Source organism: Sphingomonas molluscorum (genome assembly GCF_039522995.1).
Lineage (GTDB): Bacteria > Pseudomonadota > Alphaproteobacteria > Sphingomonadales > Sphingomonadaceae > Sphingomonas > Sphingomonas molluscorum.
This window is the reverse complement of the sequence record NZ_BAAAEL010000010.1, coordinates 110,206-167,876: the sequence shown is the minus strand read 5'-3', so window position 1 is coordinate 167,876 and position 57,671 is coordinate 110,206. Positions and strand designations below refer to the sequence as shown.

Genomic DNA, 57,671 nt, shown 5'->3' with positions numbered 1-57,671 from the left:
TGGAAGGGGATGTAGATCGCGTCCCCCGGCTCCAGCGTGGCGGACTGCGCCTCTTTCGCGGCTTCGGCAAAGCGCGGGAAGCGTTCGAGGTCGGGCGCATCGGGATCGACCAGGCTGATCGGCGTCCCGGCGGGGGTCAGCTCCAGCGGCCCCATGTACAGGTTGGCGATCTGGTCGGGCGGAAACAGGGTGAAGCGCCGCCGGCCCATCACCACCACGCCGATATTCTCCATCAGGTCGTAGTGGGTGGCGACGCGGATCGCATTGCCCAGCCACATGCGCGGGATGACCGAGGTTGGCAGCAGGCTGGTCGCATTCTTGTCGGCAAAGCCGGGCAGGAGTTGCGGCAGCGGCACGGACTGGACCGCCATGGCATAGGGCCGCGCATGATCGCGGTCGCGGAGCAGGCGGTCCAGGAACGGACCGAGCGGGCTTTGGCCGCGCACGAAGTTCAGCCCCTTCAGATCGGGCGTGTAGAAGAAGCGACCGCCGATCTCCGGCTCGCCCAGGATCGCCGGGACGGGCTGCGGATGGCTGAAGCGCTTGAGGTAGGCGATGCCGCTGTCGGCGGACGCCTGCGCCGCCTTCACCGCCGGCCAGTCGCGGCCGAGCCCGCGCAGGACCACCGGACGCGCGGCCGGGCGCACCTCCGCTTCGAAGGCACGGCGATCGATACCGTGGATCTCGGGCAGCGGCGGATAGGTCATGCCACCACCAAGCTCGGCCTGGGGTCGCAGCCAATCTGGCGAAGATGATCGTCCTGGTGCGGCAGGAGCGAGGCGGTGTCTGCGATAACCTGGCGGATATGCTCCAGCCGCGTCAGCGTCTCTGCATCGGAAAGCAAATCGGCAGCCGGATGATAACCGCCCGCTTCCACCCCCTGCCCCACCATCACTGAAAGCCAGCTCGTCTCGGTGAACAGCTCATTGCCTTCCCGGAAGATGCGGCCGTTCGCGCCGAACACGGCGAGCTTGCTGGCGAGCCCCGGCGGCGGTTCGAGGGTGCGACAATAGTCCCAGAACGGCGTGTCGGCGCGCTCGGTCGCCTTGTAGTGCAGCACCAGGAAGTCGCGGATCTCCAGATAATCCGAGACATGGGCGGCGTTGAAGCGGTCGATCTCCAGCTGGTCGAACCGGCGGCTCGGCCAATAGGTCAGCAGCCGCGCGATCGCCGACTGGACCAGGTGGATGCTGGTCGATTCCAGCGGTTCGAGAAAGCCGCCGGCAAGGCCGAGCGCTACGACGTTGCCCACCCAGGCCCGCCGGCGGTGCCCGGCGGTGAAGCGCAGCAGCCGCGGATCGGCGAGCGGCGCGCCGTCGAGGTTGGCGAGCAGGGTTGCGGCCGCTTCATCGTCGGAAAGATGGGCGGAGGAATAGACATAGCCGTTGCCGATGCGGTGCTGGAGCGGGATTCGCCACTGCCACCCGGCACCGCGCGCAGTGGAGCGGGTGAGCGGCTGGCGGTCGCCGCCGTTCGCGCACGGCACCGCCACCGCGCGGTCGCACGGAAGCCACTGCGTCCAGTCCTCGAACCCCGCCGTCATCGCGCCTTCGATCAGCAGCCCGCGGAAGCCCGAGCAGTCGAGGAACAGGTCGCCTTCGATCCGCGTGCCCGATTGCAGCACCACCGCTGCGACATGCCCCGTCTCCCCATCGTGCTCGACATCGACGATGCGGCCCTCGATGCGGGTGGCGCCATTGGCTTCCGCCAGCCGGCGCAGGAAGCGCGCATAGAGCCCCGCGTCGAACTGGAAGGCGTAGCCGAGCTTGGACAGCGGCGAGGAAGGCTGGTCTGGGCGCGGATGGGCAAAGCGGCCCTGGAGACCGCCGACGATGCCGAGCGAATAGGCGTCGAGCGGCGTCGGATCGCCCAGGTCACGGCCCTTCAGCCAGAAATGGTGGAATTCGATCCCCTTCATGTCGAGGCCGTAGAAGCCGAAGGGGTGGACATAGCGATGGCCCGGGCGAAGCCAGTCGACGAACTCGATCCCCAGCTTGTAGGTCGCGCGCGTCTCGCGGACGAACTCCGCCTCGTCGATGCCCAGCATCTTGTTGAACAGCACGATCTGCGGGATCGTCGCCTCGCCGACTCCGACGGTGCCGATCTCTTCGGATTCAACGAGCTCGATCGACAGGCCCGGCATCTCGCCCAGGACGCGGGTGATCGCCGCCGCCGCCATCCACCCGGCGGTGCCGCCGCCGACGATCACCACGCGGCGGATCGCATCGGGCCTCACAGCGGATTGGCCGAGAAGTTGAACGGCGTCTCCGACGCAAAGGAGAAGTTCGGTTCCCCCGGCACCTCGGCGGGTTGCGGAGGTGCCGGCGTATTCGCAAGCGCGGCGCCGATGTGCCGCAGGAATTCCGCATGCGTCGGCAACTGCGCCGCCACGCGAAGATAACCCTGCCGCATCTCCTCCAGGGCGGCCGCCACCTTGTCCTCGTCCAGGGCGTCGGCGGCAGGCTCGTGCTCCTCCGGCACGATATGCTGGCCCAGGCAGACCGCGACCCAGCTGGTGGTCGCAAACAGCTCGGCACCGTCGCGGAACACCCGCCCCTTGGCGCGGAACAGGTCGATCTTGCGCTGCAAGGTCTCGGGCACGTCCATCGTGCGGCACCGGTCCCAGAACGGCGTGTCGCGCCGCCGGGTCGCCTTGTAGTGGAGGATCACGAAATCGCGCACGTCTTCATAGAGGTCGCGCATCTGGCGGTTGTACTCGTCGCGCTCGACGGGATTGAAGCGGCGGTCCGGGAACAGCGCGATCAGCCTGGTGATGCCGGCCTGGACCAGATGGATCGACGTGGATTCGAGCGGCTCGACGAAACCCGACGACAGCCCCAGCGCGACGACGTTGCGGTTCCAGCCGAGCTTGCGTCGGCCCGTCACGAACGAGAGGTGGCGCGGCTCGGCGAGGGGCTCGCCCTCCAGGTTGGCGAGAAGTTCGCGTTCCGCGGCTTCTGCGGTCATGAAGTCGCTGCAATAGACCAGCCCGTTGCCCATCCGCTGCTGCAGGGGGATGCGCCATTGCCAGCCGGCGCCGCGCGCGGTGGCGCGGGTGAACGGATCGGGGTCGCCGGAATAGCTGCTGGGGACCGCCACCGCGCGATTGCACGGCAGCCACTGGCTCCAGTCCTCATAGCCGGTCTCCAGCGCTTCCTCGATCAGGAGACCGCGGAAGCCCGAGCAGTCGATGAACAGGTCGCCTTCGACCGCCTGCCCGTTCTCCAGCTTCACGGCGGCGACATGGCCGTCCTCGGGGCGCAGCGCCACCTCGACGATCTTGCCCTCGATCCGCTGGACGCCGCCCGCCTCGGCGTAGCGTCGCAGGAAGCGCGCATAGAGGCTGGCGTCGAAGTGGAATGCGTAGAGCAGCTCCTTCACCGCCGACTGCGCACCTTCGGCCGGGCGCGCGAACTTTCCGGCCTGCGCGGCGACTGCGCTCATCGACCAGGCGGAGATATCCTGCATCACCCGGCGCTTGCGCTCGCGCAGGTACAGCTGGTGGAAATGAATCCCGCCGAGATCATGGCCATGCGCGCCGAACGGATGGAAATAGCGTTCCCCGACGTCGCCCCAGCCGTCGAACTCGATCCCCAGCTTGTAGGTGCCGCCGGTCTCGCGAATGAAGTCGTTCTCGTTGATCCCCAGCATGCGGTTGAAGGTGAGCAGCGGCGGAATCGTCGCCTCCCCCACCCCGACCGTGCCGATCTCCTCGGACTCGACCAGCGTGATCCGGGTCGCGCCATTGTTGAGAAAGCGGGAGAACGCCGCAGCGGCCATCCAGCCGGCGGTGCCGCCCCCGACGATGACGACATTGCGAATCGTGTGTTCGTTCATCGGGTAATCCGTGCGTGTTGCGCTGCGTGGTGCTGCGCAGCGGTGGGAAATTGCGGCAGCGCCCGCGCGATGGCGGCGCGGTATCCGGCCATGGCTGCATCCGACTGGTGGGCCGGCGTGGTGCCGATCAGCGGGTCGATCCGGCGCGGTATCAGCCCCTGGCCGAGCAGGATCGCGAGCCAGCTGTCGCGCGTGAAGGTCTCCTCCTCGAAGAAGGGCAGCCGCCCGCGCTCGGCGAACAGGCGAAGGGTGCGCGCGAGGCTTTCGGGCAGCGCGGCACGCGGCTGCCAGAAGGGCTCGGGCCGCCGCGCAGTCGCATAATGGCAAAGAACGAAGTCGCGGACGCGCGTGACCTCGGCGACAGCCTGGCGGTTATAGTCGGCGATCTCGAGCGGATGGCAGGCGCGGCCCGGCATCGCCGAGATGATCCGGTCGATCGCGCTGTGGGCGAGGTGGAGGTTGGTCCATTCGAGCGGCTCGATGACCACGGCCGCGTCGCCGATCGCCACGCAATTGCGCGCCCAGGGTTCGGGACGCGTGCCTTGCCGGAACCCGATGGCCGGCAAGGGCTCGACCCCACTCGCGTCCGCGAGCAGCCGGCGCGCATCCTCGTCGCCCAGCAAGCCGCTGGCGTAGCAGAGCCCGTGCGAGGTCGCGCCCGGCAGCGCGCTTTGCCAGCGCCAGCCGGCGGGAAGCGCCACGACATGGTCCAGCATCGACGGGGTCGCCGTCGTCGCCGACGCCTGCATCAGGCGATCACAGGCGAGCCACGGTCGCCAGTCCTCCCACGCGGTGTCGATGGCGCCGCGTACGACGCCCTCCGGCCCCGAGGCATCGACGAACAGGTCCGCCTCGACCGATCCGCCATCCGCAAGCGCCACGCGCTCGATGAAGCCGTCCCCGCCGCGAAGCCGCACCTCCGCGACCTCGCCCGTGCGCACGACCACGCCCACATGGCGCGCGAAGGCTTCGAGCATGGCGCGGTAGCGTCCGATATCGAGCGCGAGCCCTGCCTGGATGTCCGCAAACGGCGATCCGGGCTCCGGATCCGGCGGGAGCATCCGCCCGGCCCGCGCGAGCATCGCCGCCGGCGAATGCGCGTCATAGGGCGCCGCTAAGCCGGCATGGGCGGCGCGCGTCCAATGATGGTGGAACGACGCCGTACCGAACGACTGCCCATAGCTCCCATAGGCGTGGACATAGGCCGGCTGCCCCGACGCCCAGTCCTCGAACAGCGTTCCCAGCCGCCAGCCGCCGCCGGCACGCAGCACCGCGTCTTCCTCGCGCAGCCCGACGTCGTCGTGGAACCCGATCGCCGACGGGAGGGTCTGCGGCATCTGGTCCGCCAGCGCATTGGCAGGCGGAGGGACAGGGACGATCGTCACCGATATTCCAGGCACGCGCCGCTTCAACGCGACCGCGGCGGACCAGCCGACGATGCCGCCGCCGAACACTGCGACGCTGCGGACCGGCTCGTCCAGCATCGTCACGCGGCCGCCGCCATCGGGCAATAGCGCCCGAGATAGGAAAGGTGGTCAGGCATGGCGGATGCCGCTGCCTGGATCTCCGCCCGCATCTGCTTCATGCCCGCGACGAGACTTTCGAGCGTCGGCCCCGACGCGCGCGGATCAAAGCCGGCCGGGATAACGCGCTGGCCGAGGTAGACCGACACCCAGCTGGCATCGAGGAACGCCCCTTCGCGATACTTCACGATCCGCCCGCGGCGGCGGAACAGCTCCATCTTCTCCGCCAGGCTGTCCGGAATGGCCATGGTCCGCACGTAGTTCCAAAACTCAGAATCGTCGCGATGCGTGGCGTGGTAATGCAGGATCAGGAAGTCGCGCACCCGATCATATTCCATGTCGACGACGCGGTTGAACTCGTCGCGATCGACTGGGGAGATGCGGCGCTCCGGGAACAGCTCCAGCAACGCGGTGATCGCCTGCTGGACCAGGTAGATGCTGGTGGACTCCAGCGGCTCCAGGAAGCCGCCCGACAGCCCGATTGCCACGACATTGTGCGCCCAGCTACGTTCGCGCCGCCCGGCGGTGAACCGCAGGACCCGCGGGCTCGCCATCGGCATGCCCTCCACCGCGGCCGTCAGCGCGTCGGCGGCATGCTCGTCCGAGAGGAACGCGCTCGAATAGACATAGCCATTGCCCGTGCGGTGCTGGAGCGGGATCCGCCAGCGCCAGCCCGCAGGCATGGCGACGGCGCTGGTATAGGGAGTGACTTCCGTCACGGTGCGACACGGAAGCGCCACGGCTCGATCGGCGGGCAGCCAGCGCGACCAGTCCTGAAACGGCTCTCCCAGCGCCTTCCCGATCAGCAGGGACGCGAAGCCCGAGCAGTCCACGAACAGGTCACCCTCGATCCGCCTGCCGCCCTCCAGCAGCACCGCGGTCACATCGCCGCTCTCGCCGTCGCGCTCGACATGGACGATCCTGCCCTCGGTGCGCTCCGCCCCCAGCCCCTCGGCCAGGCGGCGCAGGTAGGGGGCAAACGCGACGGCATCGAACTGATAGGCATAGCCAAAGGTGGAGGCGACCTGGCACGGGTCCTGGGCCGGCGGCGCGAACCGGTTCGCCCGCGCCAGCGTGCACGCCATGGAGAATGCCTCGATCGGCGGAAGCTGGACGCCCGCGTGCAGCAGCCGGGCGTAATAGTGATGGAACTGGACGTCCCCGGCGCCACGCCCGAACGTGCCGAACGGGTGAATGTAGCTGTCGCCGATGCGCGCCCAGTTGCGGAACTCGATGCCCAGCTTGAAGGTGGCGCGGGTGGTCGCCATGAACTCGGCTTCGGGGATGCCCAGGCGCTCGTTGAAGGCGCGGATGTGCGGCAAGGTCGCCTCGCCGACTCCGATGATCCCGATCGCCTCGGATTCGACGAGGTGCACCTGGCAGCGATCGGGCAGCAGCTTCACCAGGGCGGCCGCGGTCATCCAGCCCGAAGTGCCGCCTCCCACCACCACGACACGCTGCCGATCCGGCCCGGTCATGCCCCTCCTGCCCCTCTTCCTGCGCATCGCTCTGCGGCGAAGCTTTCCCTCGCTCTTACCAGTCACCGGACCGTTGGCCAGCGCTATAAGTGACTATAAAGCAACATCATCCGAAATAAAGTTAGCGCGAACATTTCTCTTGCGAGGACGAAATCGCAGTCGTAGCCTCCCTGTCGAACGATGCGGCGCAGTATGACTGCGACACGACGTCGACGTACATGGGAGGGGGACTATGCGCATCGATGCGACTGAAGATGCACGCCTGAAGATCGGCGCCCGCAAGAAGGCGTTCCGATTCGGCGTTTCCGCGACGGCAATGTGCATGTTTGCGCTGGGTGCACCCGCGCATGCGCAGACCGGCGCGGCGAGCGGCCAGAACACGGCGGGCGGGACTACCGCCACCAGCGGCCCCGGGGCCGATCAGGCCGCACCACAAGATCCGGTCGACAGCCTGCCCGATGATGCAGGAAGCGGGAACGAAGTCGTCGTCACCGGCATTCGCCAGAGCCTCGCCAACGCCCAGAACATCAAGCGCAACTCCGACACCGTCGTGGACGCGATCACGTCGCAGGACATCGGCGCGCTGCCGGATCGCTCGGTGACGGAAGCGCTGCAGCGCGTGCCCGGCGTCTCGATCAACCGCTTCGCTGGCAACAACGACCCCGACCACTTCTCGGTCGAGGGCTCGGGCGTCAACGTGCGCGGCCTCAACTTCGTGCGTTCCGAGTTCAACGGCCGCGACACCTTCTCGGCCGGCATCGGCGGCCAGGCGATCAACTTCGCCGACGTGCCTTCGGAACTGCTCGGCTCGGTCGAGGTCTACAAGAACGCCACTGCCGACCTGATCGAGGGCGGCCTTGCCGGCACGGTCAACCTCAACACCCGCAAGCCCTTCGACAACAGGGGCTTCCACATCGGTGGCGGCATCGAGGCGAACTATGGCGACTTCGCAAAGAAGTGGTCGCCGACCGGCTCGCTGCTGATCAGCAACACCTGGGAAACCGGGATCGGCACCATCGGCGTCCTCGCCAATGGATCCTATTCGCGGATCAAGAGCCGCGCCGACGGTATTCAGGTCACCAACTTCCAGACGCGCGACGGCGTCCAGGCCGCGACCGGCACGGGCACCAACACCACCGTCACCTGCCGCAACCAGCTTCCGGGGAACTCGGACAGCACCACCTTGCTGCCGGGCACCATCACCGGCGTCGGGGGCGCCTCCTTCCCCAATCCGGCCAATGTCTGCGGCGCCAGCGGGAGCGCGGGCGCGGATGGCTTCGCCGACCCGATGAGCCTGGCCTATGCGCCCATCGGCGGACAGTTCCGAAGCCAGGACTACGACCGCAAGCGCGACGGCCAGGCGATCGCCGTGCAGTGGGAGAGCACCGACCAGCGCACGGTGCTGACCGCGCAGTTCATGCGCACCCACTCCAGCAATGCCTGGGGCGAGCACACGTTCGAGACGGCGCCCGACCTGTCGGAGTACAACACCTATCCCGCAGGCTGTCAGCAGAACGGCAACGGCCCGCTCAACGGCGCGGGCAATGCGACCACGCGTGCGGAGTGCCGCCTCAATGGTTCGGGTGAGTTCGCGTTCGGTGAGAACCAGCGCGGCAATGGCTACAACCCGACCGGCAATGCGTTCCCCAACTTCGTGTACGACAGCAACGGCCTGTTCCAGAGCGGGTTCATCACCCTGCCGGGTTCGGGCTGGCGCACGGCCTCCAGTGGTTCCGCTACCACCACGGTGCCGACCGGTGGCATGCAGCAGTCGCTCTCCCGCCGTCAGGTCTATGACGAGAACCTGGTCAAGGACGTCGGCATCAACCTGAAGATCAACCCCGACGATCACTGGTCGATCGGCCTGGACGTCGACTATACCTACGCCAAGCACGACGTCACCGACCTGAGCGTGTTCGGCTCGACCTTTGCCGACGAAGAGCTGGACCTCACGGGCAAGATCCCGGTCGTAATCCCGCACAAGCCGCTGACGCTGGCGGCGAACTGGGCGTCGCCGAACCCGGCGATGGCTGCCGCGAGCGATTCCGAATATTTCCAGAGCCGCGACTTCCAGTTCTGGCGCGCCGCGATGGACCACATCGAGCACAGCAAGGGCGACGAATATCAGATCAAGGGCGACTTCGCGTACAAGTTCGACGACGGCGAATTCCTGCAGCGGATCAAGTTCGGTGCGCGCTATGCCGAACGTTCGCAGGACGTACGCTATTCCGCCTATAACTGGGGCGCGATCAGCGAAGTGTGGTCGGGTGCACCGGTCACGTTCAACCAGGGCGATACCAGCCGTTCGTCGCTGTACAGCTTCGACAACTTCTTCCGCGGCAAGACGTCCGCTCCGCCCAGCGCCTATTACTACAACGGAGACCTGATCAAGGGCTACTCCGACGCGGTATCCTTCTTCCAGGCGCAGAACGATATCTGGCGTGAGACGAATGGCGCGACGGCGAGCAACCGCTTCTTGGGTGCGGGCCAGCGCGCCGGCGCCATCCCGGGCTCCGACTTCCTGCCGTCGGAGGTGTCGAACGTCCGCCAGGAAGACTCCGCCGCCTACGCGATGGTGCAGTTCGGCAACAACGACCCGATCTTCGGCAATGTGCGGATGTCGGGCAACGTCGGCGTCCGCTACGTCCACACCGATGTCTATTCGCGCACGGCCACCGCAGTACCGAACCGGACGGAACTGGGCGTCGCCGACCCCTACTCCACCCGCTGCGTCGCGACGATCCGGACCTTGCCGGACGGGACGACGGAAACGGTCCAGCCGGGCGGCGTCTGCAATCTCGGCGCTGTCGAATATGAGCGGCTGCGCGAGTTCGCGGTCGACGGCTATGCCGCGGTGCCAGCCTCGTTCAAGAACAGCTACAGCTACTTCCTGCCCAGTGCGAACCTGAAGTTCGGCCTGACCAACGACCTGATCCTGCGCCTCGCCGGATCGAAGGTGCTGACCCGTCCGGACTTCGCCAACATCCGGCCCTATGTCACCTATGCGCTGGAACCTGGCTCCGGCACCGTCACCATCAATGCGGGCAATCCGAACCTGAAGCCGGCGACCGCGTGGCAGTTCGACGTTACGCTGGAATGGTATTTCGGCCGGGTCGGGCAGCTGTCGTTCGATGCCTTCTACAAGACCGTGGACGGCTTCTTCTACCAGTCGCTCGTCAACCGCTCCGTTACCAACAACGGCATCACCCAGAACATCCAGGCACGCGGACCGGAGAACTACGACGGGAAGGGCAAAATCAAGGGCTTTGAGGTCGCCTATCAGCAGACCTTCGACTTCCTGCCGGGGGCGCTCAGCGGACTGGGCTTCAACGGCAACTACACCTACATCGACAGCTCGGGGCTCCCGAACTCCTTCTTGAACGGGGGAACGCCTTCGTCCAACTCGACGGTCGCAAAGGGGAACTTGCCGCTCGAGGGGCTTTCCAAGCACAACGTCAACGCGACGCTGTTCTACGAAAAGGGGCCGATCTCCCTTCGCGCCGCGTACAACTGGCGGTCGCGCTTCCTGCTCACCGCGGCGGACGTGATCTTCCCGTACACGTCGATCTTCAACGACGATACCGGCCAGCTCGACGCGTCGGCGTTCATCAACATCAACAAGTGGGTGAAGCTGGGCGTGCAGGGGGTGAACCTCACGAACACGACCACGAAGCTTCTTCAGGCGTACAAGTCGGGATCCAACGATCTTGCGCCCCGGTCCTATTTCACGAACGACCGGCGCTACTCGATCATCCTGCGCGCGAACTACTAAGACCAGTCGATCGACACACGAAGGGAGGCGGTGCTACGGCGCCGCCTCCTTTTTCTTTGCCAGCCTTTGCTGAAGTCCCAGGATACTCGGGCCGGGGGGTTTACCGCCGCTCCTTCGACCCTCACGCCGTTCGCTGCGGAGCCTCGGCCAGCGCTGCCCCGATCGCATCGCGGAGCGGCTTCGCACGATATTGGGCGTCATAGGGGCACGGGCGGCGCGGCGCTTTGTCCGGCCGAGGCTCGAACCCTTCGATCCAGCTGAAGCGGTCCGTCATGCCCCAGGCGACCACGTCCCTGAGCCGCGGATAGGAGAGGGTCACGTCGAGATAGGCTCGGGCATAGTCCGCCACGCCCCGGTCGCGGGCCTTGGCTTCGACGGGCAGGCCGTTGTCGCGCACGTCCAGCTCGGTGACGAGCAGGCGATAGCCCATCGCGGTCACGGCATCGAGAAAGCGGCGCCACGCGTCCTGCTGAGCCAGGATGCTCTTGTGCGTGTCGGGTCCCGAGGTGACGAGGTGCGACTGGATCCCGAGCGCATCGACCGGCGTACCACGGCGGCGAAACCCCTCGAGCAAGCGGAGCACACCGGCGCGATGCGTGGCGTTGCCCGGCTCCCAGCTCATATAATCGTTGTAGACGAGCTCGGCATGCGGCGCGGATGCACGCGCGGTCCGGAATGCAAGGTCGATCGTCGCCTCGGTGCCGCCCATCGCCTGGCTGAGTGCGGTTTCCTCCAGCGCCCCCGTCTCGGGCGTCACGGCTTCGTTGACGACATCATAGCTCTGGATGCGCCTGCCATAGCGGCGCGTCACCGCCTCCACATGCTCGCCAAGGATGCGCGCGGCCTCAGTGGCGGGACGCGCGCCGAAGTCGTGCGCCTCCACCCAGGCGGGCATCCACTTGCGGCGCTGCCACAGGAGATTGTGTCCGCGCATCGCCATCCCGTTCTGCTCGGACCAGGCGAGCATGCGATCGAACGCGGCGAAGTCGAACCGTCCCGGGGCCGGCCCGACATGCTGCCACTTCATCTCGTTCTCGGCCACCAGCAGCCCACAGTCGGTGCGGAGCAGCGCCGCATAGTCAGGGTTGGTGAACGAGCCCGTCCGGGGATTGGCCGACACCGCCGAACCGAAGCGCATGCCCTTGGTGCGCGCGATCGCATCGAGGCCGCGCGCCGGCGCGGCGCCGGCCGAACGCGGGCAGAGCGCCACCGCAGCCAGCAACCCGACCGCCTCTCGTCTCGTCGGCATCAGACCCATGGCATTCCTCCCTCACGAACGATCGCCCGGCACGATCGGCGTTAGGCGCCGCCGTCCAGATAGGCTGCCACCCACAGCAGCGGCGCGTTCCAGTTGATCGCGACCTCGTTCAGCGCATAGGCCGAGATATCGTCCTTCCAGCAGCGTTGCGGCGCACACTTCCCCTTCATCGTCAGGGCGATCGGATCGCTCATCGATGTCGAGTTCGGCCCGCCGGACACAACGCCGGGCGGCGGCCCTGGCAGCGATGGATCCAGCTGGTGCGCCCAGAAACGGTGGTGCGGGTTCAGGAGAGGCCGCGCCCCGAACCCCGAGACATAGCTCTGGTCGAGCGGGTTGCGGCCGAGCATGTAATCCATCGCGTCGACCACGCCGACGCGATAGCGCGCCTCGCCCGTCAGGCCATGCGCCACGCCCAGGATCATCGCCCGGTTCAGGATCGAGGAGTTGGATCCCCAGGGATAATCGAGCGTCGCATAGGGGATGCGGTAGCCGGACCGCTCCGTCTCCGCCAAAAAGCCGTCCGCCGCCGCGACAAGTGCGGCGCGGGCTCGCGCGGCATCAGCCTGGGGGATGCCCGGCGCCGTGGCGAGGGTGATTGTGCCGAGCGCGCCGACATTGCCCCAATTCGGTTCGCCCACCGACGCGGATTGAGCAGGCATCGCCGCGAGCGCGTCGCCATACACGGCCTCGCCCGTCGTCGCCCACAGTTCGGCGGTCGCCCAATAGAGTTCGTCCGACAGGTCATTGTCGCCGTAGCCGCCGCTGCCGGTGAAGCTGTTGGTCGCATAAACCTCCGGGTTGCGTAGCGCTGCCCGATAGGCGCGTTTCGCCGCCGCCAGGCAGGTCGCCGAAAATGTCGGATCGACGCGCCGCCAGATCCGCGCGCATTGCGCCGCGACAGCTGCTAGGTTGAGCGTCGCGCCCGTCGTCGGCGGGTAGAGCAGCCGGTCTTCCTTGTCGTTGTGCGGCGGCGTCGGCAGCGGGGTCCAGTTGCGGTCGGCCACCTTTTGGTGCGCCATCCCGCCGGCATCGATGGTGCGAAGCGTCAGCGGGCCGGTAGACGGCAAAGGTCCGACGGGCACCTCTGCACGGACGCCATCGGGTATCTGCATGGCCAGCAGGAACCGCATCTCCCAGCGCGCCTCGTCGAGGAGGTCGTTGATGCGGTTGCCGGCCTCCGGCAAGCGGGCGCGCCCGTCCGCGAAGGTGAACCGGCCGCTGGCGGCCTGGCGCTCGTACAGGTTCTGCAGGGTCCACAGCGAGATGCCGCCGTTGACGACATATTTGCCCTGGTCCCCCGCGTCGTACCAACCGCCGGTCACGTCGAGCGTATAGCTGCAGCCAGACCAGACGGTGCCGCGCTCGTCCGTGCCCCGGAAGCAGGTCGCGATCTCCCGGGGATGCCCGGCCGGTCGCGCCCACTGTGCGCCCCCGGCATAGCGCGCCTCGATCGGGATCCCTGCCCGGTTCTGGTAGAAGAAGTTGAGCGCGGCTGACGCCAGCGGCGCGTACAGCCCCGTCCGCACCGCAAAAGCGCGGCTGGTCTGATCGGAGATCCGGATGCGGTAGGTGCCGGGCTTCGTCACCTGATCGAAGCGGACGAGATGGACATTGTCGCCCGATGCGCGATCGGCCCCGACCACCGTCGTCTGTCCTTCGGCGACCGTTTTGCCATGCTCGTCGAGCACCCGCCACCGGAGCGGCACGGTGGAGTCACTCGCCACGACCGCGCGCTTCACCGTATCCGGCAGGAAGCCGATCTGGTTCAGCCGGATCGCGGGGCTGGCGTCGCCAGCGGCACCGATTGTCAATGCGGCAATTGCCGGCAGTACCGAGGCACGCAGATGGGCGGGGAGCAGCTTCAAGGACGCCTCCAATAGATGCCTGCGGTGTAGCACTATTCCGGCGAACCGTAACGGAATACGTCAGGCGCTCCACAGGACGCGGCGCTACCTGCTTCCTACCTCAAAACGGCAGATTGAAGTTCTCGACTTGGTTCTTGCGCCAGCGATCAGCGCGGCATTTTCGAAACCAAGTTCATCTATTGGCGCACGTCTATCCGGCGGCGGTGGAGACGATCGTGCTACGGGGGGAAAGATAATGGCGGAGCGGGAGGGATTCGAACCCTCGATACGGTTTTGCCGTATACTCACTTTCCAGGCGAGCGCCTTCGACCACTCGGCCACCGCTCCGCATGCTCTGGAAGGCGGCCCGTACCGCGCGTTGCGCCGGGGCGCAAGGCTGATGCGCGTGCAGTTGCCAGCAGCCGCAGGCGCATGGCACGCTGCGACGTGATGCTGACCGCCCTTCTCTCGCTCGCCCTGCTCGGCACAACCCCTGCCGAGCCCGCACCCGGCCAGTCCGCGGCCCCCGCGCCACAGTCGGCCGCCACGCCGATCGCTGCGGATTGGCGACCGATCCCTGACGACGACGTGCTGGTGATGACGCTGGCTGGGGACCGTCGGGTCGTGATCCGGCTCGCGCCCGCAGCGGCTCCCGTCCACATCGCCAACATCCGCACGCTTGCACGGGCGCACTGGTGGGACCGGACCAGCGTCTACCGCGTCCAGGACAACTATGTCGCGCAATGGGGCGATGCGACCGAGACAAAGGCGCTGCCCACGGGCGTCGTCGCCAACCCGCCTGCCGAATATGGCATGTCCGCCCCGAAGTTCGCCGCTGAGCTGACCCGGGCGGACCCCTATGCCCGCCAGATCGGCTTCACTGCCGACGGTTGGCCGGTCGCCCGCGGCAGCTGGCTAGACCAGGGAGCGGAAGCCTGGCTGCCGCACTGCTATGGCATGGTCGGGGTCGGACGGGACATGGCCCCGAGCACGGGCAGCGGGGCCGAACTCTACGCCGTGATCGGCCACGCGCCCCGCCATCTCGATCGCAACATTGCGCTGGTGGGCCGCGTGATCGAGGGGATCGAGTATCTGTCGGCGCTGCCGCGCGGCACCGGCGACCTCGGCTTCTACAAGACCGAAGCGGAGCGCACCCCGATCCTGTCGATCCGGCTGGCGAGCGACATGCCGGCCGCCGAGCGCCCGCGTTTCGACTATCGCGCTGCCGACAACCCGCGCTTTGCCGCCTATGTCCGCGACCGTGAGAACCGCCAGCCGCCGTTCTTCACGGTTCCAGCCGGTGGCGCCGACATCTGCAACGTGCCGCCGCAGGTTCGCCGCAGGCCCTGAGCAGCCACTCCGGCTACACCGCGCGGGTGCGCGGCAAGCCGGACCGTCTGCTGCGAGGGCGGGACGTCAGCGGCCGATCCAGTCGGCGACCTCGACCGCCACCTGGTTTGCTGCCTGGTTGATCGCGGGCGCAACCGTTTCCGCAGTGATCGCCGTCACCGGCACGCGTGCCTCGAAGCGACGCTTCTCCACCGCCTCGGGACGGCCGACGCGGATCAGCGCCGCGTCGAAGGTGACGACCGCCTCGTTGGTGGTCGCATCCATGCCGAACGACCGGAGTTCGCCCGAGAGCTGCGAGCTCGGATCGACGCTCGCCTGGCGCAGGCTGAGGACCACCCGGCCGGTACGCGTGGTCACCGTATCGCTCAGCAGCCGGGCGAACAGGCGCCCGGGCTGCTCGACCCACTGCGCATCCTTGACATAGGCGAGCGAGGTGTCGGTCGCGCGCACGGGGACGCGCGTCACCGCCAGCTCCTGCGGCACGCTCGGCACGGCGATCAGGATCGACTTGGCCGCGCCCGAATTCTGCGCATTGCCGACCGGCACCGCCTGCGACGGCGTCAGGGTGAGCAGCGAGGGCGGCGGCTCCGCGCCCAGGCGGATGCAGGCGGACAGCGGCAGCAGCGCGAGAATGGCGAGCTTCTTCATGAATTCCCTCACTTGCCTTCGTAGTCGGGCAGCTTCTGGCGGCCGATGATCGAGCTGGCGCCCCCCTGGTCCACCCGCTCCGCCACCGCGGCGAGCGCCGTGGTCATCTGGCGCAGGTCGGCAACCAGCTGACCGACCTCCGGAACGGTCCGCTTGGAGAAGGTCTGCAGGCCGGGGCGGGCATCGCCGATCGCGTCGTTGAGCGTGTCGGCGCTACGCTGTGCCGACTCGATCGTGCGGTTCAGGTTCTGGAGGGTCGGACGCACGTCGTTCGCGAGCACGCCGTTGCTGGTTTCCGCCAGCTGGCCGATCTGCTCGGCGGCAATGCCCGCGCGCTGGATGGCGATGCGCGTCTCCGCAAGCGTCGCGGCGATCTCCGGCCCGCGATCCGCGAGTGCGTCGGTCAGGCGATTGGTGTTTTCCAGGATCGCAGCGATCGAATTCTGGTTCCGATCCGACAGCAGCTCCGTCAGCCGCTCGGTGAGCGACGTCAGCCGTTCGAGCAGCCGCGGCGCGGAGCTCAGGATCGCGCCCAACCCACCGGGACGAGTCGGAATCACCGGCACGCCCATCGGGCAGGAGGTCTCCGGATGCACTTCGGGGCAGGCGATCGGCGGGGCGCCCTTCACCGCGCCGTCGAGCGCGATCTGGCTGACGCCGGTGAAGCCCACGCCCTGGATGGTGGCGGTGGTGCCCTCCAGGATCGGGACGCCCTCGTTCACGCTGATCCGCACCCGCACCAGCGAGGGATCCGGCTTGAACAGGGCGATCTCCTTCACCTGGCCGGACGGCACACCGGAGAAGGCGACGGGCGACCCCTTGTTGATGCCGTCCACCGCCTGTTTGAAGAAGATGTCGTACTCAAGCTCGTTGGTGCCGTTCACGCGCGCCAGCCACACGGTGAAGATCGCCAGCACCGCAAGCAGGATCAGCACCACCGCGCCGACCAAGACATGGTTCGATCGGGTTTCCATCAGCCTCTCAAGCCCCCTGTGCCTGCCGCGCTTCGGCGCTGCTGGCGCTGGCCACCGCGGCTCGTCCGCGGGGTCCTTTGAAATATTCCTGGATCCACGGGTGATCCAACGCGAGGAGTTCGTCGATCGTGCCGACGGCGATCACCTTCTTGTCCGCCAGCACCGCGACCCGATCGCAGATCGCATAGAGCGAATCGAGATCGTGGGTGATCAGGAACACGGTGAGCCCCAGCGTGCGCTGAAGCGAACGGGTAAGGTCGTCGAAGGCCGCTGCACCGATCGGGTCGAGCCCGGCGGTGGGCTCGTCGAGGAACAGGAGGTCCGGGTCGAGCGCGAGTGCCCGGGCAAGGCCCGCGCGCTTGCGCATGCCGCCGGAAAGCTCGGCTGGATATTTGGGCGCGGCATCCGCCGGCAGGCCGGTCATGACGACCTTGTAGGTCGCGATCTGCTCCAGCAGCGTCTCGCTCAGCCGCGGGTAGAATTCGCGCAGCGGGACCTGCACATTCTCGCCCACTGTCAGGGTGGAGAACAGCGCGCCGCCCTGGAACAGCACGCCCCAGCGCTTGCGGATCTCGACCGCCTCCGTCTCCTCGCGATCGAGCGTCGACTCGCCGAAGACCGAGATCTCGCCCGCCGCCGGAGTCTGGAGGCCGATGACCGAGCGCATCAGCACCGACTTGCCGGTACCCGATCCGCCGACCACGCCCAGGATCTCGCCCCGGCGCACGTCCAGGTCCAGCCCGTCGTGCACGATCTGGTCGCCGAACATGTTCTTGAGCCCGCGGACGCGGATCACAATGTCCTCGTCGGTCGTCATATCCAGCCGATCCGCTCGAAGAACACCGCGAAGAAGGCGTCGAGCACGATCACCAGGAAGATCGCCTGCACCACCGCAGAGGTCGTGCGCAGGCCGACCTGCTCGGCATCGCTTTCCACCTGCATGCCCTGGAAACAGCCGGAGATCGCGATGATGAGGCCGAACACCGGGGCCTTGATCAGGCCGACGTACAGGTCCGTGATCGGCACCACCTCACGCAGCCGCTGGACGTAGGTTACCAGCGGGATGTCGAGCGTCGCCCAGCACAGCAGCCCGCCCCCGATGATCGCGATGAGCGAGGCGTAGAAGCCGAGCAGCGGCATCATCAGCACCGCCGCCAGGGTGCGCGGCAGCACCAGCGCCTCCATCGGCGAGACGCCGATGGTGCGCATCGCGTCGATCTCCTCGGTCAGCTTCATGGTGCCGAGCTGCGCTGCAAAGGCAGAGCCGGAGCGACCCGCGACCATGATCGCCGTCATCAGCACGCCTAGTTCGCGCAGGGTGATGCGACCGATCAGGTTGATCGTGAACACCTCCGCGCCGAACTGGCGCAGCTGCACCGCGCCCTGCTGCGCGATCACGATGCCGATCAGGAAGCTCATCAGCCCGACGATGCCGAGCGCCGAGACGCCGACCACCTCGAACCGCTGCACCGTCGCATTGTACCGAAAGCGCCGCGGGTGGCGGATCACGTTGCCGGCTGCGATCACCGTCGCGCCGAGGAAGCCGAGGAGGCCCAACAGCGTACGGAACGACAGCACCGTTGCCGTGCCGAGTTCGTCCAGTACCCGCGCTACGGGCGGCAGCGGCTTCGCCTTCTGCACGACGGGCTGGTCCGCCTCGCCCACTTGGTCGATCAGGTGCTGGCCGTCCTCGTCCAGCCCCTCGATCTTTGCGTCATGGGCTGCAGCGAAGCGGCGCACGATCCACGCGCCGACCGTGTCGATCCGCTGCACGTCGGAGAGATCGATGCGGTCGACCGCGCCCTCGTGCCGGTCCAAGCGCTCGGGAAGACTCCCGAGCCGCGCAAGCGTGAGTTCCCCGGTGAACCGCAGCACGCGCTGGTCCTGCGGATCAGGGGAAAAGTCGACGGCCACAGTCATCGCCATGCTCCATCGGCGATTTCCACTAGAACGGCAAGGCGCGAGCTTGCAGAGACGCAGCAATGCACCGTCTCGCAATCTACGACATGGACCGGACGATTACCCGTGCGGGTACCTGGACTCCCTTTCTTCTCCACACGCTCGAAGGCCGGCAGCGCTGGCGGGTGGCGCTGCTGCCGCTCGCGGTGCTGCTCGCAGCCGGCTATGCCGGAAAGCTCTACAGCCGGGGCCGGTTGAAGGAACTGACCCACCGGCTGATGCTGGGCCGCACGGTCCCGGCCGAGACGCTCAAGACGCTTTCGCACCGCTTTGCCGAGCGGACGCTCGAAAAAGGCGTCTTCGCAGATGCGGTGAAGCAGATCGAGGCCGATCGGGCCGAGGGGCGCACCCTGGTGCTCGCCACCGCCTCCTACCGCTTCTACGCAGCCGAGATCGCGGCACGGCTCGGCTTCGATCATGTCATCGCGACCGATTCGAAGCTCAGCGAAGCCGGGGCGCTGCTGCCCCGCATCGACGGCGAGAACTGCTACGGTCCCGGCAAGCTGCGGATGATCGAGTCTTGGTATGCGGCCCAGGGCCTGCGGCGCGAGGATACCCAGGTCCGCTTCTACAGCGATCATGTGTCGGACGCGCCGGTGTTCGAATGGGCCGACGAGCCGGTGGCGGTCAACGCCCATACGCCGCTGCGCCTGCTCGCCAAGGCACGGGGCTGGCGCATCCTCGACTGGGCAGCCTGAACCCGGATGCACAAACTGCTCAGAGCAGCACGTCGATGCTGTGGATGCACAGGCCGACCAGGCCGCCGACGAGCGTGCCGTTGATGCGGATATACTGAAGGTCGCGGCCGACGGCATTCTCCAGGCGGCCGGTGATGGTGCGCGCGTCCCAGCCGCGCACCGTGTCCGACACCAGCCGCACGATCGCGTCCCCATAGTCGGCGACCATGCCGACGGCGGCACGGCGCACGAAGCGGTTGATGGTGCGTGCCAGCCGCGGATCGCGCTGCAGCGTCTCGCCCAGCTGGCGCAGCGCATCGCCCATGCCGCCCGCCATCGCCCGATCCGGATCGCGCACCAACCGCAGCAGCGCGGCACGGCTGCGCTCCCACATGCCGTCGAGCCAGCGCTGCAGCGCCGGGTTGCCGATCATGTCCTCCTTGAACTGCTCGACGCGCGCCTGGAGCGCCGGATCGGACTGGAGGTCGACGGCAAGCTTGGCGAGCCCCTCCTCCGCCTTGGCACGCAGCGGATGCTGCGAGTCGGCGGCGATGTCGTCGGCGAGCTTGCGCAGGCCGTCCAGGATCTTGTTGGCGAGGGTCTCGTCGAGCCCGGTCCAGCGCAGGATCGATCCGGCGCGGTCGTGCACCATCGCGCGGATGACCTGCTCGTTCGCCTCCACGGCGCGCGCCACGAAGCGGATCATGCCGTCGATCAACGGCACGTGGCGATCCTCGGCGATGGCGGCCTGGATCGCCTGCCCCAGCAGCGGTGCCACCTCCGTCGATCGCAGGCGATTGGCAATCGCACCCTTCACCATGCCGCCCAGCCGCTGCTGGTCGAACGACTGGATCAGGCTTGCGGCAAGGCGAGAGGCGCCATGGCGCAGGCGCCCTTGCCCGCCCACAGGATTGGCGAGCCAGCGGCCGACGACCGCCGCCACGTCCAGCCGCCGCATTCGCCGGGCGACCACATGGGCGGTCAGGAAGTTGTCGCGCAGGAAGATCGCCAACGTGTCGCCGATGCGGTCCTTGTTGCGGGGGATGATCGCGGTATGCGGCACCGGCAGCCCGAGAGGATGCCGGAACAAGGCGGTCACCGCGAACCAGTCCGCCAGGCCGCCGACCATGGCCGCCTCGGCAAAGGCCTGGACGAAGCCCCATGCCGGATGCCGCGCCTCCAGCGCGCGCGAGGCAAGGAACAGCAGCGCCATCACCACGAGCATGGCGGTGGCGACGCGGCGCATGCGGGTGAGCGCGGGAGGGACGGCGCCTCCGGTTCCGGGAACGCGCGCGAACAGGGTCATGCGTGAAACAATCCCCGAAAGCGGGGAAGGTTCAAGCCGGTCGCCACATGCGGCGCGGTGGATGCGCCGGTATCCGCCAGCTTGACACGTCAGCAGCCCCGAAGCCGCCTCTCCATCGTCATGCTGAACTTGTTTCAGCATCCACCGCGTCTTAGCAGCCTCGCAGGTGGAAAGATGGACCCTGAAACAAGTTCAGGGTGACGGCTCATGGGAAGGGCTTCGGCGCGTGCGCTCGAACAGCCCCCACCGATCACTCGGCAGGAGCGGGCCCCTCCTGCCCCTTCCCCTGATAGCCGATGTGCCCGCCCGGCTGGTGATCGATGACCGGCTGGCCCGGCAACTCGTCACCCGGGCGATAGGTCAGCAGCCGCCGCGAAAGCCGCGGCCCGACCCAGCGTTCGACGCCCACCGCCAGGCTGAACGTCGCCGGCACGATCAGCAGCGTGAGCATGGTCGACAGCACCAGTCCGCCGATCACCGTGATGCTCATCGGGGACCTAAACGACGCGTCGCCGGTCAGCGCCAGCGCCGTCGGCACCATGCCCGCCACCATCGCGACCGTCGTCATGACGATCGGCTGCGCGCGCTTGTGCCCGGCGTCGAGGATGGCGGCGGACTTGTCGACGCCCTTGGCCATCTCCTCCAACGCGAAGTCGATCAGCAGGATCGAGTTCTTGGCGACGATGCCGAGCAGCATCAGCAAGCCGATGTAGACCGCCATGGAGACCGGATGCCCGGTGACCCAAAGCGCCAGCAGCCCGCCCAGCGGCGCCAGCAGCAGCGAGCCGATGTTCACGAACGGCGGCATCAACCGCTTGTAGAGCAGCACCAGCACCGCCAGCAGCAGCAGCAGGCCCGAGATCACGGCGATGATGAAGTTCTGGATCATCTCCGTCTGCCACTTGGCCTGGCCGAGCGTCAGCTCGCGCACGCCGATCGGCAGGTTCTGCATGGTGGGCAGCGCATGGATTTGCTTCATGGCGTCGCTGTTGATGACGCCCGACGCCAGATCGGCCCCGACCACCAGCTGGCGCTGCTGGTCGACGCGCTCGATCTTGGTCGGGCCGGCGCCGAAGCCGATTTCCGCAACCACGCTGAGCGGCACCGATCCGCCGCTGCTGGTGGGCACGGGCAGGTTCTGGATCGTCGACAGCTGGGTACGCGAATCCTCTGACAGGGCGACCCGGATCGGGATCTGGCGGTCGGACAGCGAGAAGCGCGCGCTGTTCTGGTCGATGTCGCCCAGGGTCGCGATGCGGATCGCGTTGGAAAGCGCGCTGGTGGTGACACCCAGGCTGGCGGCCAGGTCGAGCCGCGGACGGATCACCAGTTCGGGCCGCTGCAGGTCGCCGCTGACGCGCGGGGCGACGATCGTCTTCAGCCCGGCCATCTCCTGGACCAGCTTGTTCGCCGTCTCGTTGAGCAGCACGGGATCGTCGCCGCCCAGCACGATCGAGAGGTCACGGTTGTTCGACCCCCAGCCGAATTGCGAGCGGAACGCCACGCGCGCATCGGGAATGGCGCTCAGGCGCGGCGCCAAGCCGCGCTCGAACTCGGTGCTGGTCATCTCGCGATCCTCGGCGAGCTCCACGCTCACCCGGCCGCTCCCCACCATGGTGGTCGAATAGGCCGAGGTGACGATCGGCTGTGCGCGAAGGATCTCCTCTACGTGCTTCACCACGCGCGCGGTCTGCTCCAGGGTGGTGCCCGGCACCATCTCGATCATCGCGGTCGAACGGTCGCGGTCCTGCGGCGGCTGGAAGGTCGCCGGCAGGATCGAGAACATGAACAAGGTGCCGGCAAAGGCGGCGACGCTCGCCACCACCGCCGTCCAGCGGTGCTTGAGCGTCCAGCGCAGCGTCCGCATATAGACGCGCATCGCCCAGCCATCGCCCTTCTCCACATGGCCGTGGCCCTTGAGGAAATAGGCCGCGATCATCGGGGTGATCATACGGGCCACACCCAGGCTCATCAGCACCGCGGCGACGACGGTCAGGCCGAAATTCTTGAAGAACTGGCCGGCAATGCCCGGCATCAGGCCGACGGGCAGGAACACCGCGACGATCGCCATGGTGGTGGCGAGCACCGCCAGGCCGATCTCGTCGGCGGCATCGATCGACGCCTGATAGGCGGTCTTGCCCATGCGCATGTGGCGGACGATGTTCTCGATCTCCACGATCGCGTCGTCCACCAGCACGCCCGCCACCAGGCTGAGCGCGAGCAGCGTCATCTGGTTGAGCGAGAAACCCATGAGGTCCATGAACCAGAAGGTCGGGATCGCGGACAAGGGGATGGCCAGTGCCGAGATCAGCGTCGCGCGCCAGTCCCAAAGGAACAGGAACACGATCACCACCGCCAGCACGGCGCCCTCGATCATCGCGTGGATCGCGGATTCGTACTGGATCTCGGTATATTTCACGCTGTCCGACAGCAGCGCGAAGCGCACCTGCGGATTGCGCTCCTCCAGCGCCTTCAGCCGCTTTTCCGCCTCGTGAAAGACGGTGACGTCGGATGCGCCCTTGGCGCGCTTGATGTCGAACGACAGCACGCGCCGGCCGTTGTAGGCGGCCGCCGAGCGCTGCTCGGCATAGGCGTCGCGCACGTTGGCGATGTCGGCCAGCCGCACGGTGCGGCCGTCGCCGAGCGCAATCTGGGTCTGGCCGAGTTCGTAGGCGGAAGCCGCGTTGCCCAGCACGCGCACCGACTGTTCCTGGCCGGCGATCTCGGCGCGGCCGCCGGCTGCGTTGATGTTCACCTGGCGCAGCGCCTGGTTCACCTGGCTGGCGGTGATCCCCATGCCCTGCAACTTAGCGGGATCCAGGATCACCCGGATTTCGCGGTCGACGCCGCCCACCCGCTCCACCGTAGACATGCCGTCGATCGACAGCAGTTCCTTGGCGACCGTGTTGTCCACGTACCAGCTGAGCTGTTCCTCGGTCATGTCGCTGGCGATGGCGGTCCAGCTGGCGAGGTCCTCGTCGGTGGTGTTGGCGCGGTAGATCTGCGGCTCGAGAATGCCTTCGGGCAGTTCGCTGCGGATCTGGTTCACCGCCTCGCGCACGTCCGTCACCGCGCGATCGATCGGTGTGCCGATGTCGAGCTGGACGACCGTGGTGGTGTTGCCTTCGCTGACTTCCGAATTGATCTCGTCGATGCCCTGGATGCTGCGCACCGCCGCCTCGACCCGCTGGGTGATCTGCGTCTCCAGCTCGGTGGGCGCGGCCCCCGGCTGGTTGATGACGACGATCACCACCGGAAATTCGATGTCCGGGTCCTGGTTGACGTCCATCCGCATGAAGCTGACCAGGCCCGCGATCGTCAGCGCAATGAACAGCACCAGCGGCGGGATCGGGTTGCGGATTGACCAGGCGGAGATGTTGCGGAAGCCCATGGCGTTAGCGTCCCGTCTTGCGCAGTGCCGGATTGACCTTCTGCCCGGGGTTCAGAAAAGCGCCCGCGCTCACCACCACCCGCTCGGTGCCGTTGAGCCCGTCGGCGACGGCAACGCCCGCGTCCGACACTTCGCCGACCGTCACCGCGCGCCGCTGCGCCTGATTCTTGTCGTCGAGAACATACACGTAATTGCCCTTGCCGTCGCTCAATACCGCCGACTCGGGAAGCAGCGGTGCGGCGCGGGCGCCCGACAGGATGCGCGCGGTGGCGAAGCCGCCGGGCCGCAGCGCGGGGTCGTAGGACAGGGCGATGCGCACCGTGCCCTGGCGCCGATCGGGATCGATCACGGGCGAGACCTGCCACACCTCGCCACGGAAGGTCCTGGTGGTGCCGACCGGCGTCACCTCGGCCGGAACGCCCACGGTCATGCGGGCGATGTCCGCCTCGGAAAGCTGGGCCCGCATCTCCATCTGTCCGCCCATCGCCATGCGGAACAGCGTGCCGCTGCCCGAGGAGACGATCTGTCCCGGCTCGACGGTGCGGGTCAGCACCAGTCCGGCCGCAGGCGCGCGAATGTCGAGCCGGCGGTTGCGCGCCTGCGTCTCGGCAAACTGCGCCTCGGCGACGCGGACCCGTGCCTGGGCCGCGTCGCGCGTGGCGGTCTTGCGGTCGATGTCGGCCTTGGAGACGAAGCCGCGGCCGAGCAGCTGCTGTGAGCGATCCAGCTCGGTCTGGGCGATGCGCGCGTCGGCCCGCGCGACCCGCACCTGTGCCGCCAGCGATTCGGCCGTCTGCGCCTGGACCGAACGATCCACCGTTGCGAGGACCTGCCCTTCGCGCACCCAGCTGCCGGGCTCGATCAGCACGCGCGTGACTTCGCCGCCCTCGCCCGCGACGCCGATCGGCATCTCGCGACGTGCGGCAAGCGAACCGGTTCCGGTGACGACCGTCTGGATCGATTCCCGCCCGGGCACCATCACACTGACGGTCGGCACCTGAGAATCGCTCGTCGGCGGCGCACCGGCGGCGGCTGCGCCCTCCTCATCGCCGCGACCGAACGCGAACCAGCCGACCAGCACAAGCAGCAGCAGGATTGCGGCAGCGATGATCCATTTGCGGCGGCGGCGCACCGGCGCCTCCGGCCCGCTCAGCTGAGGGCGATCCTCCCCATCGATCGCCTTCGCCTCATACTCCATCTACGCCCACTCCCCCGACCGGCTGTCTGCATTACTGTGTTATAGTAATAGGGCACCCACCTCAAGGGCATCCGGTCGCCGGGGATTGCCCGCTGGCACGGCCGGTCGCAAGTGAAACCGGCGTTCAGCTTGCGTTGTCGTGCGAAGAGGCAGGAGAAGACGACCACCGGGGCGCCGCCCCCAAAGTTCTTGTGGAGAAAAACCTCGATGCGCAGCCTTCCTGTTCTCGCCGCCGCTCTGGCCACGGGCATTGCCGGGATCGCGGTGCCGGCCGCCGCACAGCAGGTCGCCCCTGCGCCGGTGTTGCTCGATGCCACGCTGCTGGACGTGGTCGCCCAGGGGAAGGCGACGCGCGTCCCCGACGTGGCAACGTTGCGGGCGGGTGTCGTGACCCAGGCCGCGACCGCTGCGGCCGCCCTTCAGGAAAATGCCACCCGCATGAACCGGGTCGTGGCCGCCCTCCGCAAGGCAGGCGTCGCCCCGCGCGACATCCAGACTGCCCAGATCGGGCTCCAGCCGCAGTATCGCTATGCGGAGAACGTGCCGCCGGTGATCACGGGCTATCAGGCGTCCAACCAGGTGTCGGTGCGGTTCCGGGACATTGCGAAGAGCGGCGCCATCCTCGACGCGCTGGTGGCGGAGGGCGCCAACCAGATCCAGGGGCCCGATCTCTCGGTCGGCGCCGCCGACCAGGCGCTCGACGAGGCACGGGCGGATGCCATCGCCAAGGCGCGCGCGCGCGCCGAACTCTATGCCAAGGCCGCGGGGCTGCGCGTCGACCGCATCCTGACCATTGCAGAGGGCGATGTGCCCTCCGCGCCGCCGCCGGTGATGGTCCAGGCTCGCATGGCGTCCGTGGCTGCCGATTCGACGCCGATGGCCGCCGGCGAGCAGGACATCACTGCAACCGTGACGGTCCGCTTCCTGCTCCGCTGATCGCCTGCGCGGCACATAGAAGAAGGGCCGCCCCGGAAGGGACGGCCCTTTTCTTTGGATCCGGAGATCGTCGCTGTTTTAGCGAACGGTTCCGCGACGGACCAGGTTCACGATCGCCAGCAGGATGATCGCGCCGACGAGCGAGGTGATGAACGACGTCACCGTGATACCGTCGTTGATGTTCGCGCCGAAGATCAGCGACGCAATGAACGCGCCGATGATGCCGACCACCACGTTCAGAATGATTCCCTGCTGTGCGTCAGTCCGCATGACCATGCTGGCCAGCCAACCCACGACACCGCCAACGATAAGCCAAATAATGACGCCCATTGTACTCGTCCCTCCGTTTCGACCGCCTGTCGGGTCTGTTGAAGCTAGGACTCGCAAGCCGGCGGAAGGTTCCGGCGCCGTCACGAATATTGGCGGTCGTGTGGCGCCGGCGGTGGCAGTCTAGAACAGGGTCCAGAGCGGATTGGCGGGGTCGGCCAGCAACTTGATCGTCAACGCCGCGGACATGAGCACCAGCAGCGGGCGGATGCCGCTGCCGCCGAAGCGGATCGCCAGGCGGGCGCCCAGCTGGTTGCCCGCGACGTTCGCCGCCGCCATCACCGCCCCCAGCTGCCACAGCACATGGCCCCCGGCCACCATCGCGATCAGGGCGGCGACGTTCGTCGACAGGTTGAGCAGCTTGGTGTTGGCGATCGCGCGCACCAGCCCCAGGCCGCCCAATGCCACCAGCGCCAGCGTCAGGAAGGATCCGGTGCCGGGACCGAAGAAGCCGTCGTAGAAGCCGATTCCTGCGACGATCAGGGTGATGCCCGCTCTGCCCATCCGCGCGTGGCGATCCACCTGGCTCATGGGTGGCGCGAGCAGGAAATAGAGGCCCATCGCGATCAACAGCACCGGCATGAACGCAGCGAGGAACGCGGAGCTGATGTGCTGCACGGCGGTCGCGCCCAGTGCCGATCCGGCAAAGGCGGCGGCGGCCGGCACCGCGAACTGGCGCAGGTCGACATGGCCCGCCCGCCAGAAGGTGTGGAAGGCGGACGCGGTGCCGATCGTGCTTTGCAGCTTGTTGGTGGCAAGCGCCGCCACCGGTGGCACCCCGGCCGCCATCATCGCCGGCAGCGTCAGCAACCCGCCCCCGCCCGCCAGCGCGTCGATGGTGCCGGCAAGGAAGGCGATGGCGGCGAGGAAGGCAAGCGTTTCGGCGGCGAACTCCATACGCCGCGCTTAGGCGCAGGTGGCGGTGGAGGCCAGCGGGTCCGGCCTTCACCAGACCTTCGCGAAACGCACGCTGGCCCGGAGCAATGGACGTATGCCCCCGCCGGCAGGGATCCAGGGCCCAGCAGAGCACCGGCGATAGCGCCAGAGCCCTGGGGCCTTTTCGGGAGTACGGCAGGTGTTGCGGGCGCCTTTCGGATCGCGCACCTTAATGGAAATCGTGCGAGCGGATCGGAATCACGTCCTCGGGGTCGCAGCCGGTGCGGAACGGCGGGTGGTAGTGAGTGCGCGGCTTCCACACCGCCGGCGGCTTGGCGTCGCGCGGGTCGGGGCCGCTGCCATGGGTGGCGCCATCGCCGCGGCCGGTGAGGCGCGGCAGCTCGAGGTCGCCGATGCTCCGCAGCATCGGGGTGCGATCCACCACCCGGTCGGTGATGACGTGGATCACCTCTCCCTCGCGCTGCACCCGGCCGACGATCGACACCATCGCCGCTGACATGACGGTGCGGCGCTGCTTCTCGAACCGGTCGGGCCACAGGATCGCGTTGGCGACGCCGGTCTCGTCCTCGATGGTGATGAAGAGGACGCCCTTGGCGCTGCCGGGCTTCTGGCGGACCAGGATCACGCCCGCCACCTCCACCCGCCGACCGTCCTTGAGCGACCCGAGCGCCTTGCAGGGCACCACGCCCTCGCCCTCCAGTTCGCCACGCAGGAAGGTGAGCGGGTGGGCGCGCAGCGACAGCTGGGTGGCGCGGTAATCCTCCACCACCTCGCGCCCGGCGGTGAGCGGTTCGAGCATGACCGGCGCCTCCGCCACTTCCGGCGTCAGCCCGCCCGCGCGCGCGTCGGCCGCGGCGAACAACGGCAGCGGCGCCGCCGCCAGCCCCTTGATCGCCCATAGCGCCTGGCGCCGGTCGAGCCCCAGCGCCTGGAACCCGTCGGCGCGCGCGATTTTTTCCAGCGCGGCGAGCGGCACGCCCGATCGCCGCCACGCATCCTCGACCGAGGTGAACGGCGTCTCGCCGCGCGCCATCACCAGTCGTGCGGCATCGCCGTTGGACAGGCCGTGCACCACCTTGAACCCGAGTCGCAGCGGCAGGCGCATCGCGGCCGCCGCTTCCGGGGAAAGGTCGGTCGTCGCCGCCCCCAGCAGCCGCGTGTCCCAGCGGCTGTCGTTGATGCACACCGGCCGTACCTCCACGCCATGCTCGCGCGCATCGCGCACGATCTGCGCGGGCGCGTAGAAGCCCATCGGCTGCGCGTTCAGCAACGCCGCGCAGAACACGTCGGGATGGTGGCACTTCATCCAGGACGAGGCATAGGCGATCTTGGCGAAGGACGCGGCGTGGCTCTCGGGAAAGCCATAGCTGCCGAAGCCCTCGATCTGCTTCACCAGCCGGTCGGCGAAGCCTTCGGAGATGCCGTTCTTGTTCATCCCGGCGATCAGCTCCTCGCGGAACTGGCCGACGCCTTGCGTATATTTGAAGGTCGCCATCGCCTTGCGCAGCTCGTCGGCGCGCGCAGGCGTGAAGCCCGCGCCCTCGATCGCGACCTTCATCGCCTGTTCCTGGAACAGCGGCACGCCCAGCGTCTTTTCCAGCACCGCCTTCAGCCGCGGGCTCGGATAGTCGAACTCGATGTCGGGATTGCGCCGCTTCTGCTCGCGCCGCTTGAGATAGGGATGCACCATGTCGCCCTGGATCGGGCCGGGGCGGACGATCGCGACCTGGATTGCGATGTCGTAGAAGGTCTCCGGCAGCATCCGCGGCAGCATCGCCATCTGGGCGCGGCTCTCGATCTGGAAGACGCCCAGCGTGTCGGCGCGCTGGATCATCGCGAAAGTCGCCGGATCCTCCTTCTGCAGCTCGGGCGAGGCGAGCGTCAGCGCCAGCCCCTTGTGTTCGCCCAAGAGGTCGAACGCGCGCCGCATGCAGCCGAGCATGCCGAGGCCGAGGATATCAACCTTCATGAAGCCGAGTTCCTCGATGTCCTCCTTTTCCCATTCCACCACCCAGCGATCGGCCATGGCGGCGGGCTCTACGGGCACCAGCCCGTCGAGCCGGTCGCGCGCGAGCACGAAACCGCCGGGATGCTGCGACAGGTGGCGGGGCGTGCCGATCAGCTCGCGCGCCAGCTCCAGCGTCAGTGCCAGCCGGGGATCGGAACGGTCGAGGTTGAGCGCATCGACATGCGCGTCCGCCACGCCCTCGCTCGACCAGCCCCACACTTGGCCTGCGAGCGCACCGGTCATGTCCTCGGGCAGGCCGAGCGCCTTGCCGACCTCACGTACCGCGCCGCGTGCACGAAAGCGGCTGACCACCGCCGTCAGCGCGGCATGGTCATGGCCATAGGTCTGGTAGATCCACTGGATCACCTCCTCGCGCCGCTCATGCTCAAAATCGACATCGATGTCGGGCGGCTCGCCGCGATTGGGGGAGATGAATCGCTCGAACAGCAGCTGGTGCTCGACCGGGTCGATCGAGGTGATGCCGAGCACATAGCAGATCACCGAATTGGCCGCCGAGCCCCGCCCCTGGCACAAAATGTCCTGCGCGCGGGCATAGGTGACGATCGAATTGACGGTCAGGAAATAGGCCGCATAGTCCATCAGCCTGACCTGCTCGAGTTCATAGTCGAGCTTGTCGATGTAGCGTTGGTCCGGCCGGCCGTGGAACGGCGGCTGTTGGAACAGCGCGTCCAGTGCCTTGCGCGCCAGCTGCTCCAGGGCTTCCTGCGGCGTGCGGCCGTGCATCACGATCTCGTCGGGATAGCGGTAGCTCAGTTCGGTCGGCGAGAAGGTGCAGCGCTCGACGATCGCGGCGCCGGCACGGATCGCCTCCGGCAGATCGGCGAAGCGGCGCTCCATCGTCTGGGGCGGCACGAAGCAGCGATCGGCCGACCGCTCGCGCCGCAGCCCCAGATCGTCGATGGTGCATTTGCAGCGGATCGCGGTCACCACATCCTGCAGCATACGACGTTCGGGCTCGTGGTAGAGCACGTCGCCGGTGGCGAGCGGCCGCAAGCCGAAGCGCGCGGCCTCCTCGGCCGTGCGATGCAGCCGCAGCCGGTCGCCGGGCCGGCGGTGATAGGTCAGGCAGACATGGCCGCGGTCCGACCCGAACAGGTCGGCCATCCAGCGCAGCTCCTCCTCGCGCACGCCGTCGATGCCGGGCACGAGCGATCCGACCAGCCCCTGCGTATCGGCCAGATCGTCCCAATGGAGGAAGCACTGCCCCTTTTCGCCGTGCTGCGGATCGGCGCGCTTCTTGCCCAGCGTCAGCAACCGGGTGAGCCGCGACCAGCCCGCCAGATCCTCCGGCCACACCAGCAGCGACGCGCCGGAGACGAGGTCGAGCCGGCACCCGGCCACGAGGCGGATGGGGTTGCCCTGCGCGCTCACCTCGCGCGCGGCGACCAACGAGCGGACGATGCCCGCCACCGAATTGCGGTCGGTGATGCCGAGCGCCGGCATGCCCATTTTGGACGCGGTGCCGAACAGTTCCTCCGCCGACGACGCACCGCGCAGAAAGGAGAAGTGGGTGGTGACCTGAAGCTCCGAATAGGTCATGCGAACATGCCCTGGAGCCACCAGCTGAGGTCGCCCGTCTCCCCACGCAAGCCATCGCCGCTACGGTACAGCCAGAAGCGATGGCCGTGCTCGTCCTCCACCCGGAAATAGTCGCGCACCGCATCGCGCTCGGCCGGGCGGCGCCACCATTCGCCCGCGATCCGTTCCGGCCCGTCGGCATGCACCACCACATGGGGCACCCCGCGCCAGGTGAAGCGCCGCGGCGGCTGGTCGGGCAATTCGGCCATGACATGATCGAGCCGCTCGGGCCGGCGCAGCACGCGCACCGGACGCGGCCAGCGCAGGTGCCAGGGGTGGTCGGCCTCGCGACCGTCGAGCCGGCGGACGTCGTCCTCGCGCAGCTGCGCCGCGGGTGTATCGGTGGGGTCGAGCGGCGCCACCCGCGTGGATGCGCGTTCGGGCACATCGCTTTCCACCGGGACCACCCGCCACATGCGCTGCGCGCCGATGCGGTTGACGATCTGGTCGACCAGCGGCCCCAGGTCCGGCGGCGTGTCCTCGACCAGCGCGGCACCCAGAGTCTCCGCGCCCAGCGGCTCGGCGCGGCGCACGTGCAACGCCATGGCGTCGATGCCATAGCCGGGCTCCACCGTCTCGATCCGCCGCCCCAGCAGTCGCAACAAATGCTCGGAGTCGCGGCTGGCACGCGCGAGCCCGATGCGCAGCCGCTGCGGCACGCCGTCGACGCGATCGAGCACCAGTTCCACCTGGCGTGCGCCCAGCCCGGCTTTCCGCAACACCGCCACTAGCCGGGGCACCAGTTCGCCCAGCCAGTGCGCGATCGCCTCTGCGGTGGCGATCGGCTCGGCGAAGCGCTGGCGGACCTGGACGCGTTCCGGCGGCACCACCGGATCGAGCGGCTCGGCACGCGCCCCCAGCGCCTGGTCCAGCCGGGCGAGCACCGCATCGCCGAACCGCCGCGCCAGCTGCCCGCGCGGAAGTGCCCGCAGCTGCCCGATCGTCGTCACGCCCAGCCGGGCGAGCAGCTCGATCGCGCTTTCCGGAAGCCGCAACAGCCCGGCCGGCAGCGGGTCCAGCGCCTCGGCTTGGGCACCGGGCGGGCAGATCCGCACCACTGCCCCACCCTGCCGGGCCAGCGCCCAGGCGGCACCGGCCGTATCGGCAATGCCGACGCAGGCGTTGACGCCATGCCGCGCGAGCAGGCGCACCAGCCGCAGTGCCATGCGCACCTCGCCGCCATGCAGGTGCGCGACCCCGGTGAGGTCGAGCAGCAGCCCGTCGGGATCGGACAGGTCGACCACCGGCGTCCAGCGGCGCGCGAGCAGCATCGCCAGCCGGCGCAGATCGGCCCGGTCGCCCGCCGGATCGGCATCGCGCACCTGAAGTTCGGGCACCTGCGCGCGTGCCTGGGTGAGCGCCATGCCCGGCCGCAGCCCCAGCGCCTGCGCCGCCGGAGACGCCGCCGCGATCGCCACGCGTCCTCCCTGGCGGGCAACGGTGACCAGCGCTACCACATCCCGCACCGGGGCGAGTCTGCCGGGCACTTCCTCCACGCACACCCGCGCGACCAGGTCGCCGAGCGTGCGTCCGGTCTGGAAGAAACGACCCGCGGCGGCATAGCCCGCGATCGGCTCGCGGCCATGCGCGTCCGGGTGCGGCCCCTCGCCCGGGTACTGCACCGCCGGCATCGCCGCCATCTGCGCCAGCGTCGGCCGGTCCGATCGGGGGAACGCCTGCGGCTGGGCGAGTGCGTGATGGCTGCACCCGCCCTCGTCCGGCGGCATCGCCTTGAACGGATGGTCCATCACCTCCGAACGGCGGCTGAGCTCGCGGAACGGCGGCTGCTGGTGCAGCGGCAGCGCCGCGATCGCCCGTTCCACGGCTTCGGCATCTGCGGCCCAGGCGGCGGATGCGGGCGAAGCGTCGAGCGGACGGCCCTGGCGGTGGACGTCCTTGAAAGGCCTCTCTGCCTTGAAGGGGTGGTCGGCGGCCACGCTGGTGCGGCCCAGCTCCCGCTGCGGCGGGCGCTGGTGCGTGGGCAGCTGCTCGATCGCAGCCTCCACCTCGGCCCGTGCCCAGCGCGCACCGGGGCGCCAGCCGCCCTCCTTGGGGACGGAGCACTGGTTGGCGCGTTCGGCCTCGGCCACCCGGCCGATCGCCGCGAAGGCGGAGCCCGTGCGTCCCGCCTCAGGCGGCGCGGCGGTTCGCTCTGCCTGCCGCAGCCGGTCGATCGGCCAGTCGGGCAGGAAGAGCGCAGCGACCCGTTTCATCGCATGCCTCCACGGTCCAGTCGCGGGGCTCGCCGCCCTTCTGGCGGACAAGCGCAAGGTTCCATTGGGCGCGGCCGACGCCGGCCACCGGCAGCGGCGTCGAGGGCGCGGATGCCACCCGCCAGCGCGTCGATGCGGCCGAGGGCACCGCCAGCGGATCGGCGCCTGCGCGCCCATGCCGGCGCAGCAGCAGCGCGATGGTGCGCCCGCCCTCCGCCGCCAGCTGCAGCCGGCGGGTGGCGGTCATGGGCACGCGCTTGGCCTCGCCGATCACGGCGCCCAGCCCGCGATGGCGCAGCCCTTCCTCCATCAGCTGGAGCAGCTCGGCATCGTCGGCAGCCTCGGCATAGAGCACCCGGTGCGGCCCAAGCCCTACCTGCGCGAGTCCCGGCGCGAACAGGTCGCGCCGCCGCACCACCCACAGCACGGGGCCCCAGGCGCGTGCGGCAATTCCCGCCAGGAACAGCGTCGCCGCGCAATCGTCGGCCATGTCCGGCCCGGCGCCTGCCACCTCGTGCAGCGCATCGAGCGCCAGCCCACCTCCGGCCAGCACCGCGTCGAGCGCCGGCACGCCGAACGGCAGCACCTCGCGCCGGCGATAGCGGCCGCATTCGATGGCGCGCAGCTGCGCGCGCAAGGCGTCCAGGACAGGGGCTTGAGCTTGGGTCACGACAACAGCTAGGACTCACGAGGGACTCGATATGTTCCTATTCTGTTCTAATGCGCTCCCGAGTCAACCGCCGATCGCATGACCCTTGCGCGGGCGCCGGCTTGCCATTCCTTTCCCGATGCTTAGGCTCGCCTGCGACCCTTATCGGAGCCCCTGATGACCGCACGCCTGCGCGCCGTTCTGGCCGCGACCACGATCCTCGCCCTTTTCCCTGCAGGAGCCGCCATGGCGCAGACTTCCGCCGCTGCGGCCCCCTCCTCGACTTCCGTCGATGCAACCCCGCTGCTCGCCCCCTGGGGCGGCCCCTATGGCGGCGTGCCGCCCTGGGACAAGGTGACGCCGGCGATGTTCCCCGCCGCCTTCCCGGTCGCAATGGCCGAGCTGCGCCGCGACGTGCTCAAGATCCGCGACGACAAGCGCCCGGCGACCTTCCAGACCGTGATCGAGCCGATGGAACTCGCCGGCGACACGATGGACCGGGTCGAGTCGATGTGGGGCGTCTATTCGAGCAACCTCGCTACCAAGGAGGTGCAGGCGATCGACCGCGAGTGGAGCCCCAAGCTCTCCGCCTTCTATGACGAGCTCTACCTCGACCCCAAGCTGTTCGCGCGGGTGAAGGCGGCATACGACGGCCGCGCCAGCCAGAAGCTCGATCCCCAGCAGCTACGGCTGCTCGAGCGCACCTATCGCAGCTTCGTGCGCCGCGGCGCGCTGCTCACCGATGCGCAGCGGGCACAGGTGTCGCAGCTCAACCAGGGGCTGTCCGTCGCCTACAACAGCTTCAGCGAAAAGGTGCTGGCCGACGAGGAGACCTGGATCGTCGTCGACGATGCCAAGCAACTTGCGGGCCTGCCCGACAGCTTCGTCGCCTCGCTCAAGGCCGCGGCCGACGAACGCAAGCTTCCGGGCAAATGGGCGATCGTCAACACCCGCTCCTCCGTCGCGCCGGTGCTGACCTATGCCACCGATCGGGCGTTGCGCGAAAAGGTGTGGCGCGCCTTCGTCAACCGTGGCGACAACGGCGGCGCCAACGACACCAATGCAACTATCGCCGAGATCCTGAAGCTGCGGCAGCAGCGCGCCAAGCTGCTCGGCTTCCAGAACCACGCCTGGTACCGCATGGACGACACCATGGCGGAGACGCCCGCCAATGCCATGTCGCTGATGATGCGCGTGTGGCCCGCCGCGGTCGCCCGCGTCCACCAGGAGGTCGCCGACATGCAGGCGCTCGCCAACCAGGGCGGCGCCAAGATCACCATCGAGCCGTGGGACTATCGCTTCTACGCCGAGAAGGTGCGCAAGGCGAAGTACGACCTCGATGAGAGCGAGGTGAAGCCGTACCTCCAGCTCGACAACATCCTCCAGGGTGCGCTCTACGCCGCGGGCCGGCTCTACGACCTGGAGTTCAAGGAGAACACGGGGCAGATCCCGGTGTTCGACCCCGCGGTGCGCACCTTTGTCGTCACCGACAAGCGTGACGGGCACAATGTCGGCGTCTTCTACTTCGATGCCTATGCCCGCTCGGGCAAGCGCTCGGGCGCCTGGGCGACGGCCTATCGCCGTCAGCAGGAGCTGGGCGGCCACCGCAACGTGCTGGCGTCCAACAACAACAATTTCGTAAAAGGCGCCCCCGGCCAGCCGACGCTCATCAGCCTGGACGACGCGACCACGCTGTTCCACGAGTTCGGCCACGCCATCCACAGCTTCCTGCAGGACGTGAAATACCCCGGCCTCGCCGGCACGCCGCGCGACTTCGTGGAGTATCCCAGCCAGGTGAACGAGAACTGGCTGCTGACTCGCGACGTGCTCGATCGCTATGCCAAGCACTATCAGACCGGCGCACCCATGCCGCAGGCGCTGGTCGACAAGATCGAGAAGTCGTCGACCTTCAACCAGGGCTTCGACACGGTCGAATATCTCTCGTCTGCGATCGTCGACATGAAGCTGCACGACCGCGACACGCCGGTGACCGACGTCGACGCGTTCGAGCGCGAGACGCTGGCCGAGCTGGGGATGCCGAAGGAGATGGTGATGCGGCACCGCCTGCCGCAGTTCAACCACCTCTTCTCGTCCGACGCCTATAGCGCGGGCTACTACAGCTATCTGTGGTCGGAGACGATGGACGCGGACACCTGGGCGGCGTTCACCGAAACCGGCAACGTCTGGGACAAGGCGACCGCCGATCGCTTCCGCACCGTGCTGCTGTCGACCGGTAACGAGACCGATCGCAAACAGGCCTATCGCGCGTTCCGCGGCCGCGACCCGGACGTCACTGCGCTGTTCAAGCGTCGCGGCTTCCCGGTCGAATAAGAGGCCAGGCGCGGCGGGTCAGGCGACCAGCCGCGCCACCTCTTCGAAATCCCCGGCGATGTCGTGCACGCCGATCCGGCGCAGCACGTCCGCATGGCCGATGCCGCAATGCTGGCCGGCGCACAGGCCGATGACGTGCGCACCCGATGCCACCGCACCGGTGGCGCCCACCGGCGAGTCCTCCAGGATCACGCAACGTTCGATCGGCACGCCGAGCGCGTCGGCAGCATAGAGATACAGGTCCGGTGCCGGTTTGCCGCGGGTGACATGCTCGCGTCCGCTGAACACCTTGTCGCCGAACGCGTCGCGCAAGCCCAGATGGTCGAGATGCGCGGTGATCCAGCGCGTCGAACTCGACGAGGCGATCGCGCGCGGCAGCCCGGGCGGCAACGAGCGCACGAAGGCGACCGCACCCGCCACTTCCTCGATTCCCTCGGCGACCGCGTGCGCATCCTCTGCGGCACGGGCCTCGTGGAAGTCGGCCGGGATCGGGCGCCCCAGGAACGCCTCCACCTCGTCCAGGAAGTCCTTGCCCGCACGACCCATGAAGCGCGCCATCGCCTCGGCGGTGTCGATCGGGTGGCCGGCGGCCGTCAGGTAATCGGCGAGGTGGCGGTTGCCCGCCCATTCGCTTTCCAGCAGCACACCGTCGAAGTCGAACAGGATCGCGTCGAACCGCATCAGCGTGCCCCGAACAAGGCGGTGCCGACCCGCACATGGGTGGCCCCCAGCGTCACCGCGGTCTCGTAATCCCCGGACATGCCCATGCTGAGCCCCGGCAGGCCGTTGTCGTCGGCGAGCTTCGCCAGCAGCGCAAACCAAGGCGCCGGCTCCAGCTCCAGCGGCGGCACGCACATCAGCCCGATTACCGGCAGTTCGGCGCGCCGAGCCTCGGCAAGCAGTACCGGCAATTCGGCGACGGCAACGCCGCCCTTCTGCGGCTCGTCGCCGATGTCGACCTGCACGAAACAGGCGGGACGTCGGTCGTGCCGGTCCATTGCCTTGGCGAGGGCGGCGACCAGCGACGGCCGGTCGAGCGAATGGATCGCGTCGAACAGCGCCACCGCGTCGTCGGCCTTGTTGGACTGAAGCTGCCCGACCAGGTGCAGCTCGATGTCCGGGGTCGCCTCGCGCAGCGCCGGCCATTTCGCCTGCGCCTCCTGCACGCGGTTCTCGCCGAACACGCGCTGGCCCGCGGCGATCAGCGGGGCGATGGCGGGAGCCTCGTGCGTCTTGGAGACGGCGATCAGGCTGGTGGCGCCGGCCGGGCGCTTGGCGAGCTGCTCGGCGCGCGCGATCCGCTCGCGCACATCGGCCAGCCGCTGGGGGGCATCGTCGGTGGTCATCGGGGGCGCTATAGGTAGCGCGATGCGTGCCCGCCAGCCCCTCCCCCGCCAATGGCTGATGACCGACCCGCGGATCGGCGAGGCGCTGTGGGACGCGCTCGAACGGCTGCCGCGCGGCGCGGGCGTGGTGTTCCGCCACTATCAGCTGTCGCCCCGAGAGCGCGCCGCGCTGTTCGCGCGTGTCCGACGCATCGCGCGGCGCCGGCGGCTGGTGCTGCTCGTCGCCGGCGCCCGCCTGCCAGGCGCCGACGGTCGGCATGGCACGCGCAGCGCAGCTCCAAAGCAAGGGCTCGCGACTCGCCCCGCACACCATCGTCGCGACGTGGTGGCCGCCCGCCGCGACGGAGTCGACGCCGTGTTCGCCTCCCCCGTCTTCGCCACCCGCTCGCACCCGGGCGCTCCCGCGCTCGGACGAGTCCGCTTCGGAATGATGATTCGAGGAGCCGGCATCCCGGTGATCGCACTCGGCGGCATGGATGCACGGCGCGCGCGCAGCCTGGCCGGCTTCGGCGTTCACGGCTGGGCTGCGATCGATGCCTGGACGCGGTAGCGCCCGGCCGGATCAGAAGCGGAAGGCGGTGCCCACGTAGAGCGCCTGGCTGTCCCGACGCGTGTCCTCGGTCCGCAGGAGCCGGTCCTTGTCGGACTTGTAGCGCACGCCCGCCGTCACGTCGAAGTGACGAGTCAGCGAATAGGAGCCCCCGACGTCGATCGACGCGCTGGGTACATCCGCCACCAGCTTGGCCTGATCGACCAGCGGCTTTTCGCCGCCCACGGTCACGCTGCTGGTACGACGGGCCGCCTTGCCGACCGCAGCACCGATGCGATCGCGATTGCCCGGCTGCACGCCCAGGTCGAGCTTGGCGAGATCGCCGGCGGCGGCAAAACGCTTCCAGCCGACCGAGGTTCCGAGATTATAGGCGATGGGCGCCAGCGTGGGGCCGACGTTGGTGTCGACCGCCGCATGCTCCGAAGCGGAAGCCGGCTGCGTGCGCGCACGCACCGCGACCGTCACGGCACGCTTGCTGATGCGCTGGCCTTCCGAAGGCGTAAAGCGGAAGCTGCTGCCGTCGATCCCGCTGCGCGCGAGAACCGCGGCAAGCTTGGGATCGGCGGATGAGGGCGTGAAGCCGCCGATGCTGCTGACGGGGGCCGCACGGCGAAAGGCCACGGCACGCGAGCCTTCCGGGGCACCGAGCGCAGGCGCGATCAAGGCTCCGGCGGCGCTCAGCACCCCGATCCCCAATCCAGCCATGGCGCGCATCGTAAGCACCCCGTTTCTCCTCCCGCTTCAAAAGTGCGCTAGCATGATTCGGTTGCATGTCGCCACCGGCCGAACACGATTCCGGTGAACTGTTGCAATCCGCCCACATGCCGCCCGGTACTGCCTGCGGGGCCGCGCCGCTTGCGGCGGCACCGCGACCCTCTATAGAAGCAGCCGATGTTCCGTTCTTCCAAGGAAACGCCGATGATCCGCCCGTTGCGCACCGCGATCCTGGGTCCGCTCGCGATTGCCCTCACGCTCACCGCGTGCGGCAGCCGCAAGGACGATCTGAAGGCCGATCTCGCCGCCTCCCAGGTGACGACCATCGGCGTCAACAGCTATCTGTGGCGTGCCAGCCTCGACACGCTCAGCTTCATGCCGCTGCTGCAGACCGATTCGAACGGCGGCGTGATCGTCACCGACTGGTATGTGAATCCGGCCACGCCGACCGAGCGCATGAAGGTTACCGTCAGCATCCTCGACCAGGATCTGCGCGCCGACGCCCTGCGCGTGGCGGCGCTCCGCCAGGTGCAGCAGAACGGCCAGTGGGTGGAGGCGCCGGTTCAGGCCGCCACCGTCCAGAAGCTCGAAGACATCATCCTGACCCGTGCGCGCGACCTGCGCCGCGGCGCGCTGATCGGCTGAGGCAAGCACCCCTGAAATGGCCTCGCGTTTCAATGCACTGAAGGCGGATGCGGCCTGGCAGAAGCTGTGGGAAGACCGCCGCACCTTCGCCGCCCGCGACGATAGCCCGCGCCCCAAGAGCTACGTGCTCGAGATGTTCCCCTACCCGTCGGGGCGCATCCATATGGGCCACGTGCGCAACTATACGATGGGTGACGTGCTCGCGCGCTTCCGCCGGATGACCGGCTATGAAGTGCTCCACCCGATGGGCTGGGACGCGTTCGGTATGCCGGCCGAGAATGCCGCCATGGAAAAGGGCGTGCATCCGGGCGGCTGGACCCGCGACAACATCGCGACGATGAAGGCGCAGCTGAAGCGCCTGGGCTTCGCACTCGACTGGACGCGCGAGCTCGCGACCTGCGAGCCCGACTATTATGGCCATGAGCAGGCGCTGTTCCTGCACCTCTATGCGGCGGGCCTCGTCTATCGCAAGGAATCGCCGGTCAATTGGGACCCGGTCGACATGACCGTGCTCGCCAACGAGCAGGTGATCGACGGCCGCGGCTGGCGCTCCGGCGCGCTGGTGGAGAAGCGCAAGCTCTCCCAGTGGTTCCTCAAGATCACGGACTTTGCCGACGAGCTGCTCGACGGGCTCCAGTCGCTCGATCAGTGGCCCGACAAGGTCAAGCTGATGCAAGAGAACTGGATCGGCAAGAGCCGCGGCATGAAGATCCGCTTCCAGGTCTCCGACGGGCAGCCGGTCGAGGTGTTCTCGACCCGCCCGGACACGATCTTTGGCGCGAGCTTCGTCGCGGTCGCAGCCGACCATCCGATCGCCCAGGCGGCGGCGTTGCGCGATCCGGAAGCACAGGCGTTCATCGATCGCTGCAAGCAGGGCGGCACCACCGCGGCCGAGATCGAGACCCAGGAAAAGCTCGGCTACGACGCCGGCGCCACCGCGACGCACCCGTTCACCGGGCTGCCGATGCCGGTGTTCATCGCCAACTTCGTGCTGATGGAATATGGCACCGGCGCTGTCATGGGCGTTCCGGCGCACGACCAGCGCGACCTGGACTTCGCGCGCAAATACCAGCTGCCGGTGCGCCGCGTGGTGGCCGACGGGGAGCACCGCGATCCGCTGTTCGAAGGCGACGAGGCCTATACCGGCGGTGGCCAGCTGGTGAACTCCGACTTCCTCGACGACATGGACGTGGACGCCGCCAAGGCGGCGGTGATCGCACGCGGCGAAGCCGACGGCTGGGGCGAAGGCACGACCGTCTGGCGCCTCCGCGACTGGGGCGTCAGCCGCCAGCGCTATTGGGGCACGCCGATCCCGATCATCCATTGCGAGGATTGCGGCGCGGTGCCGGTCTCGCAGGACCAGCTGCCGGTGGTGCTGCCCGAGGACGTCAGCTTCGACGTACCGGGCAATCCGCTCGATCGCCATCCGACCTGGAAGCACGTCGACTGCCCGACCTGCGGCAAGTCGGCGCGGCGCGAGACCGACACGCTCGACACCTTCGCGGATTCGTCCTGGTACTTCATCCGCTTCGCCAGCCAGCCCAAGGACAAGCCGTTCGACAAGGATGTCGTCGCCCAGTGGCTGCCGGTCGGGCAGTATATCGGCGGCGTCGAGCATGCGATCCTGCACCTGCTCTACGCCCGCTTCTGGACGCGCGCGCTCAAGCGCACCGGCCTGATCGACGTGGCCGAGCCGTTCACCGGCCTGTTCACCCAGGGCATGGTGACGCACGAGACCTACAAGTCCTCGGACGGCCGCTGGCTGGGTCCTGCGGAAGTGCAGGACGGCGTGGAGATCGCGACCGGTGAGGCCATCACGGTCGGCCGCGTCGAGAAGATGTCCAAGTCCAAGAAGAACACCGTCGATCCCGGTCCGATCGTCGACCAGTACGGCGCGGACGCGGTGCGGTGGTTCATGCTGTCCGACAGCCCGCCCGAGCGCGACCTGCCGTGGAGCGAGGCGGGCATCGAGGGTTCGTGGCGCTTCGTCCAGCGGCTGTGGCGGCTGTTCGACGGCCTCGCCGAACAGGCGGGCACCGAGGGGTCCGACAAGGCGCTCGACCGCAAGCTGCACCAGACGATCGCCGGCATCGCCGCCGACGTCGAGGCACTGGCGTTCAACAAGGCGGTCGCCAAGCTCTATGAGCTGACCGGCATGATCGAAAAGGCCGCACCGTCCGCGTCCCGCACCCAGGCGATCCGCACGCTCATGCGGCTGGTGGCGCCGATGGTGCCGCACATCGCCGAGGAAGCCTGGGCCGCAAACGGCGGCGACGGGCTGATCGCCGATGCGCCCTGGCCGGAAGTCGACGCCGCGCTCCTGGTCGAGGATGAGGTCACCGTCGCGGTGCAGGTCAACGGCAAGCTGCGCGACACGCTGACCCTGCCCAAGGGCACCGCGCGCGAGGATGCGGAGGCCGCAGCGCTCGCCTCGGCCAACGTCCAGCGCGCGATGGAGGGCAAGCCGCCGCGCAAGGTGATCGTGGTTCCCGATCGCCTGGTGAACATCGTCGCATGATCCGGCGCGCCGCCCCGCTGCTGCTCGCCTGCCTGCCGCTGGCCCTCGCCGGCTGCGGTCTGCGGCCGCTCTATGCGGGCGGCGAGTCCGGACCGGTGCGGGCGCTGCTCTCGGGCGTCGAGGTCGCCCCCATCCCCGGCCAGAACGGTTGGCTGATGTCGACGGCGCTGCGCGACCGGCTGCGTGCCGAAGGCGCACCGCGCTACCGGCTGCAGGTGGTGCTCGATGACGAGATCACCGGCCTGGGCGTCCGCCGCGACGATGCGGTGACGCGCGAGCGCCGGACGCTGCGCGCGCGCTACCAGCTGGTCGATGCCGCAAGCGGCGAGACGGTGCTCGACGCAACCGCGGGCTCCGACGTCGGCATTGACGTGGTGAGCTCCGAATATGCCACCATCGCCGCCGAGCAGTCGGCGCTGGAGCGGCTGTCGGGCATCGTCGCGGACCAGATCATCAGCCGCCTCGCGTCGTACGCGCAGCGGACCGACCTCCCCGCCGGGCAGTGAAGGCCAAGCCCGACACGCTGGGGCCGCGGCTCGACAAGCCTGCCCCCGACATCCGCCTCTACCTGCTGCACGGCCCCGATGAGGCCGGTGCGGCCGAACTCGCGCAGCGACTCGCCCGCGCGATGGGCCCCGAGGCGGAGCGCATCGAGTTCGACGGCAGCGCGCTGAAGGCACGGCCCGGCGCGCTCGCCGACGAAGCCGCCTCGCTCTCGCTGTTCGGCGGTGCCCGCTACATCCGCGTCAACGCGATGGGCGAGGAGTCGCTGGAGGCGGTCACGCTGCTGCTCTCCGCCGAGCGCGCCGGCAATCCGGTGGTGGCGCTCGCCCCCTCGGTGAAGGGCACGGGCAAGCTCGTGAAGCTCGTGTCGGCCGCGTCCAACGCCTTTGAATGCGCCTGCTACGTGCCCGATGCACAAGCCGCCGCCCGACTGGCGACGGCGCTCGGGCGCGACCAAGGCCTGCGCCTCAGCCACGAGGCTGCCGAGCATCTTGCGGTGGCGAGCGGCGGCGATCGTGCGATCCTGGCGCGCGAGATCGAGAAGCTGGCGCTGTTCCTCGACGCCGCCCCCGACCAGCCCCGCGACGCCGGCTTGCCCGCCCTCGACGCGATCGGCGCAGACTTGGGCGAGGCGGAGATGTTCGGTGCGATCGCCGCGATCGTCGGCGGCGACGCTGCCACCGCCGGCGCCGAGGTCGCGGCGCTCGAGGCCGGCGGCAACCATTCGGTGCCGCTGCTGCGCATGACGGTCCGCAAACTCCTGTCGCTCGCCGAGATGCGCGCCGAGATCGACGCCGGCGACCGCCCCGCCGACGTGATCGAGCGCCACCGCGTGTTCTTTCGCGAGAAGCAGCCGACGATGGACGCGCTGCGCCGCTGGAGTTCGCCCCAACTCGCCCGCGCGATCGACCGACTGCGACAGACCGAGCGCGCGACCATGTCCGGCGCGAGCGCTGGGGACGTGCTGACCGCACACGTTGCGGTGGCGGCGGCGCGGAGTGTGCGGCGGTAAGGGGCGGCGCCCCTAACCCTACACGCCCAATGCTGATCTGCGCCTCCCCTCCTCCACCCCCCGTTCATCCCGAGTAGCCGTCGAGTAGCGGCGTAGCCGCGTATCGAGATGGCGTATCGAGGGAGGGTTGTCGCGCGGGACCGTACCTCGATACGAGCTCTCGATACGCTGCTGACGCAGCACCTCGATCTCTACTCGGCACAAACGGTGAAGGGAGGCGGCCCCGAACGAGGGGAAGGCGGGCGCGGTGCTTGCTGGCTCCCCGCCTCCTTTTGACGCCCGCGCAAAAGCAGGGCAGGGCGTCCGCAACCCCTTTCCTGGATTCCCGATGCCCACCGCTTCCGACCGCCGCACCTTTGCGATCATTTCCCACCCCGACGCCGGCAAGACCACGCTCACGGAAAAGCTGCTGCTGTTCGGCGGCGCGATTCACCTGGCGGGCGAGGTCAAGGCGCGCGGCGCCGCCCGGCGTGCGCGCTCCGACTGGATGAAGATCGAGCAGCAGCGCGGCATCTCCGTCACCTCCTCGGTGATGACGTTCGAGCGCGAGGGCGTGACCTTCAACCTGCTCGACACGCCGGGCCACGAGGACTTTTCCGAAGACACCTATCGCACGCTGACCGCGGTCGACTCGGCCGTCATGGTGATCGACGTCGCCAAGGGCATCGAGAGCCAGACGCGCAAGCTGTTCGAGGTCTGCCGCCTGCGCAACGTCCCCATCATCACCTTCGTCAACAAGGTCGATCGCGAGGGGCGCCCGGTGTTCGAGACGTTGGACGAGGTCGCCGACCTGCTCCAGCTCGACGTCACGCCGATGACCTGGCCGGTCGGCATGGGCGGCGCGTTCGAAGGCATCTATGACCTGCGCAGCAACCGCCTGCTGCTGCCGGAAGGGCCGAGCCGCGAGTTCCAGGGCAAGGTGGTCGAGACCACCGGCCTCGACGATCCCAAGCTCGACGAACTGCTCTCGGCCGAGGGCGTCGCCAAGCTGCGCGAGGACGCCGAGCTGGCGATGGCCGGCTACGCCGAGTTCGATGGCGAAGCCTATCGCAACGGCGACCTGACGCCGGTCTACTTCGGCTCGGCGCTCAAGGAGTTCGGCGTCGACTCGCTCATCAAGGCGCTTGCCGAATACGCCCCGCCGCCGCGCCCGCAGCCGGCCGAGCCGGCGCCGGTCGACCCGAGCAACCCGGAAGTCACCGGCTTCGTGTTCAAGGTCCAGGCCAACATGGACCCCAACCATCGCGACCGCATCGCGTTCATGCGGCTGTGCTCGGGCACCTTCAAGCGCGGCATGAAGCTGACGCCCAGCGGCCATGGCAAGCCGATCGCGGTGCACTCGCCGATCCTGTTCTTCGCCCGCGAGCGCGAGCTGGCGGACGAGGCGTTTCCGGGCGACATCATCGGCATCCCCAATCACGGCACGCTGCGCGTCGGCGACACGCTGTCGGAGCGCGCCGACGTGCGCTTCACGGGACTCCCCAATTTCGCGCCCGAAATCCTGCGCCGCGTAGCGCTCAAGGACCCGACCAAGACCAAGCAGCTGCGCAAGGCGCTGGACGACATGGCCGAGGAAGGCGTGACCCAGGTCTTCTATCCGGAAATCGGCTCGAACTGGATCATCGGCGTGGTCGGCCAGCTCCAGCTCGAGGTGCTGCTCAGCCGCCTGGACGCGGAGTACAAGGTCGCCGCCGGGCTGGAGCCAGCACCGTTCGAGACCGCGCGCTGGGTGTCCTCGGAGGATCCGACGGACCTCAAGACCTTCGCCGACCTCAACCGCACCGCGATGGCCAAGGACCGCGACGGCAACCCGGTGTTCCTCGCCAAGTCGGCGTGGGAAGTCGGCTATGTCGCCGACCGCTACCCGAACGTCCGCTTCGCCGCGACGCGCGAACGGTAAGGTTCCAACGCCCTCTCCCGTTTGCTTCGAGCTTGTCGAGAAGCAGCCAAAAGCGCTCCGCTGAGAAACCCTGGGCTCCCGCCTGCGCGGGAGCACAAGGGTACGCGCGCCGCACCGCCCATCGGTTTGCTTCGAGCCATTCGAGAAGCGCTGGCGAGCGGTGCCTGTGGCCTTCTCGACAAGCTCGAAGCAAACGGGAGGGGAGACCTCTCGGCTTGGGGAAAGGGGCGGTATCAACCCCAACCGTTCGTGCTGAGTAGGGGCTGAGCTTGTCGAAGACCCGTATCGAAGCACAGGTCCTTCGATACGCCGTTTCGACTTCGCTCAACGGCACCTCAGGACAGACGGTCTGAGTGACGGAAGGTCACCCGCTGTTGCGCAAGGCCGTCGCGATCGCGTTGATCGATAGCAGGATGCCCTCCCCGATCCGCGCATCCTCCTCGCCGGCACGATGCCGCTTCAGCAGCTCGATCTGCAGCAGGTTGAGGGGCTCGATGTACGGCAACCGCAACCGGATCGACGTCTCCAGCGCCGGATGCTTCTCCAGCAGCCGCGTCTGGCGGGTGAGGGTGAGCAGCCCATCCTGCGTCGCCTGCCAGCCGTCGCGGATGCGCCCGAAGATCGCCTCCCCAAGCGCCCGATCCTCCACGAGCGCCGCATAGCGCGCGGCGATCCCCATGTCGGACTTGGCCAGCACCATCTCCATGTTGGCAAGCGTCGCGGCGAACAAGGGCCAGCCGCTCGCCATCTCGCGCAGCAGCCCCTTGTCCTCGAACGCGGCGATCGCCTGGCCGACGCCGTACCAGCCGGGCAGCATCACCCGCGCCTGCGCCCAGCTGAACACCCACGGGATCGCGCGCAGGTCCTCGATCGCGTCGGATTTCTTGCGGCTTGCCGGGCGCGATCCGATCTTGAGCCCCGCGATCTCGCTGATCGGCGTCATCTGGCGGAAGAAGGTCCGGAAGCCGTCGGTCTCATAGACCAGCCCGCGATAGGCGCGGAACGCCGTCTCGGAGAGCGTGTCCATCGCCGCGGCGAAGCGCTCGTAATCGACAGGCGCCAGCCGCTCCGGCTCCAGGCTGGCCAGCAGGGTCGCGGAGGCCATCGCCTCCAGGTTGGTGGTGGCGCTCGCCCGCGTGCCATATTTCGCGGCGATCACCTCGCCCTGTTCGGTGATGCGGATGCGGCCCTGCACCGTGCCGGGCGGCTGCGCCTGGATCGCCGCGAACGAGGACCCGCCCCCGCGCCCGACCGCGCCGCCGCGGCCGTGGAACAGCTGCATGCGGACCCGGGCCTCCTCGAATACCGGCCGGAGCGCGGTCGACCCGCGGCTCAGCTGCCAGGTGGAGGTCAGATAGCCGCCGTCCTTGTTGGAGTCGGAATAGCCGATCATCACTTCCTGGTGCCCACGCACGCTTGCCACCGCGGCGACCTCGGGCAGCGCGAACCAGGCGCGCATGATCTCCGGCGCCGCCTCCAGGTCACCGATCGTCTCGAACAGCGGGATCGCCATGACATGCGCCTGCGGCGTCGCGCCCGGCACGTACAGCCCCGCTTCCTTCAGGAGCAGGTTGACCTCCAGCAGGTCCGACACGGATTGCGCCATGGAGACGATATAGTGGCGGATGCAGTCGCGGCCGTAGCGGGCATGGGCTTCGGCCGCAGCATGGAGGATCGCCAGCTCGGATGCCGTTTCCTCCGAATAGGCGGCATAGGGCGAGGTCAGCGGCCGGGGGCTCGCCAACTCGCGGCGGAGCAGCGCCACCCGCGCGTCTTCGTCCAGGGCGGCATAGTCCTCCGCGACCCCGCCTGCCTTCAGGAGTTCGGCGACGACGCGCTCGTGCACTGCGCTGTTCTGGCGCATGTCGAGCGTTGCCAGGTGGAAGCCGAAAGTCTCCACCGCCCGGATGAGCCGGCCCAGGGCGCCGCCGCTCGCCAGGGGGCCGTTGCCGCCGATCGTGAGCGCATGCGCAAGCGCCGTCAGATCCTCCCGCAACGCAGCCGGGTCAGGATAGCGTTCCCCGTCCAGGGCGGCCGGCCGCGGCGGCGCCTTGCCTGTCAGTGCCCGATAGGTGGCGGCGAGCCGCGCGTAGATGCCCGACAAAGCGCGGCGGAACGGCTCGTCGGCACGGCTTGCGGCCGTATCCCCGCTCCGCTCCGCCAGCGCCTCGACGCCCGCGTCCACGGTCGCATGTTCGGTCGAGATCGACAGCTCGGCGCCCAGCGCATGCACCGCATCCAGATAGTAGCCCAGCACCGCCTCGGCCGAGCGCGACAGCGCCAGCCGCAGCGAGTCCGCGGTGACATAGGGATTGCCGTCGCGATCGCCGCCGATCCAGCTGCCGGGGCGCAGGAACGATGCCGGCCGCGCGCCGAGCGCCCGTTCCCAGCGCGCGTAGAGCGCCGGCAGCGTCGGCAGGAACACGTCCCGCAGGTAGCTGAGCGCGGTCTCGACCTCGTCCGCCACATACAGTCGTTCGCGGCGGAGCACGCGGGTCTGCCACAGGAGCGCGATCTGGCGGAGGATCGCCTCGTCAACCTGGTCGCCGTCCTCGGTCTCCTCCACGCCGCCGTCCCGCAGCGCCATCAGTTCGGCGATGCGGTTGCGGTGGTCGATCATGCTCTTGCGCCGCACCTCGGTCGGATGGGCGGTGAGCACCGGCATCAGCAGCGCGTCGTCGAGCAGCGCGAGCACCGCATCGCGGCCGATGCCGTGCTTCCCCAATCGCTCCAGCGCATGGGCGACGTCCGCCCCGGCCTCCGCCGCCACGCCTTGCCGGTCCTCGGCGAGGTTCGCCAGCATCGAGAACAGCATGAAGCCGCGCACGAACGCGATCGTCTCGTCCAGCGTCAGCCGATCCAGCCCCGGATCGATCGCGTCCGCGCCAGCCACGCCGCGATGCCGATCGACCGAAGTCGCGCGGATGTACTCGATGCGCTTGAACAGGTCCTCCCCGCCATAGGCGCGGATCACGTCGCCAAGCAGGCGGCCGAGGAAGCGAACATCGGGATTGTTGGTGATCGGGGGAAGGCTTGCCATGCCGGGTTGCTGCGCTGCGGAGGCGCTCCGGTCAACCAACTCTTTTCATTTCGTGCGTCATAGCGCCGCTTCTCGAAGCAATATTACCGCTACCAGAAGTTCTGCCCGGCGGCACCACACCGCCGGGCAGCACAAATCACACGTCGAGGTTGGCGACGCTCAGCGCATTTTCCTGGATGAACTCGCGGCGGGGCTCCACCACGTCGCCCATCAGGCGGGTGAAGATCTCGTCCGCGACATCCGCCTGCTCGATCGCGACGCGCAGCATCGAGCGGTTCTGCGGATCGAGCGTGGTTTCCCACAGCTGTTCCGCATTCATCTCGCCCAGCCCCTTGTAGCGCTGGATCGACAGGCCCTTGCGCCCGGCGGCGAGAATCGCGTCGAGCAGCTGGCTGGGCCGTGCGATCAGCACCTCGCCCTTAGCGGCGGTGACGGGCGTCGCCTCGCTCTCCTCCAAGTCCGCGACCGGATTGTCGGCATCGCTCGCCTGGGCGCCGCGCGCCGGCACCAGCTTGCCCGTGGCAGCGTAGCTCTCGACCTCCTCGGCCGTCAGCGCGTGGAGCTTGCGCCCCTCGGCCGAGGTCAGGAAGGCAGCCTCGATCACATGGTGATCGGTGACGCCGCGCCACACGCGGCGGAAGTGGAGCGCCCCCTCTTCGGAGATGCTGGCACTCCAGCGGGCGTCGCCGTCGGTGCTGTCGAGGCGGCGGACCGCATCCGCCAGCCGCTCCTCACGCTGGGCGCGCGACGCTTCTGGATCGAGCGTGCCGGACAGCGCCAGCACCTCGACGATCTCGGGCGCATAGCGGCGGGGGACGTAGCGCATCAGCGTGCGCATGCGGCGCGCGTGATCCACCAGCGTCTTGAGGTCGCTGCCGCTGCGGCCACCGGCCGGCGTCTCCAGCACCTGCGCGGCAACGCCCGCGTCCACCAGATAGGCGTCCAGCGCCGCGTCATCCTTGAGGTACACCTCCGACCGGCCGCGCGTCGCCTTATAGAGCGGCGGCTGGGCGATATAGAGGTGCCCCGCCTCGATGATCTGCGGCATCTGACGATAGAAGAAGGTCAGCAGCAGCGTGCGGATATGGGCGCCGTCGACGTCCGCGTCCGTCATGATGACGATCTTGTGGTAGCGCAGCTTTTCCAGGTTGAAGTCGTCGCGGCCGATGCCCGTGCCCATCGCCTGGATCAGCGTGCCGATCTCGCGGCTGCCGAGCATCCGGTCGAAGCGCGCGCGCTCGACGTTCAGGATCTTGCCGCGCAGCGGCAGGATCGCCTGGAAGTGGCGGTCGCGGCCCTGCTTGGCCGAGCCGCCGGCCGAGTCACCCTCGACCAGGAACAGCTCGGACTTGGCGGGGTCGCGCTCCTGGCAGTCGGCGAGCTTGCCGGGCAGCGAGGCGATGTCCATCACCCCCTTGCGCCGGGTGAGCTCGCGTGCCTTCTTGGCGGCCTCTCGGGCAGCCGCCGCGTCGATCACCTTCTGGATGATCTGGCGTGCGACCTGCGGATTCTCTTCCAGCCATTCGGCGAGCTTGTCGGCCATCAGGCTTTCGAGCGGCTGGCGGACCTCGGAGCTGACCAGCTTGTCCTTGGTCTGCGAGCTGAACTTGGGGTCGGGCAGCTTGACCGAGACAATCGCCGTCAGCCCCTCGCGCATGTCGTCGCCGGTGAGGGTGACCTTTTCCTTCTTCAGCGCGCCCGACTTGTCGGCATAGCTGTTGATCGTGCGGGTCAGCGCCGCACGGAACGCCGCCAGGTGCGTACCGCCATCCCGCTGCGGGATGTTGTTGGTGAAGCACAGCACATTCTCATAATAGCTGTCGTTCCACTCCAGCGCGACGTCGATGCCGACGTCGTCGCGGTGGCCGGTGATCGCCACCGGATCCGGCATCAGCGGCTGCTTGTTGCGGTCGAGCCATTTCACGAAGGCGGCGATGCCGCCCTCGTAGAACAGCTCCACCTCACGCGGCTCCTCGTGCCGCGCGTCGACCAGCACCAGCCGGACGCCCGAGTTCAGGAACGCCAGCTCGCGATAGCGATGCTCCAGCTTGTCGAAATCGAACTCGATGTGGTTCTTGAAGGTACCGCCGTCGCCCGGCACCTTTTCGGTCGAGGGAAGGAAGGTCACGCGAGTGCCGCGCTTGCCCTCGACCTTGCCCACGACCTTCAGCGGCGCTTCGGCATCGCCGTGGCGGAAGCGCATGTAATGCTCCTCGCCATCGCGCCAGATGGTGAGGTCGAGATATTCGGACAGCGCGTTCACCACCGACACGCCCACGCCGTGCAGACCGCCCGACACCTTGTAGGCGTTGTCGTCGGACGTGTTCTCGAACTTACCGCCGGCATGCAGCTGGGTCATGATGACCTCGGCCGCCGAGACGCCCTCCTCCGGATGGATGCCGGTCGGGATGCCGCGGCCGTTGTCCTCGACCGAGACGGACCCGTCGGGATTGAGCGTGATGAGCACCCGGTCGCAATGGCCGGCAAGCGCTTCGTCGATCGCGTTGTCGCTCACCTCGAACACCATGTGGTGGAGGCCCGAGCCGTCGTCGGTGTCGCCGATATACATGCCGGGGCGCTTGCGAACCGCATCCAGCCCCTTCAGGACCTTGATCGATTCCGCGCCATATTCGTTGGAGTTGGGGTTCGTCGCCATACCGAGGATATAGGGATTCACCCCCAGGAACGGAAGCAAAATGCGGGCGTTTGGGCCCCCTCAGCCGACCTTGCTGAGCCAGAATGCGGCCAGGAAACCGGCGACGGCGATCAGGCCGGTATATTCATGCGTGTTCTCGGTCGCCTCCGGGATCATGGTGTCGACCAGCATGGCAAGGATCGCGCCTGCGGCGACGGCGGTGATCACCGCGACCAGATCCGCACTCGCGTCCGCCAGCAGCAGATTGCCGAGCAGCGCCGACAGCCCCGACGCGACCGCGATCGCAGTCCATACGCCGAAGATATAGGCGGTGGACCGCCCCGCCTTCTTCATGCCGGCGGCAGAAGAAAGGCCCTCGGGGATGTTCGAGAGGAACACCGCGGCGACCACCGTGGTGCTCACCCCCGTCCCGCCGATCAGGCTGATGCCGATGACGATCGACTCGGGAATGCCATCCAGCAGGGCGCCGAGTGCGATGGCGCTGCCGCCCCCTTCGCTCGCGTGCGGCTGCGTCTCCGTGCTCTCGGTTCCCGAGCGCTTGCGGTGCCGGGCGCCCCGGCGCGAGAGCCAGACGTTGCCGGCAGTGTAGAGGGCTGCGCCGCCAACGAACCCGGCGGCGGTCGCATCGAGCCCGCCGCGGGCGAACGCGTCGTCCATCAGGTCGAAGGCAACGGCGGAGATGAGGACGCCCGAGCCGATCGCCATCACGGCGGCGATCAGGCGCTGCGGCAGTTGCACTGCGCCCGCGATGGCAGCGCCGATCAGCAACGCCGAGCCGCCGAGCAGGCCCCAGAGCCCTGCCTCGAGCCAGGTCGGCATCAGCCGACCGGCATCTTCAAGAAGGTGGGGCAGCGCCGCATGCGTACCTTAACGCCGCAACGGCGCTTCGGTGCCCCCCGAAGAGTCGCGCGCCTTAGCGCGCGACGCCCTGGCCGCCGCCACCCGGACGCCGACCGCGGCCGCCGCGACGCGGACCACCTGGACGCGCACCGGCCGGACGCTCGCCTGCGGGCCGATCACCCGCCGGCTTGCCCTGGCCACCGCGCGACGGATTGCCGATCGGGCCACGGCCCGAGCCTGCCGGCTTGGCGCTGTGCGTGGCGCGCGGACGCGGCAGCTGGCGATCGCCCGGAGCACGCTCGGGCCGATCGGGCGCATGCGGTGCGCGCGTCGCCTTGATGTTCGCTGCCTCGGCCAGGAAGTTCTCCGGCAGCGGCACTACCTCGATCTTCTGGCGGGTCAGCTTCTCGATCTGGCGCAGATACGGACGCTCGTCCTCGGCGCAGAAGGCGAAGGCGATGCCGTCGGCGCCTGCGCGCGCGGTGCGGCCGATGCGGTGGACGTACTGCTCGGCCACGTTCGGCAGCTCGAAGTTGACGACGTGGCTGACGCCCGAGACGTCGATGCCGCGCGCGGCGATGTCTGTCGCCACCAGGATCGGCACCTTGCCCGAACGGAACTCGCCGAGCGCACGCTCACGCTGCGGCTGCGACTTGTTGCCGTGGATCGCGTTGGAGGCGATGCCATTGGCGGCCAGCAGCTTCACGACGCGGTCGGCGCCATGCTTGGTGCGGGTGAACACCAGCGAGCGATCGATCTTGTTGTTGCGGAAGAACAGGGTCAGCAGCGCCTGCTTCTCCTGCTGCTGCACGAAGGTGACATACTGCTCCACGCGTTCGGCGGTGGAGGAGACGGGCGCCACCTTCACCTCGGCCGGGTGGGTGAGGTACTTGTCGGCGAGATCGCGGATGTCCTTGGGCATGGTGGCCGAGAAGAACAGCGTCTGGCGATCCTTCGGCACCATCGACACGATGCGGCGCAGCGCATGGATGAAGCCCAGGTCGAGCATCTGGTCGGCCTCGTCGAGCACCAGGATCTCGAGCTCGTTGAGCGCCAGGCACTTCTGGTCGATCAGGTCGAGCAGGCGGCCCGGGGTGGCGACCAGGATGTCGACGCCGGCCGCCACGTCGCGGATGTTGCGGGCAACCGGCACGCCGCCGAACACGGTCGCGACGTTCAGCTTGGTATACTTGGCATAGGTGCGCGCATTGTCGGCGATCTGGCTGACCAGCTCGCGCGTCGGCGCCAGCACCAGCATCCGGCACCGCATTGGCTTGCGGCGGACGTTGGCCTTCACCAGCAGGTCGAGCGAGGGCAGCACGAAAGCCGCGGTCTTGCCGGTGCCGGTCTGGGCGATACCGAGCAGGTCGCGCTGCTCCAGCACGATCGGGATGGCGTCGCGCTGAATCGGCGTCGGCTCGGTGTAATTCTTCTCGGCCAGGGCATCGAGAAGCGGCTTGGAAAGTCCAAGGGACTGGAAGGACATGGAATACCTGTCAGTAGCCGGCACGCGCGGCCAAGATGGACGCACGGGAGGCGGGGCAAAAATGCGACCCGCGTGACTTGGGAAGCCGGTGGAGCGCGACGCGAGCCTCGGCCGCAAGGCCGGATCACGCTGCTTGTTTGAAGCGTCGCTGCGGTGTGGCAGATGCGCCCGCCACCCCGAAAAGTCAAGGTTGCGGCCCGACCACCCGTCCATCGACGACGTGGAACCGCGTCGCCTCTGTCCCGATCGCGTCGAACAAGCCTGGCTCGGTGCCGGTCAACCAGACCTGGCCGCCGCCTGCCAGCCGCTCGAACAATGCCGCCCGGCGGCCGGGATCGAGATGCGCCGCCACCTCGTCGAGCAGCAGCAGCGGCGGGCGCCCGGCCCGTTCCGAGACCAGCGCTGCATGGGCGAGCACCAGCCCCAGCAGCAGCGCCTTCTGCTCGCCCGTCGAGCAGCGATGCGCCGCCTGTCCCTTTTCCAGGTGCACCACCGCCAGGTCCGACCGATGCGGCCCTGCCAGCGTCCGCCCGGCCGCCGCATCGCGGGTGCGCCCGGCGGCGAGTTCGGCCCGCAGCCGATCGGCGTCGCCGCCCCACCCCTCGATCGAGAGCCCGGCCCGCGGAAAGGCACCGGCAGGGCTCGCCGCGATCCGCTCCGCCAGCATGGTCACCGTCGTCCGGCGTGCCGCATCCACCGCCGCGCCATGTTCGGCCATCCGCGCCTCCAGCGCCGCCAGCCACTCGGGATCGGCCGGGCGATCGTCGGCCAGCAGCCGGTTGCGCTCGCGCATCGCCGCTTCGTAGCGGCTGGCGTGGCTGGCGTGGCCGGGCGCGAGCGCCAGCGCCAGGCGGTCGAGGAACCGCCGACGCTCGCCCGCGGGTTCGACGAACAGCCGATCCATGGCTGGCGTCAGCCACAGCACCGTCAACCACTCCGCCAGCGCCATGGCCGTCGCCGGCGCGCCGTTGATCCGCACCAGCCGCCGCTCGGGCGCGTCGGGCCGGGTACCGGTGCCAAGCGCGGTATCGTCCGCCAACACCGCCGCCACGCCGAAGCCACCGCTGCCGCCCTGGCGCGCCATCTCGGACAAGGGCGCACGCCGGAGGCCGCGCCCCGGCGCCAGCAGCGACACCGCTTCGAGCACGTTGGTCTTGCCCGCCCCATTGTCCCCGGACAGCACGACGAAGCCCGGCCCGGGTGCGAGCACCGCGTCGGCATGGTTGCGGAAGTCGGTAAGAGACAGGCGCGCGAGCATCGTTGGCGCCGCTGTAGCGCAAGCCACGCGCCAGTGCGACGCAACCTTCCGGCCCGCAGAGAATTGCCTTCAGCGAAACGATGAAAAAGGGGACGGTGATGCGGAAATGGTGGATTGCGGCAGCAGCACTGGCAGTGGCCGCCTGTGGGGCGCAGACGCCGCAGGAGCGCGAGGCCGACCAGCTGCGCGATGCCGCAGAGGCGCAGGCCGATGCCATCGAGGCGCAGGCCGGAAACGTATCGGCGGGCATGAAGGCCGAAGCCGAGCAGCTGCGCCAGCAGGCCGGCCAGGGCGGCGGCTATGATGCCCAGCGCCTCCAGGTCCGCGCCGAAGCCCGCGAGCGCGAGGCCAAGCTGGTGGAGGAACAGGCCGAAGCAAAGGCCCGCGCCGTCCGCGACGAGGGCAAGGCAAAGGCCAGCGCGCTGCTGGCGAAATAGCGGCGGCGCGGCCGGTCGCACTTAGACCTGCGGTTAAACCGCACCTGTACCCCGGCGAAGGCCGGGGCCCAGTTGGGAAGCATCGGCGAGGAGCGCGTGGCCTTACCGCGTGCGCCGCAACAGTACCCCGGCCTTCGCCGGGGTACCGGATGAGTCAGGGTGCAGGAGCGCCGAAGCCTTCCTCACACCCGCATCGGCATCAGCACGTACAGCGCCGGCGACTTGTCGTTCTCGCGGATCAGCGTCGGGGCTGCCGCGTCCGCCAGGTGCACCTCGCAGAGGTCACCCTCGATCTGGCCCAGGATGTCGAGCAGGTAGCGGCTGTTAAAGCCGATCTCGAACGGCAGCGCGCTATAGTCGCCGGGCACTTCCTCGGCAGCCGCGCCGTTCTCCGGGCTGGTCACGGACAGGGTGATCTTGTCGCGATCAAGCGCCATCTTCACCGCGCGGGTTTTCTCCGTGGCGATGGTGGAGACGCGGTCGACGCCTTCCATGAAGCTCTTCGGGTCGAGCTTGAGGAGCTTGTCGTTCGCGGTCGGGATAACGCGCGAATAGTCCGGGAAGGTGCCGTCGATCAGCTTGGAGGTGAGGATCGCCTGGCCAAGGTCGAAGCGGATCTTGGAACCCGACAGCGACACGCCGACCGATCCGTCGACCTCTTCGAGCAGCTTGCGCAGCTCGGCCACGCACTTCCGCGGTACGATCACGTCCGGCATCTTTTCGGCGCCTTCCGGGCGCGGCAGCGTCACGCGCGCCAGCCGATGGCCGTCGGTCGCCGCCGCCTTCAGCACCGGCTCGCCGCTCGCATCCTCGGACACGTGCAGGAAGATGCCGTTCAGATAATAGCGCGTTTCCTCGGTCGAGATCGCGAAACGCGTCTTGTCGATGATCTGCTTGAGCATTTCCGCCGGCAGTTCGAACTGCGTCGGCAGTTCGCCCTCGGCGATCACCGGAAAATCGTCGCGCGGCAGCGTGGCGAGGTTGAAGCGGGCGCGGCCCGCCACCACCGTCAGCCGGCCCTCGGCCGCCGACAGCTGCACCTGCGCACCCTCGGGCAGCTTGCGCGCGATGTCGAACAGCGTGTGCGCCGAAACCGTGATCGCGCCCGGCTGGTCGACCGCCGCCGCGATCGTCTCGTCGATCTGCAGATCGAGGTCGGTCGCCATCAGCCGCATCGAGCCGTTCTCGGCCGCCTCGATCAGCACGTTCGACAGGATCGGAATCGTGTTCCGCCGCTCGACGACGGATTGGACGTGGCTCAGCCCCTTCAACAGGGTCGCGCGTTCGATCGTCGCCTTCATCTTTTCAAAACCCCCGGGCGCCCGCCCTAGTCCTGGCCACCCGGTCGGGTGGGATTGGTCCGTTGTCTCACCTCTAGCGCGCAAAAAAGGGCCGGAGCAAGCTGCTCCGGCCCTCCTTGTTTCCGATTGCGCATGCCGTCTGCGGGGTATCGCCCTGACGGCGCGGCAAGCGGCGCTCGCTTAGAAGCGCATGCCGACGCCGACCAGCACCTGGTGGCGGTCGGTATCCACGTCGAAGCTGTCGGTCGTGTTGCCGTCGAAGCGGAAGTCCGCGCTCGAATAGTTCGAGTAGCGGTACTCGAGCTTGGCATAGGTGTTGGTGCCGATCGACTGCTCCACGCCGGCGCCGACGCGATAGCCGTCCAGCTCATAGTTGCGGTCGAGGTCCACGTCGCCGTTCACGCCCTGCACGTTCAGCTTGGCGTTGGTGTAGCCGGCCTTGGCATAGACCAGGGTCTGCGGCGTCGCGAGGACACCGGCGCGCACGCCGACATAGATGTCGCGGCCCGGTGCCACGCGGCCATAGCCGAAGTAGTTCGGATCGCGCGTGTCGGTCTTGGTCTTGCCGGTCGAGTCGGTCAGTTCCGCCTCGAGGCCCAGCACGGCGCCGGAAACGGCGAAGTCATAGCCGACGTCCACACCATAGAGGAAACCGTCCACGGTCTGGTCGTCGCCGTCGATGTCCGAATCCTCGCTGCTGCCCGGACGAACCGCGTCATAGCCGGCGACCACGCCGACACGCGGGCCGGTGAAGTTCGGGTTGACGTCCTGCGCCATCGCCGGGGCGGCGAATGCGGAGGAAGCGGCCAGCAGGCCCAGAGCGACGTAACGCATAACAAACTCCCAAATTGCTGCCCGAGGTACGCCGGGCACAGCGCTCAAATAGGCGACGCGCCGGCAGGTTTCATGAACCCCAGCTAAACAGGGATTTTCGTTGCATTCGCGCAACAGGGGCTTGAAAGCAGGGCCATGGTGAACAAGGCACGGCAGGGGCGCGACTTCATCGCGCGGCATGGCGAGACGGTCTACAACGTGGCTCGGCGCATGCAGGGCGACCACCTCCACATCCCGCTCACGCGTGCCGGTTTTGTCCAGGCGGATGCGATGGGCGCGGCGCTTCGGACGCTGCTCGGGCCGAAGCCCAAGCTGACGCTCTGGGCTTCTACCGCAGGCCGCGCCCTCCAGACGCTGGCGATCATCGCCGAACATCTCGAGCTCGACTGGCACCAGGCGCACACCGATGCGCGGCTCATCGAGATCGGCATGGGGCAGTGGACGGGGCGCTA

Annotated in this window: 42 protein-coding genes and 1 tRNA gene (2 of these 43 only partly in view); 13 read left to right on the top strand and 30 right to left on the bottom strand. The window is 68.5% G+C overall.

The genetic code is table 11. The annotated features are described in order from the left end of the window. The 5 genes in view from ABDZ92_RS11230 to ABDZ92_RS11210 are tightly spaced (at most 2 nt apart) and all read right to left on the bottom strand, a layout consistent with a single transcriptional unit that may run on beyond the window. Nucleotides 1-707: the 5' portion of a cupin-like domain-containing protein gene (locus ABDZ92_RS11230; protein ID WP_125959416.1), read on the bottom strand. The gene continues 304 nt to the left of window position 1, outside the view; 707 of the gene's 1,011 nt are visible here — the first part of the coding sequence; the start codon lies at nucleotides 705-707; its stop codon lies beyond the left edge, outside the window. Next, a complete protein-coding gene (locus tag ABDZ92_RS11225; protein WP_125959417.1) occupies nucleotides 704-2,236 on the bottom strand; it encodes a tryptophan halogenase family protein in 1,533 nt (510 codons plus the stop codon). The genes ABDZ92_RS11230 and ABDZ92_RS11225 overlap by 4 nt, the downstream gene beginning before the upstream one ends. Next, nucleotides 2,233-3,837: a tryptophan halogenase family protein gene (locus ABDZ92_RS11220; RefSeq protein ID WP_125959418.1), complete on the bottom strand. Its 1,605-nt coding sequence runs from the start codon at nucleotides 3,835-3,837 to the stop codon at nucleotides 2,233-2,235. The genes ABDZ92_RS11225 and ABDZ92_RS11220 overlap by 4 nt, the downstream gene beginning before the upstream one ends. Next, the gene (locus ABDZ92_RS11215) at nucleotides 3,834-5,321 is read right to left on the bottom strand and encodes a tryptophan 7-halogenase (protein ID WP_125959510.1); all 1,488 of its coding nucleotides are present in this window, start codon (nucleotides 5,319-5,321) and stop codon (nucleotides 3,834-3,836) included. The genes ABDZ92_RS11220 and ABDZ92_RS11215 overlap by 4 nt, the downstream gene beginning before the upstream one ends. Before the next feature lie 2 nt (nucleotides 5,322-5,323). Next, on the bottom strand, nucleotides 5,324-6,838 hold the full coding sequence (locus ABDZ92_RS11210) for a tryptophan halogenase family protein (protein WP_125959419.1): 1,515 nt from the start codon (nucleotides 6,836-6,838) through the stop codon (nucleotides 5,324-5,326). A gap of 232 nt (nucleotides 6,839-7,070) precedes the next feature. Here ABDZ92_RS11210 and ABDZ92_RS11205 point away from each other — a divergent pair, with 232 nt between their 5' ends. Beyond that, a complete protein-coding gene (locus ABDZ92_RS11205) occupies nucleotides 7,071-10,610 on the top strand; it encodes a TonB-dependent receptor (protein ID WP_272695168.1) in 3,540 nt (1,179 codons plus the stop codon). Between the two features lie 121 nt (nucleotides 10,611-10,731). On the opposite strand, the gene ABDZ92_RS11200 is transcribed toward ABDZ92_RS11205, so the two are convergent. The 3 genes from ABDZ92_RS11200 to ABDZ92_RS11190 form a co-directional block, all read right to left on the bottom strand. Continuing rightward, nucleotides 10,732-11,868: an endo-1,4-beta-xylanase gene (locus tag ABDZ92_RS11200; protein WP_241211730.1), complete on the bottom strand. Its 1,137-nt coding sequence runs from the start codon at nucleotides 11,866-11,868 to the stop codon at nucleotides 10,732-10,734. 41 nt (nucleotides 11,869-11,909) lie between these two features. Beyond that, the gene (locus tag ABDZ92_RS11195) at nucleotides 11,910-13,736 is read right to left on the bottom strand and encodes a glycoside hydrolase family 9 protein (RefSeq protein ID WP_241211731.1); all 1,827 of its coding nucleotides are present in this window, start codon (nucleotides 13,734-13,736) and stop codon (nucleotides 11,910-11,912) included. Between the two features lie 236 nt (nucleotides 13,737-13,972). After that, nucleotides 13,973-14,063, bottom strand: a tRNA-Ser gene (locus ABDZ92_RS11190). 84 nt (nucleotides 14,064-14,147) lie between these two features. Between ABDZ92_RS11190 and ABDZ92_RS11185 the strand changes: the two genes are divergently transcribed. Next, a complete protein-coding gene (locus tag ABDZ92_RS11185; RefSeq protein ID WP_241211732.1) occupies nucleotides 14,148-15,065 on the top strand; it encodes a peptidylprolyl isomerase in 918 nt (305 codons plus the stop codon). Nucleotides 15,066-15,131: 66 nt separating this feature from the next. Here ABDZ92_RS11185 and ABDZ92_RS11180 read toward each other — a convergent pair whose 3' ends face one another. Genes ABDZ92_RS11180 through ABDZ92_RS11165 form a run of 4 tightly spaced genes read right to left on the bottom strand, consistent with a single transcriptional unit; the run spans nucleotide 15,132 to nucleotide 18,607 of the window. Next, nucleotides 15,132-15,713 carry an ABC-type transport auxiliary lipoprotein family protein gene (locus ABDZ92_RS11180; RefSeq protein WP_125959429.1) on the bottom strand — a complete coding sequence of 194 codons (582 nt, stop codon included), beginning with the start codon at nucleotides 15,711-15,713 and terminating at the stop codon, nucleotides 15,132-15,134. 8 nt (nucleotides 15,714-15,721) lie between these two features. Then, nucleotides 15,722-16,687 (bottom strand): MlaD family protein, encoded by a 966-nt coding sequence (locus ABDZ92_RS11175; RefSeq protein WP_125959430.1) that lies wholly within the window; start codon nucleotides 16,685-16,687, stop codon nucleotides 15,722-15,724. Nucleotides 16,688-16,694: 7 nt separating this feature from the next. Then, the gene (locus ABDZ92_RS11170; protein ID WP_125959431.1) at nucleotides 16,695-17,504 is read right to left on the bottom strand and encodes an ABC transporter ATP-binding protein; all 810 of its coding nucleotides are present in this window, start codon (nucleotides 17,502-17,504) and stop codon (nucleotides 16,695-16,697) included. Then, the gene (locus tag ABDZ92_RS11165) at nucleotides 17,501-18,607 is read right to left on the bottom strand and encodes an ABC transporter permease (RefSeq protein ID WP_272695169.1); all 1,107 of its coding nucleotides are present in this window, start codon (nucleotides 18,605-18,607) and stop codon (nucleotides 17,501-17,503) included. The genes ABDZ92_RS11170 and ABDZ92_RS11165 overlap by 4 nt, the downstream gene beginning before the upstream one ends. Before the next feature lie 62 nt (nucleotides 18,608-18,669). On the opposite strand from ABDZ92_RS11165, the gene ABDZ92_RS11160 reads away from it, so the two are divergent. Continuing rightward, nucleotides 18,670-19,344 (top strand): HAD family hydrolase, encoded by a 675-nt coding sequence (locus tag ABDZ92_RS11160; protein ID WP_125959433.1) that lies wholly within the window; start codon nucleotides 18,670-18,672, stop codon nucleotides 19,342-19,344. 19 nt (nucleotides 19,345-19,363) lie between these two features. Here the strand turns inward: ABDZ92_RS11160 and ABDZ92_RS11155 are convergent, their stop codons facing one another. From ABDZ92_RS11155 to ABDZ92_RS11145, 3 genes are all read right to left on the bottom strand, one after another. Beyond that, nucleotides 19,364-20,629 (bottom strand): DUF445 domain-containing protein, encoded by a 1,266-nt coding sequence (locus tag ABDZ92_RS11155; protein WP_241211733.1) that lies wholly within the window; start codon nucleotides 20,627-20,629, stop codon nucleotides 19,364-19,366. A gap of 250 nt (nucleotides 20,630-20,879) precedes the next feature. Next, a complete protein-coding gene (locus ABDZ92_RS11150; protein WP_125959434.1) occupies nucleotides 20,880-24,020 on the bottom strand; it encodes an efflux RND transporter permease subunit in 3,141 nt (1,046 codons plus the stop codon). 4 nt (nucleotides 24,021-24,024) lie between these two features. Continuing rightward, nucleotides 24,025-25,218: an efflux RND transporter periplasmic adaptor subunit gene (locus ABDZ92_RS11145; RefSeq protein ID WP_343762856.1), complete on the bottom strand. Its 1,194-nt coding sequence runs from the start codon at nucleotides 25,216-25,218 to the stop codon at nucleotides 24,025-24,027. 207 nt (nucleotides 25,219-25,425) lie between these two features. On the opposite strand from ABDZ92_RS11145, the gene ABDZ92_RS11140 reads away from it, so the two are divergent. Further along, nucleotides 25,426-26,154 carry an SIMPL domain-containing protein gene (locus tag ABDZ92_RS11140; RefSeq protein ID WP_125959436.1) on the top strand — a complete coding sequence of 243 codons (729 nt, stop codon included), beginning with the start codon at nucleotides 25,426-25,428 and terminating at the stop codon, nucleotides 26,152-26,154. A gap of 78 nt (nucleotides 26,155-26,232) precedes the next feature. Here ABDZ92_RS11140 and ABDZ92_RS11135 read toward each other — a convergent pair whose 3' ends face one another. From ABDZ92_RS11135 to ABDZ92_RS11115, 5 genes are all read right to left on the bottom strand, one after another. After that, complete coding sequence (locus ABDZ92_RS11135; protein WP_125959437.1) at nucleotides 26,233-26,484, bottom strand: GlsB/YeaQ/YmgE family stress response membrane protein; 252 nt, start codon at nucleotides 26,482-26,484, stop codon at nucleotides 26,233-26,235. Between the two features lie 120 nt (nucleotides 26,485-26,604). Beyond that, on the bottom strand, nucleotides 26,605-27,378 hold the full coding sequence (locus ABDZ92_RS11130; RefSeq protein ID WP_125959438.1) for a TSUP family transporter: 774 nt from the start codon (nucleotides 27,376-27,378) through the stop codon (nucleotides 26,605-26,607). A gap of 208 nt (nucleotides 27,379-27,586) precedes the next feature. Further along, a complete protein-coding gene (locus ABDZ92_RS11125; protein ID WP_125959439.1) occupies nucleotides 27,587-30,946 on the bottom strand; it encodes an error-prone DNA polymerase in 3,360 nt (1,119 codons plus the stop codon). Beyond that, nucleotides 30,943-33,198 carry a Y-family DNA polymerase gene (locus tag ABDZ92_RS11120; protein ID WP_272695170.1) on the bottom strand — a complete coding sequence of 752 codons (2,256 nt, stop codon included), beginning with the start codon at nucleotides 33,196-33,198 and terminating at the stop codon, nucleotides 30,943-30,945. Before ABDZ92_RS11120 ends, ABDZ92_RS11125 begins: the two co-directional genes overlap by 4 nt. Then, nucleotides 33,116-33,835, bottom strand: coding sequence for an ImuA family protein (locus ABDZ92_RS11115; protein ID WP_125959517.1), 720 nt, complete (start codon nucleotides 33,833-33,835; stop codon nucleotides 33,116-33,118). The genes ABDZ92_RS11120 and ABDZ92_RS11115 overlap by 83 nt, the downstream gene beginning before the upstream one ends. A gap of 189 nt (nucleotides 33,836-34,024) precedes the next feature. Between ABDZ92_RS11115 and ABDZ92_RS11110 the strand changes: the two genes are divergently transcribed. Then, complete coding sequence (locus ABDZ92_RS11110) at nucleotides 34,025-36,178, top strand: M3 family metallopeptidase (RefSeq protein ID WP_125959440.1); 2,154 nt, start codon at nucleotides 34,025-34,027, stop codon at nucleotides 36,176-36,178. 18 nt (nucleotides 36,179-36,196) lie between these two features. Here ABDZ92_RS11110 and ABDZ92_RS11105 read toward each other — a convergent pair whose 3' ends face one another. Both ABDZ92_RS11105 and ABDZ92_RS11100 read right to left on the bottom strand, forming a co-directional pair. Continuing rightward, nucleotides 36,197-36,859 (bottom strand): HAD family hydrolase, encoded by a 663-nt coding sequence (locus ABDZ92_RS11105; RefSeq protein WP_125959441.1) that lies wholly within the window; start codon nucleotides 36,857-36,859, stop codon nucleotides 36,197-36,199. Then, complete coding sequence (locus tag ABDZ92_RS11100) at nucleotides 36,859-37,524, bottom strand: YggS family pyridoxal phosphate-dependent enzyme (protein WP_125959442.1); 666 nt, start codon at nucleotides 37,522-37,524, stop codon at nucleotides 36,859-36,861. The genes ABDZ92_RS11105 and ABDZ92_RS11100 overlap by 1 nt, the downstream gene beginning before the upstream one ends. Before the next feature lie 58 nt (nucleotides 37,525-37,582). Between ABDZ92_RS11100 and ABDZ92_RS11095 the strand changes: the two genes are divergently transcribed. Beyond that, complete coding sequence (locus ABDZ92_RS11095; protein WP_272695171.1) at nucleotides 37,583-38,074, top strand: thiamine phosphate synthase; 492 nt, start codon at nucleotides 37,583-37,585, stop codon at nucleotides 38,072-38,074. 12 nt (nucleotides 38,075-38,086) lie between these two features. Here the strand turns inward: ABDZ92_RS11095 and ABDZ92_RS11090 are convergent, their stop codons facing one another. Further along, nucleotides 38,087-38,788 carry a hypothetical protein gene (locus ABDZ92_RS11090; protein WP_241211743.1) on the bottom strand — a complete coding sequence of 234 codons (702 nt, stop codon included), beginning with the start codon at nucleotides 38,786-38,788 and terminating at the stop codon, nucleotides 38,087-38,089. Between the two features lie 204 nt (nucleotides 38,789-38,992). Between ABDZ92_RS11090 and ABDZ92_RS11085 the strand changes: the two genes are divergently transcribed. From ABDZ92_RS11085 to ABDZ92_RS11065, 5 genes are all read left to right on the top strand, one after another. Beyond that, a complete protein-coding gene (locus ABDZ92_RS11085) occupies nucleotides 38,993-39,433 on the top strand; it encodes a DUF3576 domain-containing protein (protein ID WP_125959444.1) in 441 nt (146 codons plus the stop codon). A 16-nt stretch (nucleotides 39,434-39,449) separates the two neighbouring features. Further along, the gene (leuS, locus tag ABDZ92_RS11080; RefSeq protein ID WP_125959445.1) at nucleotides 39,450-41,951 is read left to right on the top strand and encodes a leucine--tRNA ligase; all 2,502 of its coding nucleotides are present in this window, start codon (nucleotides 39,450-39,452) and stop codon (nucleotides 41,949-41,951) included. Then, nucleotides 41,948-42,457, top strand: coding sequence for an LPS assembly lipoprotein LptE (lptE, locus tag ABDZ92_RS11075; RefSeq protein ID WP_125959446.1), 510 nt, complete (start codon nucleotides 41,948-41,950; stop codon nucleotides 42,455-42,457). The genes leuS and lptE overlap by 4 nt, the downstream gene beginning before the upstream one ends. Continuing rightward, nucleotides 42,454-43,467 (top strand): DNA polymerase III subunit delta, encoded by a 1,014-nt coding sequence (holA, locus tag ABDZ92_RS11070; protein ID WP_125959447.1) that lies wholly within the window; start codon nucleotides 42,454-42,456, stop codon nucleotides 43,465-43,467. Before lptE ends, holA begins: the two co-directional genes overlap by 4 nt. Nucleotides 43,468-43,795: 328 nt before the next feature. Next, the gene (locus ABDZ92_RS11065) at nucleotides 43,796-45,367 is read left to right on the top strand and encodes a peptide chain release factor 3 (protein ID WP_125959448.1); all 1,572 of its coding nucleotides are present in this window, start codon (nucleotides 43,796-43,798) and stop codon (nucleotides 45,365-45,367) included. A gap of 364 nt (nucleotides 45,368-45,731) precedes the next feature. On the opposite strand, the gene ppc is transcribed toward ABDZ92_RS11065, so the two are convergent. The 5 genes from ppc to recF form a co-directional block, all read right to left on the bottom strand. Continuing rightward, nucleotides 45,732-48,407: a phosphoenolpyruvate carboxylase gene (ppc, locus tag ABDZ92_RS11060; RefSeq protein ID WP_125959449.1), complete on the bottom strand. Its 2,676-nt coding sequence runs from the start codon at nucleotides 48,405-48,407 to the stop codon at nucleotides 45,732-45,734. Between the two features lie 136 nt (nucleotides 48,408-48,543). Beyond that, complete coding sequence (gene gyrB, locus ABDZ92_RS11055) at nucleotides 48,544-51,063, bottom strand: DNA topoisomerase (ATP-hydrolyzing) subunit B (protein WP_125959450.1); 2,520 nt, start codon at nucleotides 51,061-51,063, stop codon at nucleotides 48,544-48,546. A gap of 60 nt (nucleotides 51,064-51,123) precedes the next feature. After that, nucleotides 51,124-51,882 (bottom strand): ZIP family metal transporter, encoded by a 759-nt coding sequence (locus ABDZ92_RS11050; RefSeq protein ID WP_125959451.1) that lies wholly within the window; start codon nucleotides 51,880-51,882, stop codon nucleotides 51,124-51,126. A gap of 94 nt (nucleotides 51,883-51,976) precedes the next feature. After that, a complete protein-coding gene (locus ABDZ92_RS11045; RefSeq protein ID WP_125959452.1) occupies nucleotides 51,977-53,389 on the bottom strand; it encodes a DEAD/DEAH box helicase in 1,413 nt (470 codons plus the stop codon). Nucleotides 53,390-53,573: 184 nt separating this feature from the next. Further along, nucleotides 53,574-54,647 (bottom strand): DNA replication/repair protein RecF, encoded by a 1,074-nt coding sequence (gene recF / locus ABDZ92_RS11040; protein ID WP_125959453.1) that lies wholly within the window; start codon nucleotides 54,645-54,647, stop codon nucleotides 53,574-53,576. 80 nt (nucleotides 54,648-54,727) lie between these two features. Here recF and ABDZ92_RS11035 point away from each other — a divergent pair, with 80 nt between their 5' ends. Continuing rightward, nucleotides 54,728-55,084, top strand: a complete 357-nt coding sequence (locus ABDZ92_RS11035) for a hypothetical protein (RefSeq protein WP_125959454.1) — start codon at nucleotides 54,728-54,730, stop codon at nucleotides 55,082-55,084. A gap of 182 nt (nucleotides 55,085-55,266) precedes the next feature. Here the strand turns inward: ABDZ92_RS11035 and dnaN are convergent, their stop codons facing one another. Both dnaN and ABDZ92_RS11025 read right to left on the bottom strand, forming a co-directional pair. After that, a complete protein-coding gene (dnaN, locus tag ABDZ92_RS11030; protein ID WP_125959455.1) occupies nucleotides 55,267-56,385 on the bottom strand; it encodes a DNA polymerase III subunit beta in 1,119 nt (372 codons plus the stop codon). A gap of 180 nt (nucleotides 56,386-56,565) precedes the next feature. Then, nucleotides 56,566-57,219, bottom strand: a complete 654-nt coding sequence (locus ABDZ92_RS11025) for an outer membrane protein (protein ID WP_125959456.1) — start codon at nucleotides 57,217-57,219, stop codon at nucleotides 56,566-56,568. Nucleotides 57,220-57,354: 135 nt separating this feature from the next. Between ABDZ92_RS11025 and ABDZ92_RS11020 the strand changes: the two genes are divergently transcribed. Then, a protein-coding gene (locus ABDZ92_RS11020; RefSeq protein WP_125959457.1) for a histidine phosphatase family protein crosses the window boundary here: on the top strand, nucleotides 57,355-57,671 show its start. Its footprint extends 340 nt past the window's final position; only the first 317 of its 657 coding nucleotides appear in the window; the start codon lies at nucleotides 57,355-57,357; the stop codon falls past the right edge of the window.

Bases quoted from the DNA above. Each gene is read 5' to 3' on its own strand.
- ABDZ92_RS11130 (WP_125959438.1), bottom strand. From the start codon at position 27,378: ATGGAGTTCGCCGCCGAAACGCTTGCCTTCCTCGCCGCCATCGCCTTC.
- ABDZ92_RS11045 (WP_125959452.1), bottom strand. From the start codon at position 53,389: ATGTCCTTCCAGTCCCTTGGACTTTCCAAGCCGCTTCTCGATGCCCTG.
- ABDZ92_RS11135 (WP_125959437.1), bottom strand. From the start codon at position 26,484: ATGGGCGTCATTATTTGGCTTATCGTTGGCGGTGTCGTGGGTTGGCTG.
- recF (WP_125959453.1), bottom strand. From the start codon at position 54,647: ATGCTCGCGCGCCTGTCTCTTACCGACTTCCGCAACCATGCCGACGCG.
- ABDZ92_RS11025 (WP_125959456.1), bottom strand. From the start codon at position 57,219: ATGCGTTACGTCGCTCTGGGCCTGCTGGCCGCTTCCTCCGCATTCGCC.
- ABDZ92_RS11160 (WP_125959433.1), top strand. From the start codon at position 18,670: ATGCACCGTCTCGCAATCTACGACATGGACCGGACGATTACCCGTGCG.
- ABDZ92_RS11155 (WP_241211733.1), bottom strand. From the start codon at position 20,629: ATGACCCTGTTCGCGCGCGTTCCCGGAACCGGAGGCGCCGTCCCTCCC.
- ABDZ92_RS11100 (WP_125959442.1), bottom strand. From the start codon at position 37,524: ATGACCACCGACGATGCCCCCCAGCGGCTGGCCGATGTGCGCGAGCGG.
- ABDZ92_RS11035 (WP_125959454.1), top strand. From the start codon at position 54,728: ATGAAAAAGGGGACGGTGATGCGGAAATGGTGGATTGCGGCAGCAGCA.
- ABDZ92_RS11105 (WP_125959441.1), bottom strand. From the start codon at position 36,859: ATGCGGTTCGACGCGATCCTGTTCGACTTCGACGGTGTGCTGCTGGAA.
- ABDZ92_RS11140 (WP_125959436.1), top strand. From the start codon at position 25,426: ATGCGCAGCCTTCCTGTTCTCGCCGCCGCTCTGGCCACGGGCATTGCC.
- ppc (WP_125959449.1), bottom strand. From the start codon at position 48,407: ATGGCAAGCCTTCCCCCGATCACCAACAATCCCGATGTTCGCTTCCTC.
- ABDZ92_RS11125 (WP_125959439.1), bottom strand. From the start codon at position 30,946: ATGACCTATTCGGAGCTTCAGGTCACCACCCACTTCTCCTTTCTGCGC.
- ABDZ92_RS11205 (WP_272695168.1), top strand. From the start codon at position 7,071: ATGCGCATCGATGCGACTGAAGATGCACGCCTGAAGATCGGCGCCCGC.
- ABDZ92_RS11175 (WP_125959430.1), bottom strand. From the start codon at position 16,687: ATGGAAACCCGATCGAACCATGTCTTGGTCGGCGCGGTGGTGCTGATC.
- ABDZ92_RS11145 (WP_343762856.1), bottom strand. From the start codon at position 25,218: ATGGAGTATGAGGCGAAGGCGATCGATGGGGAGGATCGCCCTCAGCTG.
- ABDZ92_RS11050 (WP_125959451.1), bottom strand. From the start codon at position 51,882: ATGCCGACCTGGCTCGAGGCAGGGCTCTGGGGCCTGCTCGGCGGCTCG.
- ABDZ92_RS11215 (WP_125959510.1), bottom strand. From the start codon at position 5,321: ATGCTGGACGAGCCGGTCCGCAGCGTCGCAGTGTTCGGCGGCGGCATC.
- ABDZ92_RS11200 (WP_241211730.1), bottom strand. From the start codon at position 11,868: ATGGGTCTGATGCCGACGAGACGAGAGGCGGTCGGGTTGCTGGCTGCG.
- ABDZ92_RS11210 (WP_125959419.1), bottom strand. From the start codon at position 6,838: ATGACCGGGCCGGATCGGCAGCGTGTCGTGGTGGTGGGAGGCGGCACT.
- lptE (WP_125959446.1), top strand. From the start codon at position 41,948: ATGATCCGGCGCGCCGCCCCGCTGCTGCTCGCCTGCCTGCCGCTGGCC.
- ABDZ92_RS11095 (WP_272695171.1), top strand. From the start codon at position 37,583: ATGACCGACCCGCGGATCGGCGAGGCGCTGTGGGACGCGCTCGAACGG.
- ABDZ92_RS11150 (WP_125959434.1), bottom strand. From the start codon at position 24,020: ATGGGCTTCCGCAACATCTCCGCCTGGTCAATCCGCAACCCGATCCCG.
- ABDZ92_RS11085 (WP_125959444.1), top strand. From the start codon at position 38,993: ATGATCCGCCCGTTGCGCACCGCGATCCTGGGTCCGCTCGCGATTGCC.
- gyrB (WP_125959450.1), bottom strand. From the start codon at position 51,063: ATGGCGACGAACCCCAACTCCAACGAATATGGCGCGGAATCGATCAAG.
- ABDZ92_RS11110 (WP_125959440.1), top strand. From the start codon at position 34,025: ATGACCGCACGCCTGCGCGCCGTTCTGGCCGCGACCACGATCCTCGCC.
- ABDZ92_RS11185 (WP_241211732.1), top strand. From the start codon at position 14,148: ATGGCACGCTGCGACGTGATGCTGACCGCCCTTCTCTCGCTCGCCCTG.
- dnaN (WP_125959455.1), bottom strand. From the start codon at position 56,385: ATGAAGGCGACGATCGAACGCGCGACCCTGTTGAAGGGGCTGAGCCAC.
- leuS (WP_125959445.1), top strand. From the start codon at position 39,450: ATGGCCTCGCGTTTCAATGCACTGAAGGCGGATGCGGCCTGGCAGAAG.
- ABDZ92_RS11180 (WP_125959429.1), bottom strand. From the start codon at position 15,713: ATGAAGAAGCTCGCCATTCTCGCGCTGCTGCCGCTGTCCGCCTGCATC.
- ABDZ92_RS11220 (WP_125959418.1), bottom strand. From the start codon at position 3,837: ATGAACGAACACACGATTCGCAATGTCGTCATCGTCGGGGGCGGCACC.
- ABDZ92_RS11090 (WP_241211743.1), bottom strand. From the start codon at position 38,788: ATGCGCGCCATGGCTGGATTGGGGATCGGGGTGCTGAGCGCCGCCGGA.
- ABDZ92_RS11120 (WP_272695170.1), bottom strand. From the start codon at position 33,198: ATGAAACGGGTCGCTGCGCTCTTCCTGCCCGACTGGCCGATCGACCGG.
- ABDZ92_RS11065 (WP_125959448.1), top strand. From the start codon at position 43,796: ATGCCCACCGCTTCCGACCGCCGCACCTTTGCGATCATTTCCCACCCC.
- ABDZ92_RS11165 (WP_272695169.1), bottom strand. From the start codon at position 18,607: ATGACTGTGGCCGTCGACTTTTCCCCTGATCCGCAGGACCAGCGCGTG.
- ABDZ92_RS11170 (WP_125959431.1), bottom strand. From the start codon at position 17,504: ATGACGACCGACGAGGACATTGTGATCCGCGTCCGCGGGCTCAAGAAC.